The sequence below is a fragment of the Bradyrhizobium sp. SPXBL-04 genome (assembly GCF_051853035.1).
Taxonomy (GTDB): Bacteria; Pseudomonadota; Alphaproteobacteria; order Rhizobiales; family Xanthobacteraceae; genus Bradyrhizobium; species Bradyrhizobium zhanjiangense.
In genome coordinates this window covers 8400475-8455841 of record NZ_CP182472.1, presented here as the reverse complement: position 1 = coordinate 8455841, position 55367 = coordinate 8400475, and the positions used below count along the sequence as shown (strand labels likewise).

General features: G+C 64.2%; 55 protein-coding genes and 1 tRNA gene (2 of these 56 only partly in view). 26 read left to right on the top strand and 30 right to left on the bottom strand.

Translation table 11 applies throughout. The annotated features are described in order from the left end of the window. The 6 genes from ftsZ to rpmB all read right to left on the bottom strand — a co-directional run. On the bottom strand, positions 1 to 48 hold the beginning of the coding sequence (ftsZ, locus tag ACNJX8_RS40270) for a cell division protein FtsZ (protein WP_439359082.1). 1212 nt of this gene lie to the left of the window's left edge; only the first 48 of its 1260 coding nucleotides appear in the window; its start codon is at positions 46 to 48; the stop codon falls past the left edge of the window. Between the two features lie 52 nt (positions 49 to 100). Further along, positions 101 to 598, bottom strand: a complete 498-nt coding sequence (locus ACNJX8_RS40265; RefSeq protein ID WP_439359081.1) for a hypothetical protein — start codon at positions 596 to 598, stop codon at positions 101 to 103. Positions 599 to 694: 96 nt separating this feature from the next. Further along, a complete protein-coding gene (locus ACNJX8_RS40260) occupies positions 695 to 904 on the bottom strand; it encodes a phospholipase effector Tle1 domain-containing protein (RefSeq protein ID WP_439359080.1) in 210 nt (69 codons plus the stop codon). A gap of 66 nt (positions 905 to 970) precedes the next feature. After that, complete coding sequence (locus ACNJX8_RS40255; RefSeq protein ID WP_439359079.1) at positions 971 to 4273, bottom strand: DEAD/DEAH box helicase; 3303 nt, start codon at positions 4271 to 4273, stop codon at positions 971 to 973. Further along, on the bottom strand, positions 4266 to 5060 hold the full coding sequence (locus ACNJX8_RS40250) for a hypothetical protein (RefSeq protein ID WP_439359078.1): 795 nt from the start codon (positions 5058 to 5060) through the stop codon (positions 4266 to 4268). Before ACNJX8_RS40250 ends, ACNJX8_RS40255 begins: the two co-directional genes overlap by 8 nt. 210 nt (positions 5061 to 5270) lie before the next feature. Continuing rightward, positions 5271 to 5579 (bottom strand): 50S ribosomal protein L28, encoded by a 309-nt coding sequence (gene rpmB, locus ACNJX8_RS40245; RefSeq protein ID WP_091893463.1) that lies wholly within the window; start codon positions 5577 to 5579, stop codon positions 5271 to 5273. Positions 5580 to 6131: 552 nt separating this feature from the next. Here rpmB and ACNJX8_RS40240 point away from each other — a divergent pair. The 5 genes from ACNJX8_RS40240 to ACNJX8_RS40220 all read left to right on the top strand — a co-directional run bounded on the left by ACNJX8_RS40240 (position 6132) and on the right by ACNJX8_RS40220 (position 12936). Continuing rightward, complete coding sequence (locus ACNJX8_RS40240; protein ID WP_164939671.1) at positions 6132 to 6941, top strand: DUF3108 domain-containing protein; 810 nt, start codon at positions 6132 to 6134, stop codon at positions 6939 to 6941. A 729-nt stretch (positions 6942 to 7670) separates the two neighbouring features. After that, a complete protein-coding gene (locus tag ACNJX8_RS40235) occupies positions 7671 to 11030 on the top strand; it encodes a helicase-related protein (protein ID WP_439359077.1) in 3360 nt (1119 codons plus the stop codon). A gap of 25 nt (positions 11031 to 11055) precedes the next feature. Then, positions 11056 to 11307, top strand: a complete 252-nt coding sequence (locus ACNJX8_RS40230) for an RNA-binding S4 domain-containing protein (RefSeq protein ID WP_128946629.1) — start codon at positions 11056 to 11058, stop codon at positions 11305 to 11307. Between the two features lie 132 nt (positions 11308 to 11439). Next, the gene (fdxA, locus tag ACNJX8_RS40225; RefSeq protein WP_018643465.1) at positions 11440 to 11778 is read left to right on the top strand and encodes a ferredoxin FdxA; all 339 of its coding nucleotides are present in this window, start codon (positions 11440 to 11442) and stop codon (positions 11776 to 11778) included. A 345-nt stretch (positions 11779 to 12123) separates the two neighbouring features. Next, complete coding sequence (locus ACNJX8_RS40220; RefSeq protein ID WP_091893477.1) at positions 12124 to 12936, top strand: CarD family transcriptional regulator; 813 nt, start codon at positions 12124 to 12126, stop codon at positions 12934 to 12936. Positions 12937 to 13076: 140 nt separating this feature from the next. Here ACNJX8_RS40220 and ACNJX8_RS40215 read toward each other — a convergent pair whose 3' ends face one another. Continuing rightward, positions 13077 to 13448, bottom strand: a complete 372-nt coding sequence (locus ACNJX8_RS40215) for a winged helix-turn-helix transcriptional regulator (RefSeq protein WP_439359076.1) — start codon at positions 13446 to 13448, stop codon at positions 13077 to 13079. 108 nt (positions 13449 to 13556) lie between these two features. Between ACNJX8_RS40215 and ACNJX8_RS40210 the strand changes: the two genes are divergently transcribed. Continuing rightward, positions 13557 to 14261, top strand: a complete 705-nt coding sequence (locus tag ACNJX8_RS40210; protein ID WP_439359074.1) for a glutathione S-transferase family protein — start codon at positions 13557 to 13559, stop codon at positions 14259 to 14261. A gap of 41 nt (positions 14262 to 14302) precedes the next feature. Here ACNJX8_RS40210 and ACNJX8_RS40205 read toward each other — a convergent pair whose 3' ends face one another. Genes ACNJX8_RS40205 through cyoA form a run of 7 tightly spaced genes read right to left on the bottom strand, consistent with a single transcriptional unit; the run spans position 14303 to position 21231 of the window. Beyond that, positions 14303 to 14836, bottom strand: coding sequence for a response regulator transcription factor (locus ACNJX8_RS40205; protein WP_091893483.1), 534 nt, complete (start codon positions 14834 to 14836; stop codon positions 14303 to 14305). Next, positions 14826 to 16232 (bottom strand): ATP-binding protein, encoded by a 1407-nt coding sequence (locus ACNJX8_RS40200; RefSeq protein WP_164934767.1) that lies wholly within the window; start codon positions 16230 to 16232, stop codon positions 14826 to 14828. Before ACNJX8_RS40200 ends, ACNJX8_RS40205 begins: the two co-directional genes overlap by 11 nt. Then, on the bottom strand, positions 16204 to 17055 hold the full coding sequence (locus ACNJX8_RS40195; protein WP_439359073.1) for an SURF1 family protein: 852 nt from the start codon (positions 17053 to 17055) through the stop codon (positions 16204 to 16206). The genes ACNJX8_RS40200 and ACNJX8_RS40195 overlap by 29 nt, the downstream gene beginning before the upstream one ends. Next, the gene (cyoD, locus tag ACNJX8_RS40190) at positions 17052 to 17432 is read right to left on the bottom strand and encodes a cytochrome o ubiquinol oxidase subunit IV (protein ID WP_128937029.1); all 381 of its coding nucleotides are present in this window, start codon (positions 17430 to 17432) and stop codon (positions 17052 to 17054) included. Before cyoD ends, ACNJX8_RS40195 begins: the two co-directional genes overlap by 4 nt. Further along, positions 17429 to 18058 (bottom strand): cytochrome o ubiquinol oxidase subunit III, encoded by a 630-nt coding sequence (cyoC, locus tag ACNJX8_RS40185; protein ID WP_128940319.1) that lies wholly within the window; start codon positions 18056 to 18058, stop codon positions 17429 to 17431. Before cyoC ends, cyoD begins: the two co-directional genes overlap by 4 nt. Continuing rightward, the gene (cyoB, locus tag ACNJX8_RS40180; RefSeq protein ID WP_439359072.1) at positions 18059 to 20056 is read right to left on the bottom strand and encodes a cytochrome o ubiquinol oxidase subunit I; all 1998 of its coding nucleotides are present in this window, start codon (positions 20054 to 20056) and stop codon (positions 18059 to 18061) included. An 11-nt stretch (positions 20057 to 20067) separates the two neighbouring features. After that, a complete protein-coding gene (gene cyoA, locus ACNJX8_RS40175; protein ID WP_128947630.1) occupies positions 20068 to 21231 on the bottom strand; it encodes a ubiquinol oxidase subunit II in 1164 nt (387 codons plus the stop codon). A gap of 183 nt (positions 21232 to 21414) precedes the next feature. Between cyoA and ACNJX8_RS40170 the strand changes: the two genes are divergently transcribed. Continuing rightward, complete coding sequence (locus tag ACNJX8_RS40170) at positions 21415 to 22743, top strand: MFS transporter (RefSeq protein WP_439359071.1); 1329 nt, start codon at positions 21415 to 21417, stop codon at positions 22741 to 22743. A gap of 139 nt (positions 22744 to 22882) precedes the next feature. Here the strand turns inward: ACNJX8_RS40170 and ACNJX8_RS40165 are convergent, their stop codons facing one another. Further along, on the bottom strand, positions 22883 to 24274 hold the full coding sequence (locus tag ACNJX8_RS40165) for a M48 family metalloprotease (RefSeq protein ID WP_439362038.1): 1392 nt from the start codon (positions 24272 to 24274) through the stop codon (positions 22883 to 22885). Between the two features lie 133 nt (positions 24275 to 24407). Then, positions 24408 to 25178, bottom strand: a complete 771-nt coding sequence (locus ACNJX8_RS40160) for a thermonuclease family protein (RefSeq protein ID WP_439359070.1) — start codon at positions 25176 to 25178, stop codon at positions 24408 to 24410. 472 nt (positions 25179 to 25650) lie between these two features. On the opposite strand from ACNJX8_RS40160, the gene ACNJX8_RS40155 reads away from it, so the two are divergent. The 4 genes from ACNJX8_RS40155 to ACNJX8_RS40140 all read left to right on the top strand — a co-directional run bounded on the left by ACNJX8_RS40155 (position 25651) and on the right by ACNJX8_RS40140 (position 30836). After that, positions 25651 to 26856 carry an ABC transporter substrate-binding protein gene (locus ACNJX8_RS40155; RefSeq protein ID WP_439359069.1) on the top strand — a complete coding sequence of 402 codons (1206 nt, stop codon included), beginning with the start codon at positions 25651 to 25653 and terminating at the stop codon, positions 26854 to 26856. Between the two features lie 150 nt (positions 26857 to 27006). Beyond that, entirely contained in the window at positions 27007 to 27795 is a 789-nt protein-coding gene (locus tag ACNJX8_RS40150; protein WP_128940316.1) for an enoyl-CoA hydratase, read from the top strand. 2 nt (positions 27796 to 27797) lie between these two features. Then, on the top strand, positions 27798 to 28544 hold the full coding sequence (locus tag ACNJX8_RS40145; protein ID WP_439359068.1) for a hypothetical protein: 747 nt from the start codon (positions 27798 to 27800) through the stop codon (positions 28542 to 28544). A 177-nt stretch (positions 28545 to 28721) separates the two neighbouring features. Further along, positions 28722 to 30836 (top strand): acetate--CoA ligase family protein, encoded by a 2115-nt coding sequence (locus ACNJX8_RS40140; RefSeq protein WP_439359067.1) that lies wholly within the window; start codon positions 28722 to 28724, stop codon positions 30834 to 30836. A gap of 193 nt (positions 30837 to 31029) precedes the next feature. Here the strand turns inward: ACNJX8_RS40140 and ACNJX8_RS40135 are convergent, their stop codons facing one another. The 3 genes from ACNJX8_RS40135 to ACNJX8_RS40125 all read right to left on the bottom strand — a co-directional run bounded on the left by ACNJX8_RS40135 (position 31030) and on the right by ACNJX8_RS40125 (position 34280). Further along, positions 31030 to 31848 carry an enoyl-CoA hydratase/isomerase family protein gene (locus tag ACNJX8_RS40135; protein ID WP_439359066.1) on the bottom strand — a complete coding sequence of 273 codons (819 nt, stop codon included), beginning with the start codon at positions 31846 to 31848 and terminating at the stop codon, positions 31030 to 31032. Between the two features lie 190 nt (positions 31849 to 32038). Continuing rightward, positions 32039 to 33199, bottom strand: coding sequence for an acyl-CoA dehydrogenase family protein (locus ACNJX8_RS40130; protein ID WP_128940312.1), 1161 nt, complete (start codon positions 33197 to 33199; stop codon positions 32039 to 32041). A 16-nt stretch (positions 33200 to 33215) separates the two neighbouring features. Further along, positions 33216 to 34280: an acyl-CoA dehydrogenase family protein gene (locus ACNJX8_RS40125; RefSeq protein WP_439359065.1), complete on the bottom strand. Its 1065-nt coding sequence runs from the start codon at positions 34278 to 34280 to the stop codon at positions 33216 to 33218. 248 nt (positions 34281 to 34528) lie between these two features. On the opposite strand from ACNJX8_RS40125, the gene ACNJX8_RS40120 reads away from it, so the two are divergent. Beyond that, positions 34529 to 35314, top strand: coding sequence for an SDR family NAD(P)-dependent oxidoreductase (locus tag ACNJX8_RS40120; protein ID WP_128937017.1), 786 nt, complete (start codon positions 34529 to 34531; stop codon positions 35312 to 35314). A gap of 207 nt (positions 35315 to 35521) precedes the next feature. Here ACNJX8_RS40120 and ACNJX8_RS40115 read toward each other — a convergent pair whose 3' ends face one another. Together ACNJX8_RS40115 and ACNJX8_RS40110 are read right to left on the bottom strand one after the other, a co-directional pair. Next, positions 35522 to 35794 (bottom strand): GlsB/YeaQ/YmgE family stress response membrane protein, encoded by a 273-nt coding sequence (locus tag ACNJX8_RS40115; RefSeq protein WP_206732771.1) that lies wholly within the window; start codon positions 35792 to 35794, stop codon positions 35522 to 35524. A 28-nt stretch (positions 35795 to 35822) separates the two neighbouring features. Next, positions 35823 to 36389 carry a YidB family protein gene (locus ACNJX8_RS40110; protein WP_128940310.1) on the bottom strand — a complete coding sequence of 189 codons (567 nt, stop codon included), beginning with the start codon at positions 36387 to 36389 and terminating at the stop codon, positions 35823 to 35825. 164 nt (positions 36390 to 36553) lie between these two features. On the opposite strand from ACNJX8_RS40110, the gene ACNJX8_RS40105 reads away from it, so the two are divergent. Then, entirely contained in the window at positions 36554 to 37561 is a 1008-nt protein-coding gene (locus ACNJX8_RS40105) for a 2-dehydropantoate 2-reductase (RefSeq protein WP_128947635.1), read from the top strand. 18 nt (positions 37562 to 37579) lie between these two features. Further along, a complete protein-coding gene (locus ACNJX8_RS40100) occupies positions 37580 to 37795 on the top strand; it encodes a hypothetical protein (RefSeq protein WP_439359064.1) in 216 nt (71 codons plus the stop codon). A gap of 125 nt (positions 37796 to 37920) precedes the next feature. On the opposite strand, the gene ACNJX8_RS40095 is transcribed toward ACNJX8_RS40100, so the two are convergent. Further along, positions 37921 to 38538 carry a hypothetical protein gene (locus ACNJX8_RS40095; protein WP_164934765.1) on the bottom strand — a complete coding sequence of 206 codons (618 nt, stop codon included), beginning with the start codon at positions 38536 to 38538 and terminating at the stop codon, positions 37921 to 37923. A gap of 208 nt (positions 38539 to 38746) precedes the next feature. Here ACNJX8_RS40095 and ACNJX8_RS40090 point away from each other — a divergent pair, with 208 nt between their 5' ends. The 5 genes from ACNJX8_RS40090 to ACNJX8_RS40070 all read left to right on the top strand — a co-directional run bounded on the left by ACNJX8_RS40090 (position 38747) and on the right by ACNJX8_RS40070 (position 43595). Next, complete coding sequence (locus ACNJX8_RS40090) at positions 38747 to 39775, top strand: alpha/beta hydrolase (RefSeq protein ID WP_439359063.1); 1029 nt, start codon at positions 38747 to 38749, stop codon at positions 39773 to 39775. Between the two features lie 141 nt (positions 39776 to 39916). Further along, a complete protein-coding gene (locus ACNJX8_RS40085; RefSeq protein ID WP_439359062.1) occupies positions 39917 to 41434 on the top strand; it encodes an AMP-binding protein in 1518 nt (505 codons plus the stop codon). 25 nt (positions 41435 to 41459) lie between these two features. Continuing rightward, complete coding sequence (locus ACNJX8_RS40080; RefSeq protein ID WP_128940305.1) at positions 41460 to 42098, top strand: RraA family protein; 639 nt, start codon at positions 41460 to 41462, stop codon at positions 42096 to 42098. Positions 42099 to 42125: 27 nt separating this feature from the next. Next, entirely contained in the window at positions 42126 to 42497 is a 372-nt protein-coding gene (locus ACNJX8_RS40075) for a cupin domain-containing protein (RefSeq protein WP_128937010.1), read from the top strand. Between the two features lie 141 nt (positions 42498 to 42638). Then, entirely contained in the window at positions 42639 to 43595 is a 957-nt protein-coding gene (locus ACNJX8_RS40070; RefSeq protein ID WP_091893527.1) for a tripartite tricarboxylate transporter substrate-binding protein, read from the top strand. A gap of 57 nt (positions 43596 to 43652) precedes the next feature. On the opposite strand, the gene ACNJX8_RS40065 is transcribed toward ACNJX8_RS40070, so the two are convergent. After that, entirely contained in the window at positions 43653 to 43946 is a 294-nt protein-coding gene (locus ACNJX8_RS40065; RefSeq protein ID WP_014490344.1) for a GYD domain-containing protein, read from the bottom strand. Between the two features lie 123 nt (positions 43947 to 44069). Further along, the gene (locus ACNJX8_RS40060) at positions 44070 to 44423 is read right to left on the bottom strand and encodes a VOC family protein (protein ID WP_128940303.1); all 354 of its coding nucleotides are present in this window, start codon (positions 44421 to 44423) and stop codon (positions 44070 to 44072) included. 145 nt (positions 44424 to 44568) lie between these two features. Here ACNJX8_RS40060 and ACNJX8_RS40055 point away from each other — a divergent pair. From ACNJX8_RS40055 to ACNJX8_RS40045, 3 genes are all read left to right on the top strand, one after another. After that, positions 44569 to 44645: transfer RNA gene (locus ACNJX8_RS40055), tRNA-Arg, on the top strand. 163 nt (positions 44646 to 44808) lie between these two features. After that, positions 44809 to 46044, top strand: a complete 1236-nt coding sequence (locus ACNJX8_RS40050) for a DUF2252 family protein (protein ID WP_439359061.1) — start codon at positions 44809 to 44811, stop codon at positions 46042 to 46044. A gap of 147 nt (positions 46045 to 46191) precedes the next feature. Next, the gene (locus tag ACNJX8_RS40045) at positions 46192 to 47331 is read left to right on the top strand and encodes an amidohydrolase/deacetylase family metallohydrolase (protein ID WP_128937637.1); all 1140 of its coding nucleotides are present in this window, start codon (positions 46192 to 46194) and stop codon (positions 47329 to 47331) included. 6 nt (positions 47332 to 47337) lie between these two features. On the opposite strand, the gene ACNJX8_RS40040 is transcribed toward ACNJX8_RS40045, so the two are convergent. The 3 genes from ACNJX8_RS40040 to ACNJX8_RS40030 are packed head-to-tail and all read right to left on the bottom strand — an operon-like array spanning position 47338 to position 48832. Next, a complete protein-coding gene (locus ACNJX8_RS40040; RefSeq protein WP_439359060.1) occupies positions 47338 to 47934 on the bottom strand; it encodes a TlpA family protein disulfide reductase in 597 nt (198 codons plus the stop codon). Continuing rightward, entirely contained in the window at positions 47927 to 48388 is a 462-nt protein-coding gene (locus tag ACNJX8_RS40035; protein ID WP_439359059.1) for a DsrE family protein, read from the bottom strand. Before ACNJX8_RS40035 ends, ACNJX8_RS40040 begins: the two co-directional genes overlap by 8 nt. A 15-nt stretch (positions 48389 to 48403) precedes the next feature. After that, positions 48404 to 48832 carry a DoxX family protein gene (locus ACNJX8_RS40030; RefSeq protein WP_439359058.1) on the bottom strand — a complete coding sequence of 143 codons (429 nt, stop codon included), beginning with the start codon at positions 48830 to 48832 and terminating at the stop codon, positions 48404 to 48406. A 105-nt stretch (positions 48833 to 48937) separates the two neighbouring features. On the opposite strand from ACNJX8_RS40030, the gene ACNJX8_RS40025 reads away from it, so the two are divergent. After that, positions 48938 to 49822: a LysR family transcriptional regulator gene (locus ACNJX8_RS40025; RefSeq protein WP_439359057.1), complete on the top strand. Its 885-nt coding sequence runs from the start codon at positions 48938 to 48940 to the stop codon at positions 49820 to 49822. Between the two features lie 4 nt (positions 49823 to 49826). Here ACNJX8_RS40025 and ACNJX8_RS40020 read toward each other — a convergent pair whose 3' ends face one another. Together ACNJX8_RS40020 and ACNJX8_RS40015 are read right to left on the bottom strand one after the other, a co-directional pair. After that, the gene (locus ACNJX8_RS40020; RefSeq protein WP_128940402.1) at positions 49827 to 50972 is read right to left on the bottom strand and encodes an acyl-CoA dehydrogenase family protein; all 1146 of its coding nucleotides are present in this window, start codon (positions 50970 to 50972) and stop codon (positions 49827 to 49829) included. Positions 50973 to 51112: 140 nt separating this feature from the next. After that, positions 51113 to 52057: an SDR family NAD(P)-dependent oxidoreductase gene (locus tag ACNJX8_RS40015; protein ID WP_439359056.1), complete on the bottom strand. Its 945-nt coding sequence runs from the start codon at positions 52055 to 52057 to the stop codon at positions 51113 to 51115. A 72-nt stretch (positions 52058 to 52129) separates the two neighbouring features. Between ACNJX8_RS40015 and ACNJX8_RS40010 the strand changes: the two genes are divergently transcribed. Beyond that, positions 52130 to 52786 (top strand): TetR/AcrR family transcriptional regulator, encoded by a 657-nt coding sequence (locus ACNJX8_RS40010; RefSeq protein WP_439359055.1) that lies wholly within the window; start codon positions 52130 to 52132, stop codon positions 52784 to 52786. 19 nt (positions 52787 to 52805) lie between these two features. Beyond that, the gene (locus tag ACNJX8_RS40005; protein WP_439359054.1) at positions 52806 to 53483 is read left to right on the top strand and encodes an alpha/beta hydrolase family protein; all 678 of its coding nucleotides are present in this window, start codon (positions 52806 to 52808) and stop codon (positions 53481 to 53483) included. Positions 53484 to 53486: 3 nt separating this feature from the next. Here ACNJX8_RS40005 and ACNJX8_RS40000 read toward each other — a convergent pair whose 3' ends face one another. Next, positions 53487 to 54461: a ketopantoate reductase family protein gene (locus ACNJX8_RS40000; protein WP_128937001.1), complete on the bottom strand. Its 975-nt coding sequence runs from the start codon at positions 54459 to 54461 to the stop codon at positions 53487 to 53489. A gap of 154 nt (positions 54462 to 54615) precedes the next feature. On the opposite strand from ACNJX8_RS40000, the gene ACNJX8_RS39995 reads away from it, so the two are divergent. Beyond that, positions 54616 to 55367 carry the 5' portion of an enoyl-CoA hydratase-related protein gene (locus ACNJX8_RS39995; RefSeq protein ID WP_439359053.1) on the top strand. Its footprint extends 52 nt past the window's final position, so only the first 752 of its 804 coding nucleotides appear in the window; the start codon lies at positions 54616 to 54618; its stop codon lies beyond the right edge, outside the window.

Below are 55367 nucleotides of genomic sequence, written 5' to 3'. Positions count from 1 at the left end.
CACGACGATGCGGGCCTTCATTTCGTGGATATCGGTGATGCCAGTCATGCTTCCCTCGTGATTGCTCCGGCATGCCGGGGATGGAGAAAGTTTTCGAGTGCTACCTGCAAGCCGCGCGGTCTGCGTGCACGATCGCAGCGGCCAGATGTCCCAATCGGCGCGCGGCGTATCCTGCGATCGTGCCGCCCGCCCGGCGACCGGTCCGCAAGTCCGCCACTTCGTCTTCCAGTCGTGCCGCCCACGCATTGGCGGCCGTCGTCTCGGCGGCCGCCTGCATCAGCTCGATCGTGAGGCGATCGGCGCGCTCGCGCTCGCGCTCGAAATCGGCCCTTGTGTTGGCTGCCACTGCTTCGAGCCGCGCGACCTCCGCCTTGAACGCCTCGATCTTGAAGGCCTCGATCTTGGCCAGCGAGGCATCGATCGGGTCTGCCCGGCGGCCGCGTCGCGGGCGGGGTGTGTAGCGGAGCTCGGAGAAATCAACGCTCACCAGGGCCTTGCCGTCCTCCGACCGCGAGCGCGGCAACCGGCGGCGTCTCGCCAGCGAACGCGCGGCTTCTCGCGAGATATCGAGGCGGGCACTGAGATCGGCATACGTCAACAACTCAACGCACATCGGCGCTTCTCCTGGAGCGAACCGGGAAGGCATTTCGAGCTAGTGATGGCTGGACGATTGCAGCAGGCTAGGCTGCGTTGGTTAATGGACGGTTAACGCGGGAGGGGCCCTGTTTACGAGTGCCGTCACCGTGCCGACCCCGGGGATCGTAGGGCAGCATCTGCCGCAGCTGCGTCCTTCCGTCTTGCGCAGGCAGCGATAGAGCTTCAGGACGTTGGAGATGTTTTCCGAGGTCCCGTTGCCGGTGCCGTCACAGCAGATGACGAGGTTTCGGCTCGGACTTCGGTGCATGCTCCATGGGATGCGCCTCCGGGTGATGCTACCGGTGCGAGTATAGCGAATAAAAGAACGAGCCAATCACCCGAGAACGTCGCGTATGCTAACGGCGCTTTCAACGCGAACGATCACGTCAGAGAGCGTCTCATTGAGACCAGCCGCCGGCATAAGCTTCGCAAGCCCCTGATACTCACGGTGGATCGCGATTCGATTTGGCCGACGTGAGCGGATCTGTCGTAGAGCCACTTTCTCGGGGCTATCAAGCCCTTCTCTAACTGCAGTTCCTAGGGTGGCTAAATTTATCGGAACGACGAGCTCGGTTGGGAACAGGGCCGTGTAGAGTTGGGCTAATATGCCGTGAAGGTAGGAAAGCTCAGGCACAATACGCAATACAAATTCACGAGCACGCTCGCACTTTCCGATCTTGGCGATTGGTGTCCCTGCGATTTTCTCTAATGTTGCGAGAGTATCACCACTCATCCATGCGGGAAGCATTTGCTCGAAAACAGAGAGGGCAAAAATGCCTCTGTCATCATCGTTCTTGAGGCGCTTGTAGGGGGTCCCAAACATTCCCTCAAGGCTCTCTGGTCGCATCAACTGCGGAATTGAGCTGGGGTTATTGCGCAGCCACGTGAAGAGCCATGTTCTCCAAGCTGCGGTCGTTTGAGGCAATGCGCCCGCGTTTGCGCTGGCGAGTAAGTGATGGACTAAACTCGTCAAAAGGCGAGCCGGTATGCCAGAAGCAGCGGCGATCTCATCAATCCAAGTGTTTGTGATGTCGGGATCGGCATTGCGCAAGCGAATTGCGGCTTCTGTCCGAGTTTTGATCCATTGTGCGTCATGGCTGCGCCGCGCGCGAAATGCCGCAAATGAACGTGAGATGAGATGAGACGCTGGCTCAGCAGGATCAGGCCCGGATCCTTTCGGCAGGCGACTTAGGAGGTATTTTGCCGAAGCAGATATTGGCTCGCTCGCCGCATGCACTTGATCCAAGAGCGCAGCGAAAGGATCATCGATCTGTAAGCACTGATCACTCTGAGAGAAGATCGCTTGCAAATCCGACCAGTGGCTATGAATCTGATTCGTCTTGCTTTGAAAGTCAACGACCTTGCTGGGAACTATCAAGACCAATCCTTGAGAGGCTTCCCCCGCCCGACCCGCTCGACCTGCGGCGTTCAGGAGCTCATGTGCATCCAGTTGCTCGAGCCGATTGGCATCTGGATCAAAACGACTGTCGCCGGCAATTATGACCACCTCGCTAGGCAGGTTCATCCCCTGGGCCAGTGTTGAGGTTGCGACCAACGCGCTAATTCCATCCGAGCGACGAAATAGCTCTTCGTGCAAGTGCCGTTCGGGCGGAATGAGAAGTCCGTGGTGGCATGCGCTAGCATCGAGAAGTGTACCGTCGGGCGCCACACGTATGTAAAGGTGCTCCGCACCTCCCGCTTCTTCCTCTGCAGCTCGATAGAGCGACCGTTCCGTCTCCGTGAGGCGAATTGCCTTATCTCCTGCTGCTTCATTGATTGCATTGCAGGTGCTTTTACAAAGCGGAATTGTCTGTGCAAAAATGAGCGTCTTAAGCCCTGTTGCGCTCGTTGCTGCGCCGATAGCCGCGCTGACTTGATTGCCGTTCGGGGTAAGATACCAAGCTCCATCATAGCGATTGCCGGTGGACAATGTCACTTCTTCCTGCAGAAGCGGGAGCAAAGCATAGTCATTGCGCGCCTTAGAGACCCACGTTTGGCGCAGACAGAAGAAGCCAAATGGTTGCGCTTTGAGGTTCCGCTTGAGTGCGGCGGGTACGCTTTTGTTTTTTACACTTCTTCTCGTCTCGGTGAGCTTCGCACGGAGATCATTCAGCGTTTCTGATGCGTAAACTACACACCCGCGCACTTGGCGAGTGGGCTTCCACTTTATGTCTAACGCTAAACAGGGGCGGCCTGTGATTTCATGCAGCCAATCCGCGATTTCGTGCGTATTCTTCATCATCGCCGACAGAAGCAGAATGTCAGCCGTATCCGCAATCGCGCTCAGATTGAGAAAACAGAGCATCGCATCAATGCTCCGACGACTTGTGTCGATATTACGCGGATGAAGTAGATGGCATTCGTCGAAGACGATGAGACCTACGTCTTCGAAAACGTCCCGACTGAAGCTGAGCATTGCAAGACATCGTTCCGGAGTCAGAACGCTGATGCTTGGAAGTGGCTCGACAACTCCCGGTGAGAAGATCAGCTCTTCCACCAATTCGCGCTGAACTTGGGCTTGGGGAAAGGTCTTGCTCAGCGCGGTAGCCGTTTGGTCTACTAGTGCGAGTGTTGGAACCAAGAAGATTACTTTTACGCCGCGCAGGAGTGACGCAGCTATCTTTAGCTCGGCCAGTTTCGACTTTCCTCCACCGGTAGGAAAGCTAACTGCCGCTGATGTACCCGTTTCTAGATAGCCTTGGGCTATAGCTTCGCGATGGTTACGCCAAACGTATGGTCGATGTTTCGCCATTTGCTTCATTAGATCTTCCCACCGGGACGAGGGAATTCCATCTGGCGGAGGAACAGCGACAAGCGCAGAGGCGGGAAAGTCTCGCGCTACGGCTTGCAGTAGTTTGGCGAGATGGTGAGGCCCGGGGAAAATGTTGTAGGGGGCCTCGCCGTCAAGAGAGACAATTCCTTCGATGCGTTCCTTTGAAAGGGAGACTACGTTCTCGAATATCTGAGAGGCACTTGCTCCAAGTAGGTCTGTTGGCTCGCCGAGCATCTCGCCGGCGAGTGCGTACACACCTCTCAAAATCATGAGGTAAAGAGCATTGGTTCCTACAGTGCCGGCGTCGGCTGAGCCCACCGCCGCCACGGATGGTAGCGTTCGGCTGATAATTGAGCCGAGACGGCCGGTCGCTAGATCAGAAATGGAGCTTAGAAGGCGCGCTTCAATGAGGCTCGCATTTTCCGCAGGTCGAATGCGCTTGGCGATCTCGGCAGCATCCGTGCTTGCTTCAGCAACCAAGAACAACAGAGCGGCGGAGACATCAGGAGAAATGGAGTCAAGCGAAAGATAGCTGGGCCGAGGGCTTTCGAGGGAGCCTGCAAGCTCTGCCAGCATGCAGGCATGATGGGCTGCTCCAGCCACGAAGGCGGCGGCTGAGCGATCCTCTCGCAAAGGGGAGACAGCAACGAAAGCTTCCTCCGCAGAGGCAAGCCGCTTCATGTAAAGGGCGGAGCTGCGGACGCTCTCGGGCAGTTGCTGCCCTGTGCCGACTTGGCGGATTCGAATGCGAGCAGCAACAATTTCGGCGTATACCTCAGTAAATGTCTGAGGAAGGCGCGCAAGGTCCAGCCCTTCCAAGGCAGGGGCTCGGGCAATTACGGCTACTGTGTCCGGATCAAACACTCTCCAATTCCTGCGAGCTTAGGAACGAAATGGCCTTGCCTGCTAACGCCTTCATCCAAGGCCGCAATTTCTCTACGTAAAAGATTTCACCGCGACGTCGTCTCACATCTCCAGCAGCGATGTCATCATACCCTTTGAAGAGCTGCTTCCGTCCCTCGTCGGATGTGAAGTCTTGGCTTCCAACAGTTATGCTGAGACGATAGTGGCGAACTTGCTTCCAGATGATGTTCTCGATCGCCTTGTCAGGGTCAACATCCGGCCGCGTACAAAGTAGTGCACTTACGTCAGCCGTTAATACGTTCTCGCGGTCACCAGATTCGAGAAGTTTAAATTCTGGCCATACTTCGCCTGTGATTGTTTGGCGCGGATTGCTCGTTGCTTTGTCTTCGAAGATTACTGCTGCTGAAACACGGCCGGTGGTCTGATCGACTTCGAGCTGTAAGCCATCGAATCCCTTGTGAGCGAGGATCATGTGCGGCGCTCTTGTGAGTGCTGATGGACTTGCCTGCGTAGCGACGAGCCATGACATCGTCTGAAATATCCAGCCATCGCGGTGCCATGTCTCTGTTCCCTCAGGCACTGTCAGCAATTTGATCGCGGCAGCTCGCGCGGCTTTCGTGCTCGGTGGGGGTGCATTGTTCAAGCCAGCAAGGATCTTAGCGACGTGACGGGACTGACCAAGAGCAACACGAGCAATGCGCTCGGCTAGCTCGGTTTCATCCCGCACTGTCCAGGAACGTCCTTGAAGGAGGCTCCCATCAAGAAAATTCGTGAGCACAATTGGCATTCAGACGAGAGAATATCCTTGGCTGCAAATGGTAGTTGCAGACGACCTTATACTCGATTCCCTCGTTGCTCGACGGAAAAGACGGGATAACCAAACGATCTGGTACCAAAACAAAAACGGCCGGATCTTCCGATCCGGCCGCTACGCAAAACTCTACTGGCTAAGCCTACGCCACGCGACGCAACTTAGCCCCCGCCCAATTCTGAAAACTTAGCTGGCCTTCTTGACCGGCGCGGTGTCGCCGACCTTTTTCTGGATGGCGCGCTTCAGCTCGAGGGCGCGCGGCGAGAGGGCGTCGGTCTTGGCCTTGAGCAGGAAGGCATCGAGGCCGCCATTGTGGTCGACGCTCTTGACCGCGGTGGTGGAGACGCGCAGGCGCACGTTGCGGCCCAGGGCTTCCGAGATGAACGTCACGTTGACGAGGTTCGGCAGGAAGCGGCGCTTGGTCTTGATGTTGGAGTGGCTGACCTTGTGGCCGACGAGGGGGCCCTTGGCCGTCAGTTCGCAGCGGCGAGACATGGCAAAAATCCTTATCCTAAACCCCCAACGAGTTGCGGCCGCCATTCTGGGCGCCACGGGGGCGAATTCTCTGTCCTTGCAGGGAGCGGGCGGACGTATAGGGGGGAAGGGGCGGGTAGTCAAGGATTTGGGGTGGGTTTCGTGCCCGGCCCGGCGGTGGTGCGCTCCCTCTCCCGCTTGCGGGGGAGGGTTGGGGAGGGGGCTCTCTCCGCGCAGGGACAGTCGTTATCACGGGTGGTGCCCCGGCCGGGAGTCCCCAAGAGGAGAGAGCCCTCACCCGCGCTTTGCGCGACCTCTCCCGCAAGCGGGAGAGGTGCCGGAGCCCGCGGCGCCCCAATCACCAAAACGGCAATGATCGGAACGCCTTACCATCACATAAAGGGCGTAATCGCGCCGGAAGAATCCGGTGGAGTTCCGCGTCTGCGCGCCCGGACGCATTGCCTGCCGCCGATTTCGGCTTAAGTAACGCATCGATTGGCGCCCCGATTGGAAAGCTTCGTGCCCACCTCGTCCCCCGTTTCGCCCCGGCGGCGCTCTGCCGGCCAGCTCGCCCTGGCGGCCCTGTGCGGCCTCGCCGTGGCGTGGGCGGCCGAGCCCGTGGCGGCGCAGGGCAAGCTCGAGGCGCAATATGAGGCGACGCTGGCGGGCATTCCCGTCGGCAGGGGCGCCTGGAACATCGACATCCAGGACGACGTGTTCGCGGCCGCGGCCTCCGGCGGCACCACGGGGATTTTGAAATCGTTCACGGGCGGGTCCGGCACCGGCGCCTCGCAGGGCCGCGTCGTCAACGGCGCGCTGGTTGCGACCGGCTACCAAGCCTCCACCACCACCTCGAAGAAGACCGAAGAGATCCGCATCACGCTCGACAAGGGCAATGTGAAGGAGTTCGCGATCCTGCCGGAGCCGCCGGTCGATCCGGACCGCATCGTCGTCACCGAGGCGCATCGCCGCGGCGTCTGGGACCCGATGACGGCCTCGCTGCTGCGCGTGCCCGGCACTGGCGATCCGGTCTCGCCGGAGGCCTGCCACAACGCAGCGCCCGTGTTCGACGGCCGCATGCGCTACGACTTAAAACTCGATTTCAAGCGCATGGAGAGCGTCAAGGCCGAGAAGGGCTATCGTGGCCCGGTCGTGGTCTGCGCGCTCTATTTCGTGCCTGTGGCGGGCTACATCCCCGACCGCCCCGTGATCAAATACCTCGCCGCCCAGCGCAACATCGAGATCGCGTTCGCGCCGGTGGCGGGCACGCGCATCCTGGTCCCGTTCTGGCTGAAAGTGCCGACGCCGCTGGGACCGGCCATGCTGGAAGCCACCAGCTTCATCACCTCCCCCCAGCCGCCGCGCGTGGCGAAGACGCAGTAGCGCCTTCACCCTCCCCTGGAGGGGGAGGGTCGATCGCGCGTAGCGCGAGCGGGGTGGGGTGATCTCTCCGCACGAACAGTACCCGTGGGGAGAGATCACCGCACCCCGTCGCGCATTTCGCTGCGCTCCATGTGCGCCGACCCTCCCCCTCCAGGGGAGGGTAAGAAAGTGTGTGAATTCAATGACATGCTACTGTGCATGGGGTTGTTTTCGCACTTTTTGTTGTGGCAGGCCGGCGAGACGGGAATCCATTTGACTCCCGCCCGATTCTGATTCGACTCCGCGCCATCCCCAATTTTAAGAAACCCGCCACCGAAACCTCGCTTGTGCAGGAGGGCAAAACTCCATCTAGTGCGCAATCAATACGAGTCCCGCGACATGTTGCGTGAACGGAACGGGACTCGAGGGGAGTCAGCGATTCGGCCGCGATTCGTTCTAGAGTCGTTCCGAAGCTTAAGGCCAACGGGAAAAGCGTCGCAAAGTGAGACAGTTGCGCGAGGTTTGGGGAGCTCTCTCTTCTCCCTCTCCCCGTCCTTACGGGGAGAGGGTTGGGGTGAGGGGCTGCATCCGCGAAAACGGTGACAGTTCGACTCGCGGACAGCCCCCTCACTCGTTGCTTCGCGCCGGCCTCTCCCCGCAAGCGGGGCGAGGCGACTTTCAAGCGCTTCGCGCTCCCGCCCCAAAACGGCACTGACATTCGCCCAAATCGCCACTACCTAATCCCTGGATATGGCTTTCTCTCCCTCCCCCTTCGCTTCCGAGCGCGCGCCCGGCGCCGGCGTCACTGCAGTGCTCGGGCCGACCAACACCGGCAAGACCCATCTCGCCATCGAGCGGATGCTGGCGCATCCCTCCGGCATGATCGGGCTGCCGCTGCGCCTGCTTGCGCGCGAGGTCTACAACAAGATCGCCGATCGCGCGGGGCCAGAGAGCGTCGCGCTCGTCACCGGCGAGGAGAAGATCAAGCCGAAGAAGCCGCGCTATTGGGTCTCGACCGTCGAGGCGATGCCGCGCGACCTCGATGTCTCGTTCCTCGCCATCGACGAGGTCCAGATCGCCTCGGACCTCGAACGCGGCCACGTCTTCACCGACCGCATCCTCAACCGCCGCGGCCGCGACGAGACGCTGCTGCTCGGCGCTGCCACGATGCGCCCGATCATCGAGCGGCTGTTGCCGGGCGTGTCCATGATCACGCGGCCGCGCCTGTCGAGCCTCGAATTCGCCGGCGACCGCAAGATCACGCGCCAGCCGCGCCGCACCGCCATCGTCGCGTTCTCGGCCGACGAGGTCTACGCCATCGCCGAGCTGATCCGCCGCCAGCATGGCGGCGCCGCCGTGGTGCTGGGCTCGCTGTCGCCGCGCACGCGCAACGCGCAAGTGGCGATGTTCCAGAACGGCGATGTCGACTATCTCGTCGCCACCGACGCCGTTGGCATGGGCCTCAATCTCGACGTCGACCACGTCGCCTTCGCTTCCGACCGCAAGTTCGACGGCTACCAGTTCCGCAGGCTGACGCCGGCCGAGTTCGCGCAGGTCGCCGGCCGCGCCGGCCGCGCCACGCGCAACGGCACCTTCGGCACCACGGGCCGCTGCGCGCCGTTCGAGCCAGAGCTCGTCAACGCGCTGCAGAACCACACCTTCGATGCCGTGAAGATGCTGCAATGGCGCAACTCGAAGCTGGATTTCTCCTCGCTCGGCGCGCTCCAGGTGTCGTTGAACTTACCTCCGGGGCACGAGGCGCTGACGCGCGCGCCTGTTGCCGAGGACATGCGCGTGCTCGACCACGCCGCCCGCGACGGCGAGGTGCGCGATATCGCGCATGGCAAGGAAGCCGTGGAACGCCTCTGGGAGGCCTGCCAGGTCCCCGATTACCGAAAGCTGTCGCCGGCCGCCCATGCCGAGCTGGTGACGACGCTGTACGGCTTCCTGATGCAGAAGGGATGCGTCCCCGATGCCTGGTTCGCCGCCCAGGTCGACCAGGCCGACCGCATCGACGGCGACATCGACACGCTGTCGGCCCGGATCGCGCAGATTCGCACCTGGACCTTCGTCGCCAACCGCCCGGACTGGCTGAAAGACCCCGAACGCTGGCAGGGGATCGCGCGGGAGGTCGAAAATAAATTATCGGATGCGCTCCATGAACGCTTGACTGAGCGTTTCGTTGATCGCCGGACCAGTGTATTGATGCGCCGCCTGCGGGAGAACACGAGCTTGAATACTGAAATCGGCAAGACCGGCGAAGTCATCGTCGAAGGCCATGTCATCGGCCGCCTCGACGGCTTCACCTTTGCACCGGACGTGGCGGAAGCCGGCTCCGATGCGAAAGCCTTGCAGGCTGCAGCGCAAGCGGTGCTCGCCGGCGAGATCAACACGCGCGCCGAGAAGCTGGGCAACGCGCCGGACGAGCAGTTCGTGCTGACCTCGGAAGGCATGATCCGCTGGACCGGCGATGCCGTGGCGCGGCTGTCTGCCGCCGACGACGTGCTGCATCCGCGCATTCGCATCATCTCCGACGAGCGCCTGACCGGCGGCCCCCGTGAAAAAGTGCAGGCGCGGCTCGAGCTCTGGCTCAAGACGCATATCGAAAAGCTGCTCGGGCCGATGTTCGAGCTGTCGAAGGCCGAGGATGTCACCGGCATCGCCCGCGGCATCGCCTATCAGCTGGTCGAGGCGCTCGGCGTGCTCGAGCGTCCCCGAATCGCGAACGAGCTGAAGGATCTCGATCAGCCCTCGCGCGCGGTCTTGCGCAAATATGGCGTCCGCTTCGGCGCCTATCACATCTATTTCCCCGGCCTGCTCAAGCCCGCCGCGCGCGCGCTCGCCGCGCTGCTCTGGGCGCTGAAGCAGGACAATGTCGATCTCTCCGCGCTCTCGGGCGCGCAGCATCTGGCATCGTCGGGCCGCACCTCGTTCCCGGTCGACAAGCAGCTGCCGCGCGATGCCTATCGTGTGCTCGGCTACAAGCAGGCCGGCGAGCGCGCCGTGCGCGTCGACATTTTGGAGCGGCTTGCCGATCTGATCCGCCCGGCGCTGGCCTGGCGCGAGAATTCGCCCGGCGAAAAGCCCGCCGGCGCATTCGACGGCCGCAGCTTCGTGGTGACGCAGGCGATGACCTCGCTCACGGGATCGGCCGGCGAGGATTTTGCGTCCGTGCTGCGCGCGCTCGGCTATCGCATGGAGAAGCGTCCGCCGCTGCCGCAAAAACCTGTGATGACCGAGACCGTCGCGGCAGAGACGCCGCCCGTCGAGGGCAGCGCGGAGACCTCGACCGAGACCGCGGCCGAGGCCGTTGCGGGTCTGCCCGCGGAGGCATCCACGGATGCCGCCGCTGAACCGGTCACCGTCGAAGACGCGCCCGGCGTGGAACCGCAGGACGAGGCAGCGCCCGCGGAGTCGGCGCTGGAAGCATCGCCCGAGGCTCCCGTCACGCCCGAAGATGCCCCCGGCATCGCGCCGCCGGCGGAAGAGACCGCTGCGCCGGCGGAGGCTGCCGGCCTCGAAGCCGCTGCCGCCGAGACCGCGGCAACGGAAGCTGCCGTGTCGCCCGACGCTGCCGCGCCTGAGGCTGCGGCAGAGCCCGAGCTCGTCGAGGTCTGGCGTCCCGGCGGCCGTCACGAGGACCGCAAGCCGCGCCACGAGCGCCATCGCCATCAGCGTCATCATCATCGCCCGCAGGCGGGTGCAGAAGGCGCCGCGGCCGCGCCGGGCGAAGCAGCGCAGTCAGCCGACGGCGAGAAACGCGGCGAGCGCCATCGTCATGGTGGTCATCGCCGCGATGGGGCTAAGGATTTTCGCAAGCCGCGTGAAGGTGGCGAGGGCGGTGATCGCCGCGAGGATAGGAATCGCAGCTTCCAGGGCAAGGATCGCGACAACAAGGGCAAGTTCGGCGGCGATCGCGACAAGGGTCGCGAGCATCGTGGCCGCGACCGTGACAAGGGCCGCGACCGCCGCGACCGTGAGTCGGGTCCGTCGCTGCGTCCCTATGCCTCCAGCGCGAATCCGCGCGAGCGCGATCGTCCGGTCGATCCGAACTCGCCCTTCGCCAAGCTCGCCGCGCTGAAAGAGCAGCTGTCGGGCCGGAAGGAGTGATCCCACGGCGACCGAGCGGCAGCGCATCGACAAATGGCTGTGGCACGCCCGGGTGGTGAAGGCGCGCACCTCCGCCGCTGAGCTGGTCGTCACCGGCCATGTTCGCGTCAATGGCGCACGCGAGACGTCGCCGGGGCATGCGATCAAGATCGGCGATGTCCTCACCATCGCGCTCGATCGCACCGTGCGCGTCTTGAAGGTCACCGCCTTCAACGAACGCCGTGGCGATGCCGCCTCGGCCCGCGTGCTCTATGAAGAGCTAGTCGAGCGCAATTAATTGCGCTTCGCATTCATTTCTTGGCCGATCAGACGCACACAAGTGTCATGATCGGCTGTTGCCGACCTTGCAGCGCCGGGCCATCCGCGCTACGCAAGCCGCGACTTTTAAAAGAGCTTTTCGGAGCGTTGGATGACTTACGTCGTCACTGAAAACTGCATCAAGTGCAAGTACACCGACTGCGTCGAGGTCTGCCCGGTCGACTGCTTCTACGAGGGTGACAACATGCTCGTCATCCATCCCGACGAGTGCATCGACTGCGGCGTGTGCGAGCCGGAATGCCCCGCCGACGCCATCAAGCCGGACACGGAACCGGGTCTGGAAAAGTGGCTCCAGGTCAACGCCGACTATGCCAAGAGCTGGCCGAACATCACCCAGAAGAAAGAATCACCCGCCGATGCCAAGGAATTCGACGGCATGGAAGGAAAGTTCGAGAAATATTTTTCTCCGAACCCGGGCTCGGGAGACTAATTAGGGCCCAAACTTAACCCTAATAGCGGCGCCGGCGCCGAAAACCAGCCCTCAAGACCCCTAAATCATTGATTTTTGCGGGAAATGTGCTATATTGAGCACATTAAGCCGAACCCCGTCAGCCCCGTTGGCCCCTCTGGGTTCCCGTGAAACCAAATGTCGAACAGGGGCGTGGCAGTTTTCCGCGCGCAGGCTGTGTCACAGAAAACGCGTAAAAAGAGTACTTCAGCGAGGGCTTCCCATAAGGAGGCCAAAAAAGTCGCCGCGGCCAGCCGTAGCGCATCCAAGGGTCGGACCGCGACGAAGGCGCCGGCTGCAAAGTCCTCGAAGAACAAAAGAAGCGCAATGCCTAACAAGACTGCCAAACCGGCCGCGAAAGCGACCGTTGCCAAGCCTGCTGCTGCCAAGGCTCATCCTGCGAAGGCTCACGCTGCCAAGCCCGCCGCGCCGAAGGCTCCCGTTGCTGCTGCTCATGCCAAGGCTCCTGCCGCTGCCAAGCCGGCCGCCAAGCCCGCTGCTGCGCCGAAGGTCGAGGAAAAGAAGGTCGTGACCCAGCGTCAGGGCTTCAAGGCCAACGAATTCGTCGTTTATCCCGCTCACGGCGTCGGCCAGATCCTGGCCATCGAGGAGCAGGAGATCGCCGGTGCCAAGCTCGAACTGTTCGTCATCAATTTCATCAAGGACAAGATGACGCTGCGCGTTCCGACCGCCAAGGTCGCCAATGTCGGCATGCGCAAGCTGTCCGATCCGGCGCTGGTCAAGAAGGCGCTGGAGACGCTCAAGGGCCGCGCCCGCGTCAAGCGCACCATGTGGTCGCGCCGCGCCCAGGAATACGAAGCAAAGATCAATTCGGGCGACATCGTCGCGATCGCGGAAGTCGTGCGCGACCTCTACCGCTCGGAGTCGCAGCCGGAGCAGTCCTACAGCGAACGCCAGCTCTATGAAGCGGCGCTCGATCGTCTCTCCCGGGAGATCGCGGTGGTGCAGCACTCGACCGAGACCGAAGCGGTCAAGGAGATCGAGGCCCAGCTCGCCAAGAGCCCGCGCCGCGCCAACGCCAAGGCGGAAGCCGCCGACGGCGAAGCCGATTCGGATGCCGAGGGCGATACCGACGACACCGATGGCGACGATACCACCGTCGCCGACGAGGCCGCGTAAGCGCCTCGTTGCACGGATCGCAACAGATCGAAAGCCCGGCCATTCGGCCGGGCTTTTCGTTTGGGGCGGAGGCTGTCCTCGTTCGGCGACGTGTCAAATCGGGCAGGTGATCGATTGGGACCGCTCGATCCCGACCAGGATCAAATCCGCGGCGCGTTTCGTGACGAGCCGATCCCGGTCTCGCGGCCTTCTTCGCCGGCCACCGGCGCAACCGTCGACCACCAGCCACCCAAGGCATCGATCAACGGCACGAGCGTGTGACCGGCGGATGTCAGGTCATACTCGACCCGCAGCGGATAACCGTCGAATTCGGTGCGGGTGACGATACCGGCGTCCTCCAGCTTGCGAAGCTCGAGGGCCAGCATTCTGTGCGAGATGGTCGGATTGTCCCGGCGCAAGTCGCTGAAGCGCTTGGTGCCCTGCTTCAAATAGTAGATCAGAAGCGTAGGCCAGCGACCGCTCAGAATCTGCATCACTTCCTCGATGGGGCATCTCGAAACGAGATCTTTCATCGGTCGACTCCAGGTTACAAAAAAGTTCGTAATTTACTTGGCGCAGCGAGTGGCTAGGGTCCGGCACCGCTGCGCAGCGTGATCATCAGAAATCACGGAGAATGGATCATGGACCCAATTCTAATCTACGGCTTCCCGATGGGAAGCTCCATGGGACTCGTTGCGGCGCTCGAATGGCTGGGCAAGCCATATCGGCTGTGTCGCGTCGATATGCTGGGCGAGATGCGAAGCCCATCATACGCCCGAATCAATCCGCGACATGAGACGCCCGCGTTCATCACGGACGAAGGCGCGGTGCTGACCGAAACAATGGCGATCGCGGCCTGGCTCGAAGCCAGGGACGTCGAACGGCGCATCAGCTTCGATCCGCTGTCGCGGCAAGCCGACCGAATGCATCAGCTCATGGCGTTCGTGAATACGGGCTTTACCGCGGCCTTCGCGCCGCTCTGGGCCGCAATGGAAGGTGAAGCCATGGAGCCCGCAATGAAGTCGGCCCTGCGGGATTTTGGCAGAAGGAAGGTGATCGAGCGCCACGACAAGTTCGAAGAATTGATCGAAGGGACGCGCTTCTTGCTCGGCGACAGGCCGACGCTGGCCGACGCGTTGCTGACAGGCGTGGCGCGCTGGCTCGACTTCCACGCCGTCGCGGAGCGGAGCCGCTGGCCAAAGCTGGCGGCGCTGCGAGAACGCCTCGAAGCTGATCCTGCCGTCGTCTACGGCACCGCCTTGGAGGACGGAGTCTCCGATCCGGGAGCAGGTTTCTGCGCAGGCCATTGCGCGCTAGCCGATATCATTGCGCGGTTCGGCAAATAGACGCTACGAGGGAAGGGAGGAGGGATCTCGATCCCTTCCTCCTACTTCACCGGCCGCTTCTCGAGCTTCCTTGCCAGCGTCCGCCGATGCATCCCCAATCGCCGTGCCGCCTCCGAGATGTTGAAATCCGTCTCGATCAGGGTCTGGTGGATGCGCTCCCATTCCAGCGTCTTGATCGATGTCGGCCGGGTGTCGAGCGCGACCTCGGCGTTGCCCTCGGCCTTGTTGAAGGCGGCCTCGATGTCGTCGGTGTTGGACGGCTTCGCCAGATAGTGGCAGGCCCCCAGCTTGATGGCCTCGACGGCGGTGGAGATGCTGGCAAAGCCGGTCAGCACCACGATCAGCATGTCGGGATCATGCGTGTGCAAGAGCTCGACGCAGGCAAGTCCGGAGGCGCCGCCGAGCTTGAGGTCGACCACGGCATGGCCGAAGGATCGCTCCTCCAGCACTTGGCGCACCTCCTCGATCGAGGCGGCCAGCACGACCTCGTAGCCGCGGCGCTCGAACGAGCGTTTCAGCGTGCGGGCGAAGCCGGCATCGTCCTCGACGACGATGAGCGAGCGGTCAGGCGTCAAAATTCCCTCCGATCGCGAGCGTTGCGAGCGGCAGCGTGAGGCGCACGGTGGCGCCGCGCTTCCTGTGGTTCTCGGCGGTCACGCTGCCCCCCAACTTGCGCACCACGTTCACCACCAGGAACAGGCCGAGCCCGCCGCCGGCACGACCCTTGCTCGACTGATAGGGCTTTCCGAGCTGCGCCAGCATCTCCGGCGCGAAGCCCGGGCCGCGATCGCTGATCGCCAGCACGAGATTGTCGCCCTCGCGCTCGGCGACGAGCTCGACCCATTCCCGCGAGACCTCGTAGGCATTGTCGAGCACGTTGAAGATCACCTGCTTCAGCGCGACGTCGGAGACGATCGCGACATCCTCGCCGAAGGTGTTGACGAAGTAGAGCGTGCGCGCCGAGCGCGCGTCGCGCCATTCCTCCACCAGCGCAGTGACGAAGGCCGTCACCGTCGTCGGCGAGGAGCCTTCGCCGCGCGCTTCGCCCGCCGACACCAGGATGCCCGTGACGATCGATTTGCAGCGTTGCAGCGAGGTTTCCATCTCCGCGAGATCTTCGGCGAGTTCCTGATCGGCGGCGAGATCGGGCATGCGGCGCCAGTCGCTGAGGATCACCGAGAGCGAGGCCAGCGGGGTGCCGAGCTCATGGGCCGCGCCGGAGGCGAGCAGGCCCATGCGCACGATGTGATCCTGCTCGGCCGCGTGCTGGCGCAGCGCCGCCAGATGCGCGTCGCGCTCGCGCAAATTCCTGTTGATGCGGGTGACGAACACCACCAGCAGCACGGCGTTGAGAACGAAGCCCAGCAGCATGCCGGTTACGGTGAGGCTGTAGGTCTCGCTGATCGGATTTGGCGGCAGGTCGAGCGGCCGGTAAGCGAGCGTCAGCCACACAAAACTCGCGCAGGTCAGTGCCACCAGCGACCAGGTCGAGCGGGCGTCGAGCAGCACCGCGCCCAGCGTCACCTGGAGCAGGAACAGCGAGGTGAACGGGTTGGTGGCGCCGCCGGAGAGGTAGAGCTGCGCGGTCAGCGCTGCGACGTCGAGCATCAGCGCGACCAAGAGCTCATTGTTGGTGATCGCCGCGCGATGGCGCACCCAGACCAGGCTGGAGACGTTGAGCAGCACCAGCGCGCCGATCACCGCGCCCATCCGTTCCAACGGCAAGGCAATACCCAGGCCAAAATGCACGACGCCGATGGTCACGATCTGGCCGACCACCGCGGTCCAGCGCAGCTGGATCAGCAGCGCCATGTTCTTGCGGTTGGTCTCGTCGTCGGTGGGAGCAGTGCCGATCAACTCGCCACGCGCGTCGGCCTGCGACTGCAGCGTCACGGCCAGCTCGCCGCCATGGGCAAGCGTCCGGGGATTCGACTTTGCGTCGTCAGGTCGGCTCGACGATCGTTCCAGCATCTGATCCCGTCCTGCGGGCAGCGGCATCGGAGCCGCCGGCCGGTTCGTGGACGAAGCGTTTGCGGCGGAACAGCCCGCCGCCGAATGTGACGAAAAGCCTGCCGACCAGCATGAAAGCCAGGGCAAACCACGTCAGCGCGTAGATCAGGTGGTTATTGGGAAAGCGGATCACGGTCAATCCGCCGATCGGACCGCCGGCAATTTGTGATCCGGCGTCGGCATCCACGAAAAAGGGCGCGACCTCGTGGAGGCCGCGTGCCGCTGCGATCGCGGCGACATCCCGCGAATACCAGCGGTTGTGCTGGGGCACGTTGTTCCGCAGAAATCCGCCTTTCGGCTCCGTCATGCGCAACAGGCCGGTGATCTCGACCTGGCCGTCGGGATTGCCGTCCCGGCGTGTCGATGCGTCGCGCCGCTCGGACGGCACGAAGCCGCGGTTGATCAGGACCTGCGTGCCGTCGCTGCGCAGAAGCGGCGTCAGCACCCAATAACCGGGGCCTTCCTCGGTGACGGCTTGAACCAGCGTCTCGCGGTCATGCAGGAAGCGGCCGGTGACGCTGACATGCCTGTATTCGTCGTTCGCGGCGGTGATCGTGGGCCATGAAGCGGCCGAGGGGATCGGCACCGCCTGGGCATGAACGCGCTGCTCAACGCGGTCGATCAGCGCTAATTTCCAGGCGCGGCGCTCGATCTGCCAGACGCCAAGTGCGATCAGAAGGGCAATCGCCGTCAGCGAGAGGACCGTGAGCCACAGGGACGGGGATCGCGCAGCCTTGCCGCGCGTCCCCCCTGCCTTGCCCGTCACGGTCCGGTGTTCGCTCACTTCATTCCCGTCATCTGGTGGATCGGCATCATGTTGCTGTTGAGGTGGTTCATCACCCACAGCGAACCGGACAGCGCGATCACCACCATGACGATGGTGAAGATCAGCGCCATCATGCTCCAGCCGTTCTCGGACGTCGTGTTCATGTGCAGGAAGTAGATCATATGCACGACGATCTGCACGACCGCGAAAGCCATGATGACCAGCGCGGTGATCTGCTTGCTCGGCAACGCGCCGCTCATCACCAGCCAGAACGGGATCGCGGTGAGCACGACCGAGAGCACGAAGCCGAGCATGTAAGTCGAGAACGTGCCGTGGGCGTGGCTGTCGCCGTGGTGGTGGTCGTCGGCGTGGACGGCGTGGGTATCGGTGCTCATCGCAGAACTCCCAGGAGATAGACGAAGGTGAAGACGCCGATCCAGACCACGTCGAGGAAGTGCCAAAACATCGACAGGCACATCAGACGGCGGCGGTTGGCCTCGATCAGGCCGAACTTTTGGACCTGCACCATCAGCGTCACCAGCCAGATCAGGCCGCAAGAGACGTGCAGGCCGTGGGTGCCGACCAAAGTGAAGAAGGCGGACAGGAAGGCGCTGCGCTGCGGCGTTGCGCCTTCATGGATCATGTGGGCGAACTCGGTGAGCTCGATGCCGATGAAGGCGAGGCCGAACAGGCCGGTGATCGCCAGCCACAGCTGAGTCTGGGCGATCTTGTTCTGCTGCATCGTCAGCATGGCAAAACCGTAGGTGATCGACGACAGCAGCAGCATCGACGTGTTCACCGCGACCAGATCCAGGTCGAACAGGTCCTTTGGCGCGGGACCGGCGGCATAGTTGCCGCCGAGCACGCCGAAGGTGGCGAACAGGATCGCGAAGATGAGGCAGTCGCTCATCAGATAGATCCAGAAGCCGAGCGAGGTGCTCCAGCCTTCCGGATGCGGATGCTCGTCGGCGAGATAGAAGACCGGCTCGCCGGTCTGCGAGGGATTGATCGCGACAGTCATTTACTTGGCTCCGGCGAGCAGTTTGGTGCGCGCGTCCTCGGTCCGGATGACGTCTTCAGCCGGAATGTCGAAGTCGCGGTGATAGTTGAAGGTGTGACCGATACCGACGGCGAGCATCGCGATGAAGCTCACCGCGGCCAGCCACCAGATGTACCAGATCAGGCCGAAACCCATCGCCGTGGCGAAGCCGGCGATGATGATGCCGGTGCCGGTGCTGCTCGGCATGTGGATCGGCCTGAAGCCGGTGAGCGGACGCTGGTAGCCGCGCTTCTTCATGTCCCACCACGCGTCGTTGTCGTGCACGACGGGCGTGAAGGCGAAGTTGTAGTCCGGCGGGGGCGAGGAGGTCGCCCATTCCAGCGTGCGCGCATCCCAGGGATCGCCGGTGACGTCCTTGAGCTGCTCGCGCTTGAGGAGGCTGACCGCAAACTGCATCAGCATCGAGAGGATACCGATGAAGACGAAGACGGCACCGATCGCTGCGATGATGAACCAGATCTGCAAGGACGGATCATCGAACACCCGCAGGCGGCGGGTCACGCCCATCAGGCCGAGCACGTAGAGCGGCATGAAGGCGAGGTAGAAGCCGGTGACCCAGAACCAGAACGACATCTTGCCCCAGAACGGATCGAGCTTGAAGCCGAACGCCTTCGGGAACCAGTAGTTGATGCCGGCGAACGCGCCGAACACCACGCCGCCGATGATCACGTTGTGGAAGTGCGCGATCAGGAACAGGCTGTTGTGCAGGACGAAGTCGGCCGGCGGCACCGCCAGCAGCACGCCGGTCATGCCGCCGATCACGAAGGTCAGCATGAAGGCGATGGTCCACATCATCGGCAACTCGTAGCGGATGCGACCGCGATACATCGTGAACAGCCAGTTGAACATCTTCGCGCCCGTCGGGATCGAGATGATCATCGTGGTGATGCCGAAGAACGAGTTGACGCTGGCGCCCGAGCCCATCGTGAAGAAGTGGTGCAGCCAGACGAGGTATGACAGGATGGTGATGACGACCGTGGCGTAGACCATCGAGGTGTAGCCGAACAGCCGCTTGCCGGAGAAGGTCGAGGTGACCTCAGAGAAGATGCCGAACGCCGGGAGAACCAGGATGTAGACCTCGGGATGGCCCCAGATCCAGATCAGGTTCACGTACATCATCGGGCTGCCGCCGAAATCGTTCGTGAAGAAGTTGGTGCCGACGTAGCGGTCGAGCGAGAGCAGCGCGAGCACGACGGTCAGGACCGGGAAGGAGGCGACGATCAGGACGTTGGTGCAGAGCGAGGTCCAGGTGAACACCGGCATCTTCATCATGGTCATGCCGGGGCAGCGCAGCTTGACGATGGTGCAGATCAGGTTGATGCCGGATAACGTCGTGCCGACGCCGGCGACCTGCAGCGCCCAGATGTAATAGTCGACGCCGACGTCGGGACTGTAGCCGATGTTCGACAGCGGCGGATAAGCCAGCCAGCCGGTGCGGGCGAATTCACCGATGAACAGCGAGGCCATCACCAGCACCGCGCCGCCGACCGTCATCCAGAAGCTGAAATTGTTCAGGAAGGGAAACGACACGTCGCGCGCGCCGATCTGGAGCGGCACGACGTAGTTCATCAGGCCCGTGACCAGCGGCATCGCCACGAAGAAGATCATGATCACGCCGTGGGCGGTGAAGACCTGATCGTAGTGATGGGCGTTGAGATAGCCTTCGGAGCCGCCAAAGGCGAGCATCTGCTGGCCGCGCATCATCAGCGCGTCGGCAAAGCCCCGCAGCAGCATCACGATGCCGAGGATCATGTACATGATGCCGATGCGCTTGTGGTCCACCGTGGTGAACCACTCGCGCCACAGATAGCCCCAGAGGCGGAAATAGGTGAGGCCGCCGAGCAGTGCAGCGCCGCCGAGCGCGACCACCGCGAAGGTGCCGACGACGATCGGCTCGTGCAGCGGCAGCGATTCGAAGCCGAGCCGGCCGAAGATGAGCTTGAGAAGATCAGGAGACATGCGGGATCTCTTTAGGAGTCTGACTTCGGACGCTGTCCGAGGAAGAAGGAAGAGGACTTCAGCGGCGTGAACGACGGCCGCTTCAGGCCGGCGCCGATGAGCGGCGCGGTGTCGGTGGGAGCCTTGATCGACGCGGTGGTCGTGGCGCCTTGCGGCGCATCCGGCGTGCAGGTGCCGGCGACGAAGCTCGGCTCTGGCCCAAGCACCGTGCCGCGGCGGGCGTATTTGTCGTAAGTGAGCGGCAGGGTGTTGTTCAGGCCCTCATGGCCGTTGCCGCCCTTGGCGTCGATCGCCATCATCTCGCTCTGGCACATCTTGCCGGTCTCGACGCACATGTTGAGGATCAGGCGGTAGAGATCGGCATCGACGGTGCCATAGCGGCGGACCGGTTCGTTCTGGCTGGGCTTTTCGAGCTGCAGATATTCGGCGCGGCCGAGCGAGCCGCCGGCCGACTTGGCGCTGGCGATCCAGGCGTCGAAGCCCTTGTCGTCGAGGCCCTGGAAGTTGAAGTGCATGCCGGAGAAGCCGGCGCCGCTATAGTTCGCCGAAAAACCCTTGTAGATGCCGGTGTGGTTGACGACGGCGTGGAGCTTGGTCTCCATGCCGGGCATCGCGTAGATCTGGCCGGCGAGCGCTGGGATGTAGAACGAGTTCATCACCGAGGACGCGGTGATGCGGAAGGTGATCGGACGATCGACCGGAGCTGCCAGCTCGTTGACGGTGGCGATGCCGTAGTCCGGATAGATGAAGAGCCACTTCCAGTCGAGCGCGACGACGTCGACCTCGAGCGGAGCCTTGGACTGGTCCACGGCGCGCTCCGCATGGATGCGGCCGAGCGTGCGATAGGGGTCGAGCAGATGCGTGCCCATCCAGGTCAGCGCGCCCAGGCAGACGATGATCAAGAGCGGCGCCGACCAGATCACCAGCTCGAGCTTGGTCGAGTGGTCCCATTCCGGCTCGTAGCGGGCCGAGCTGTTGGACTGCCGGTAACGCCAGGCAAACAGCACCGTCAGCGCCATCACGGGGACGACGATCAGGAGCATCAGGACGGTGGAGATGATGACGAGGTCGCGCTGCTGGGCAGCGATATCGCCGGCGGGCGCCAGCACGATGTAGTTGCAGCCGCTGAGCGCAACCGCCAGGGGTAGCAGCGCCAGAATCTTGAGACGGGACACGGGGCCGAGCCTTATGAGAATGAGTTTCCTTTGCGGGGCCAAGGGGTAGCTGCGGCGCAACAATCCGGACATTGGACAATTTGTCCAATGTTGCAGTGCGGAATGTTAGGCCAGAGAGGACCAGATTGCCTGGCGTCCCGCCGGGCGGTCGGCTTTGGTTTTCAGGACGTTAAGGGCGCACGAATGGCGACGGCACAGACCCCCGCAATGGCAGACCTCCACTCGGGCGAGCACGGCCACGACCAGGCCAGTCCCGGCGAGATCGCCATCGGCGTCATCATCGGCCGCACCTCGGAATTCTTCGACTTCTTCGTCTTCGCGATCGCCTCGGTGATCGTGTTCCCGCGCCTGGTGTTCCCGTTCGCGAGCGAGCTGACCGGCACCCTCTATTCTTTCATGATCTTCGCGCTGGCCTTCATGGCCCGGCCGATCGGCACCGTCATTTTCATGACGGTCGACCGCGCCTACGGCAAGACCGCCAAGCTGATCTCGGCGCTGTTCCTGCTCGGCACCGCCACCGTCGCTCTCGCGTTCCTGCCCGGCTATCACGAGATCGGGGGCGCGGCGATCTGGCTGCTGGCGCTGGCGCGTCTCGCCCAGGGTCTGGCCTGGGGCGGTGCCTGGGACGGTCTCGCTTCGCTGTTGGCGCTGAATGCACCGCCTTCGAAGCGCGGCTGGTACGCGATGGTGCCGCAGCTCGGGGCCCCTCTCGGGCTGATCGTGGCGAGCGCGCTGTTCGCCTATTTCGCCGGCAACCTCTCGGCCGATGATTTCTTCGATTGGGGCTGGCGCTATCCGTTCTTCGTCGCCTTCGCCATCAACGTCGTGGCGCTGTTCGCCCGCCTGCGCATGGTGACGACGGAAGAATATTCCTCGCTGTTCGAGACCCGCGAATTGCAGCCGGCGCGCATCTCCGACACCGTCGCGCGCGAAGGCCAGAACATCATGCTCGGCGCCTTCGCGCCGCTGGCGAGCTTCGCGCTGTTTCACATGGTCACGGTGTTTCCGCTGTCCTGGGTATTCCTGTTCACCCGCGAAAGCCCAGTGCGCTTCCTGATCATCGAGATCGTCGCCGCCGTGTTCGGGGTCGTCGCGATCGTGCTCTCCGGCATCATCGCCGACCGTGTCGGCCGCAAATCGCTGCTGATGGGATCGGCGATTGCGATCGCGATCTATAGCGGCTTTGCCCCGCAGCTGCTCGACGCCGGCGCGTTCGGCGAGACCATCTACATGGTGATCGGCTTCATCCTGCTCGGCCTGTCCTTCGGCCAGTCCTCGGGCGCGATCGCCTCGAACTTCAAGCAGACGTACCGTTACACGGCTTCGGCGCTGACTTCGGATATGGCCTGGCTGTTCGGCGCCGGCTTCGCTCCGCTGGTGGCGCTTCTGCTCGCGACCAATCTCGGCGTCATTGCCTCGGGTGCGTACCTGCTGTCGGGCGCGTTCTGGACCCTGCTCGCGCTCTGGCTCAGCGGCCAGCGCGAGGCGGGCGATATGGATGCGGGGCGGTAGGGCTCGCGCCGTCCCCACATCACAGGTTTCGTAGGGTGGGCAAAGGCGCGTAAGCGCCGTGCCCACCATCTCTCAACGATTGCGACCGGGAATGGTGGGCACGCTCTGCTTTGCCCACCCTACGGTAGCTCGGCGTGTGTCAATCCGCGACGATCTTCACGCGATCCCGCACCTTCACCTGCGCGTTGCGATCGAGTCCGTTCAGTACGCGGAAACGTTCCGCGGGGTGATCGACGCCGGCCATGCGGTGGGACAGCGATTCCACGGTGTCGCCGGGCTGCACGGTGATGACCTTGATCCGTAGCGGGCGCGCGGCCTGGATCTCGTCGAGCGTCAGGCGGCGGAATGAGTTGACGGTCTCGCGCGCGTTGCGGTCGCTCTCGGTCGACTTCTGCCGTGTCGCGAAGATGAAGCGGTAGACGTCGCTGCCGAAGCGCAGTGCATAGACCTTGAACTGCCACTGATCGCCCTTGGCGGTGGCGGACGCCGCCGGAAAACCGTTGATGGTGAGGTCCTCGGTCGAGGCCTTCTCAACGCCTTCCATCCAGCCGGAGTTCAGGTAATCGCCGAGCGACTGCTCGGCCGGCACCCGCACCACGTCGAAGCGCATCGCCTGCGAGCCGCCGTCGCGCACGCCGATCACGGCCTGCGCGGTGTTGTCGAGCGTGAAATTGTCCGGCGCCTGGAAGGTGAAGCCGAGCTTCGGATGCAGGAACCTGCGGCCGCGGACAAAGCCTTCGCTGGGGTCTTCGCCATAGACGAGGTTGTCGATCGCGGCGAGATAGGTTTCGCGGTCGCGTTCGGCGCCCTCGGGCGCAGCATATTGCCGCGCGATGGTCTGCGCGTTCTGCACGCGCTCCGGGGTTGCCGGATGCGACGAGGTGAAATCCTGCGCGCGTGGATCGAGCGAGCTCTTGCCGGCCTTCAGCTCGGCATTGCGCTCCATTGCCGAGAGGAAGCGCGCTGCACCGTAGGGGTCGAAATGCGCGCGGGCGGAAATGCCGACGCCGATGCCGTCGGCCTCGATCTCCTGCTTGCGCGAGAAGCTCGCCATGGTGAGCTTGGTCTTGGCGAGCGCGAGCGCGGTGAGATCGGGATCGTTGCTCATGTCGGTGACGACGCGGGTGACGATCGCGGCCTGGCGCGCCTGATCCTCGCGCATCGCGGCGTGCTTGGACAGCACATGCGCCATCTCGTGGCTAAGCACGGACGACAATTCCGAAGTGTCGCTGGCGAGCGCGAGCAGGCCGCGCGTGACGTAGAGCTGACCGTTCGGCAGCGCGAACGCATTCACCGCGCCGGAATTGAGGATGGTGACCTTGTAGCCCTGATCGGGACGGTCGGAGGCGGCGACCAGGCGGTCGACGGTCTTGCTGACGAGCGATTCCAGTCGGGGATCGTCATAGGTCCCGCCATAGCTCGCCAGGATGCGCTCATGCTCCTTCTCGGTCGCGGGGGTCTGCGCCACCGCCGGCTTCGGCTTGGGCATCGCCACAACCGGTGGCGCCGCGGCGGTCTGGAACCGGCCCATGTCGCCGCAACCCGCCAACGCCGTGCCCAGGACAAGGCATAGCGCGGCCGGCGCAGCCCGCAGGCGGCGGCCATCACCTCGTTCGTGCCGTTCTAGCACCCCATTCACGTCGCTTAACCCGTGCCCGGCCCATTTAGGGCCTTACCCCTGTCGGCTCGTTTGCGCCTAGCAACTCGACCTGTCCCACGAGGCGTATATCGATCCGCGGCCCCGTGTTTCCCTCGACCCAGCCCCGAACTCGAATACGTCTATTTTCCAGGGACTTAAGGGTAATTCCGGCGCTTTCGAACGCCGGTAACGTGCGCTTTGAGATAGTCGCCGCAAAGCCGCGTGTCCAGTTCCGTCCGAAGTTGAGGTAGGTCATTGCCCCAGCTTGCCGGACCGACAGGACTTTGCCCTCGACCACCATAAAGCGCCCGATCCCCGCCAAAATATCGTCCGGACTTTCCGCGTTTTTTATGGCCGACGGGTCAGCCCAGCTGCCCTTTTTTTGACGCCGCGCCTCGGCCTCCGACGCCATCAGGGCGGCCGCGCAGTCCCTGTCCGCGATCTCGGCGGAGACGATGGCATCGCCCTGGGCGAGCAGCGTCGCCTGCACCGAGGCGTCGCTTTCGCCGACGAAGACCAGCGCGTTCTGGCGGCCGTAGCGGTCGGGCGTGTCGTCAGAGCTCCGCAGTGTCACGTCGCGGCCGGCGAGCAGCGAGGTCAGCGCCAGCTTCGTCGTCGCCGTCGGCTCGATGCCGGTGAGGCGGATCTCGCGGCCGTCGTCGAGGCGGATGCTGCGCGCATCGACGATCGCGGCGACACGGCCCTCGCCTTGGGATTCGAATTGGCATGGCGAGGCGGACGCGGCGTGACCCGCGAAGAGAAGACATGCGACGATGAGGTGAAGCCGTTGCGCCACGTGACCCGGAGAGGTTGTGTTACGCTCCAGTTCTAACCCAAATGTAGCGAACGACGAAGGGCTGTCGTAGGGTGGGCAAAGCGAAGCGTGCCCACGTCTTTGGCCAACCGCGCGGGCGGTGGGCACGGAGCGAAGAGCGCGCCTTTGCCCACCCTACGGCAGATCATGTGATGCTTCGCCATTGCCTCACACGCCGTCATTGCGAGGAGCGGAGCAATCCAGAGTCCCTCCGCTGAAAGATTCTGGATTGCTTCGCTGCGCTCGCAATGACGTGGAAACATTTCGCCGCACTCCACCATTCCGCTTTGCGGAAAACATGCGCGGCAATCATGCGCTTGTAACGGCACCTCGCGCTTGCTGCCCTCTCGCGCATGCGGCATGATTGCCGCCAATAGCGATAGCCAAGACCAATGGCCAAGAGCAATAACCAAGCCGCCATCAGAGCACGGCGCGATAAGGGAGGTGTTTTTCGATGAAGCATATTCTGTCGAGCATTTTTGCTGCCGCGTTTGCCCTGAGTGCGAGCGTCGTGCAGGCGGAGGACAAGCCACCGCTCAAGATCGGCGGCATCCTCGATATGTCGAGCCTCTACGCCGACATCACCGGCCCCGGCAGCGAGACCGCAGCCAAGATGGCTGTCGAGGACTTTGGCGGCGAGGTGCTGGGCCGCAAGATCCAGGTGCTGGCGGCCGACCATCTCAACAAGGCCGATCTCTCCGCCAACATCGCCCGCGACATGCTCGACAATCAGGGCGTCGAGATGATCTATGACGTCGCGGCTTCCGCGACCGCGCTCGCCGCCGGCGAGATCGCGAAAGCGCGCAACAAGATCATCGTCTTCAACGGTCCCGGCTCGATCCGCCTCAGCAACGAAGCCTGCGGTCCCTATACCGTGCATTATGTGTTCGACACGTTCGCCCAGGCCAACGTGACCGGGCTTGCAGCCGTGAAGTCGGGCCTCGATACCTGGTTCTTCCTCACCGCTGATTACGCCTTTGGCCAGGACCTCGAGAAGGACACCAGCAACGTCATCACCAAAACCGGTGGCAAGGTGCTCGGCAGTGTGCGTCATCCGCTCAACACCTCGGATTTCTCGTCGTTCCTGCTCCAGGCGCAGGCCTCGAAGGCCAAGGTGATTGGTCTTGCCAATGCCGGCGGCGACACTGTCAACGCCATCAAGCAGTCGGCGGAGTTCGGCATCATGAAGGGCGGCCAGAAGCTGTCGCCGCTGCTCGCCTTCGTCACCGACATCGACTCGATCGGGTTGGAGACCGCGCAGGGCCTGCTGCTGGCCGAAGCGTTCTACTGGGACATGAACGACGAGACGCGCGCCTTCTCGAAGCGCTTCCAGGAGCGCGTGAAGCGGCCGCCGACCTCGGCACAGGCCGGCGTCTATTCCTCCGTGACGCATTATCTGAAGGCGGTGAAGGCGGCCGGCACGACCGACGCTGCTGCGGTGATGAAGGTGATGAAGGAGACGCCGATCAACGACTTCTTCGCTCATAACGGCAAGATCCGCGAGGACGGCCGCATGATTCACGACATGTACCTGTTCGAGGTGAAGAAGCCGTCGGAGTCCAAGGGCCGCTGGGACGACTACAAGCTGCTCGCCACCGTGCCCGGCAATGAGGCGTTCCAGTCGCTGGAGCAGTCGCGCTGCCCGCTGGTGAAGAAGTGACGGCGTGACGTAGTCACGACGTCATTGCGAGGAGCTCTTGCGACGAAGCAATCCAGACTGTCTCCGCGGAAACATTCCTGGATTGCTTCGCTTCGCTCGCAATGACGGTGTGGTGATAACTCGGCTAGACAACAACAAGGAAGGCGTCCCATGAACGACATGGTCCTGCAAAAGCTCGAAGGCGGGCTGCTCACCATCACCATGAACCGGCCGGAGCGCAAGAACGCGCTCAACCCGGACATGGTGCGCGGGCTGGTCGAGGCGGCGCGGCGCGCGGCCGACGATGCGGAAGTGCGCGCGGTGCTGTTCAAGGGCGCGGGCGGCAGCTTCTGTGTCGGCGGCGACGTCAAATCGATGGCGGAGGGTCGGGCGCCGCTGCCGTTCGAGCAGAAACTCGCAAACCTGCGCCGCGGCATGGAGGTCTCGCGCATCCTGCACCAGATGCCAAAGCCCGTCGTGGCGCAGCTCGACGGCGCGGCGGCCGGCGCCGGCCTGTCGATGGCGTTGTCCTGCGACCTGCGCATCGCCAGCGAGTCCTGCAAGATCACCACGGCCTTCGCCAAGGTCGGCTTCTCCGGCGACTACGGCGGGACCTATTTTCTGACGCAGCTGCTCGGCAGCGCGCGGGCGCGCGAGCTCTATCTGATGTCGCCGGTCCTCACCGCGAAGGAGGCGCATGCGATCGGCATGGTGACCAAGGTCGTGCCCGACGCCGAGATCGACGCCGCCGCGCACGAGCTTGCGCTGTCGCTGGCGCAGGGGCCATCGATCGCGCTCGGCTTCATCAAGCGCAACATCAACAATGCCGAGCATCTGGCACTGGAGGATTGCTTCGATGGCGAGGCGATCCATCACACCCGCTGCGGCGACACCGAGGACCACAAGGAGGCCGCCAAGGCCTTCGTCGAGAAGCGCAAGCCGACCTTCAAGGGCGCATGACGATGGCGCCCTATATCCGGCTGCGTCAGATCTGCCTGGTTGCGCCGCAGCTTGAGCCTGTCATCACGGATATGGCCAGGATCATGGGTCTCACCGTGTGCTATCGCGACGGCAATGTCGCGAAATACGGTCTGGAGAACGCGCTGCTGCCGGTCGACACGATCCTGCTGGAAGTCGTTGCGCCCTTCAAGGACGGCACCACGGCCGGCCGCTTCATCGAGAAGACCGGCGGCCGCGGCGGCTACATGGCGATCTTCTGCTGCGACGATCCGGACGAGCGCGGTCGCAACGCCAACGCGCTTGGCGTGCGCACGGCCAATGTCATCGACCATGCACCCTATCACGGCGTGCAGCTCCACCCCCGCGACTGTCGTGCCGCCTTCATCGAGTTCAACCACACCGAAGGCAGCGACGACATTCTGGGCGCCTATCCACCCGCGGGACCCGATTGGCAAAAATTCATCCGCAAGGATGTGACGCAGGCGCTGACGGCCGTCGAGATGCAGAGCCCCGACCCGCAAGGGCTGGCGGAGCACTGGGGCAAGATCATCGGGGTTGCAGCTCGCGACGCCGAACTGAAGCTGCCCAACGCAACCTTCCGCTTCGTCAAGGGCACCAGCGAAATCATGAGTGCACTGGAATTTCGGGTGACTGATGCAGCACGTGTGCTGCATGCCGCGCGGGAGAAGGGGCATGCGGTTGCCGGCAACGAGTTCTTGTTAGGTGGGGTAACGTTCCGCGTCAGTTGATTATCTGCAAATGATCCGTCACCCTGAGGTGCTCGCCTCTTCGGCGAGCGTCGAAGGGCGACGGCCACTGGCGGGCCGCACATCCTTCGAGACTCCCCGCACGGCGCTGCGCACCGCGCGGCTCGCACCTCAGGATGACGGGTAGGGTGGGGCAAGAATAAGAAGGGGGATCACGCCATGCCGCATCCGCTCGACAGCTTCTTCGCGCCCGCCAGCATCGCACTGATCGGGGCCTCGCGCGATCACGAGAAGATTCCGGGGCGGCTGCTGTCGATGCTGCGCAAGAACGATTATCCCGGCAAGATCTATCCGGTGAACCCGAACTATGCCGACATCGACGGGCTCGCCTGTTACACATCGATTGCCGAGATCGGCGCGCCGATCGATCTCGCCGTCATCGTCATCCCGGCGCGCGCGGTGCTGCCTGCGCTCGAGCAATGCGCCGTCGCCGGCGTCAAGAACGCCGTCATCATCTCCTCCGGCTTCGCGGAGGAGGGCGGCGACAGCGCCGCGATGCAAGATGCGATCGCGGCGCTGGCAAGGCGCACCGGCATGCGGATCTCCGGGCCCAACGCCGAGGGATTTTTCAGCCAGGTGCAGCGCGTGGCGGCCACCTTCAGTCCCGCGGTGGACGTCAAGCCGGGTGTGGTGCCGCTGGTCGCGACGCAAAAGCGGATCGGCATCGTCGCGCAGAGCGGCGGCATCGGCTTTGCCTACTACCATCGCGCGCGGGCGATCGGCATCGCCGTGAGCTACGTCGTCAGCGCCGGCAACGAATCCGATCTCGGCGCCGGCGAGTTCCTGGATTATCTGGTGCAGGACACCTCGACCGACGTGATCCTGCTATTCATCGAAGGCATCCGCGACGTCGACAAGTTTCTGGCCGCCGCGCGGCGCGCCGCCGAGGCGAGGAAGCCCGTCGTCGTGACAAAAGTCGGCCGCTCCGGCGCCGGCCAGCGCGCGGCGGCCTCGCACACGGCGAGCATGGCCGGCTGGTCGGCGGCCTATGACGCGGTGTTCGGGAAATACGGTTTCATCGTCTCCGACGATCTCGACGAGGCGCTGACGATCGCGGCGCTGCTCGCCAGCAATCCGCTGCCGAAGGGCGATCGCGTTGCCGTCGTCACCGTCTCCGGCGGCGCCGGCATCTGGGGCGCGGATGCCGTGGCACTGCAGGGCTTGCAGGTGCCGGAGCTGTCCGAAACGATCCAGGCGGGGATCCGAACGCTGATGCCGTCCTACGGCACCGCGCGCAACCCGATCGACGTCACCGCGCAAGGCGTGACCTCCGGCGGATTGCAAAAGAGCGTCGACCTGCTCACCGCCTCCGACGAGGTCGATGCGGTGCTGATCGTGCTGTCACTGTCGAGTGAGGTGCGCAAGCCGTTCGACGAGGCCGAGCTGACGCCGGTGCTGGCGGCGCAGAAGAAGCCGGTCGTGTTCTATTCCTACACGGTCCCCTCTGACTTCGCGCGGCGGGAGCTCGCGAAATCCGCTGTCGTGGTCCTCTCGGGTTTGACTCATGTCGGCGTCGCGATGCGGCGGCTCGTCGACTACGCGAAATTCAATCTGCCGAAACCGGCGGACCAGACGCGGTTGCCGGTGCGCGATCTCTCTGCGCATTTGAAGTCGCCAGCATTGTCCGAGGCCGACAGCAAGTCATTGCTCCGCGCCGCCGGCATCGCGCTGCCGGACGAAGTGCTGGTGACGGACAAGTTCGGGCTGGATGAAGCGGTCGCGCGCGTGGGTTTTCCGCTGGTGATGAAGATCCAGTCGCCCGACATCGCGCACAAGAGCGAAGTCGGCGGCGTGCGCGTCAACATCACCACCAAGGGCGAGGTCTTTCTGGCGTTCGAAGCGCTGCTGGACAATGCGCGCGAGCAGCGGCCGGACGCGGCGATCCAGGGTGTGCTGGTCGGTCCGATGGCGAAGAAGGGCGTCGAGATCATCGTGGGAACGATGACGGACCAGACATTTGGGCCGATGGTGATGGTCGGGCTCGGCGGCGTCACCACAGAACTGTTCCGCGATGTTGTCTATCGTCCGGCGCCTGTCGGCGCGGAAGAGGCCGGCGCGATGCTGGCGGGATTGAAGGCGGCGCCGCTGCTGAACGGTTTTCGCGGAGCGGCAAAGGCGGATGTCGCGGCGCTGGCGCGATTGATCGCGGATGTCTCAGTGCTCGCCGCACGGCATGCGCAGGAGATCGCGGAGATCGAGCTCAACCCGGTGCTGGTACACCCGGACGGGCAGGGTGTGACGATCGTCGACGCGCTCGTGGTGGGAAAGAAGTAGGCGGCCACACACCTTGTTGTCGTCCTGGACAAGCGAGCGAAGCGAGCGCTGATCCAGGACCCATTACCCCATGGGTAGTTTGGCGAAGACTCGTTGTTACAGCTTCGCGCCGCAACTTCTCCCTGGGGTAATGGGTCCTGGCTTTCGCCAGGACGACAGCGAAGGGTGTGGCAGCGCCGCGGCGCGGCAGCAATCACCTTCCCTTAAAATTCGCCACGCGCCGCTCCTCCGTCGCCTTCACACCCTCCTTGAAGTCTTCCGTCGCACGCAGCCGGGTCTGCTCGGCGAGCTCGTGGTTGGTCGCGGCCATCACGCGGTCGGCGAGGCCTGCGCGCATCGTGGCGCGGGTAGAGAGCAGGCCGAGCGGGGAGCATTCGGCGATCTCGCCGGCGAGCTTCATCGCGGCTGATTTCACCTGGTCCTGCGGCACCAGCTCGTTGGCGAGGCCCCACTTCACCGCTTCTTCGCCGGTGACGCGGCGGCTGGTGTAGAACATCAGCTCGGCGTTGTTCTTGCCGATCAGCTCCGGCAGCGTCACGGTCAGGCCGAAGCCGGGATGGAAGCCGAGCTTGGTGAAATTCGCGGAGAAGCGGGCTTCGGGGCAGGTGACGCGGAAGTCCGCGGATACCGCGAGACCGAGGCCGCCGCCGATGGCGGCGCCCTGCACGGCGGCGACGATCGGCTTCTTGGCGCGGAAGATGCGCACGGCCTGAATGTAGAGATGGTTGATCGGCCCGAGACTGTCGGCCGGATCGCCCTTGGCGGTCTTCTCAGCCTCGCGCGCTTCCTGCGCCTGCCGCGCCGGATCCTGGAAATTGGCGCCAGCGCAAAATGCCTTGCCCTGCGCCGACAGAACCGAGGCGCGGATCTCTATGTCGCGGTCGAACTCGTCGAGCGCATCCGCGATCTGGTTGATCAGCGAGATGTCGAAGAAATTGAGCGGCGGCCTGCGGATCTCGATGGTGCCGACGTGTCCGATCTTCTCGACGCCGATATCTTTGTGGGTGGTCATTTTGTGCCTCCAGTATCTCAGTAGCGAAGAACCACCTCTCCCATCGGGAGAGGTCGATTTGCGCCAGCAAATCGGGTGAGCGGCTCAGCTCTATCGTGGGATCCTAACCCCTCACCCGGCGCTACGCGCCGACCTCTCCCGATGGGAGAGGTGAAGGGCGCGCGCTGCCAGAGCATCGCTCCCATCCACACTATCGAAGTCCCAGTCCGCGGGCGATGATGCCGCGCAGCACCTCGGTGGTACCGCCCTGGATGGTGAGTTTGGGTGCGGTCTTGATGGCGAAGTCGAGCTGGCGCTCCAGCGTCTCGCGGTTGGTCGCGGTCTCCTCGACGAAGGCGGCGAGATCGCGCACGCGGTGCGGCAGCTGCTGCTCCCAGACCGTGCCGATGTCCTTGACGATCGACGCCTCCACCACCGGCTCCTTGCCGGCCTGCAGCATGCCGGCAACCGAGACCGACATGCGCCGCATGGTGTGGAGCTGCGCGACGAGGCGCCCGATGCCCTCGGCACTGCGCGTGTCCGGGTTGGGACCGATCGCGCGCACCAGCTCGGTCAGCACGTAATAGGTTTCGAGGAAGCGTTCGGGGCCCGAACGCTCATAGGCAAGCTCTGATGTCGCCTGCTTCCAGGCGCCATCGACCTCGCCGAGCACATGATCGTCGGGAATGAAGTGATCGGTGAAGACGACCTCGTTGAACTCGTACTGGCCGGTGATCTGCCCGATCGGGTTCACCTGGATGCCGGGCTGCTTCATCTTGACCAGGAACTGGGTCAGGCCGTGGCGGCGGTTTTCCTTGGTCGGCGGCGAGGTCCGGAAGATTGCGATCATGTAGTCGGCGATATGCGCCGACGAGGTCCAGATCTTGGTGCCGTTGATGAGATAGCCGCCGTCGGTCTTGGTCGCGCGCGTCTTCGCGGCGAACAGGTCGGAGCCGGAGTTCGGTTCGCTCATGCCGATCGCGAAGCAGATCTCGCCGCGGCAGATGCGCGGCAGGATCTCCATCTTGATGTGCTCGGGCGCGTATTTTAGCAGCACCGGCCCGCTCTGGCGGTCGGCGACGAAGAAGCGCCGCGTCGGCGCATTGGCGACGCGCATCTCCTCGGTCACCACGTAGCGTTCGAGGAAAGAGCGCTCCTGGCCGCCATACTTTTTGGGCCAGGTCATGCCGAGCCAGCCCTTGGCGCCGACCCGGCGGGAGAATTCCGGCGCGTCGGTGTCTTCGCGGTTGGGCTTGTGCGGATCGAAAGTGCCGGCGGCGATTTCCTCGGCGAGGAAGGCGCGGACTTCCTTGCGCAATTGCTCGCATTTTTCCGGCAGGCGGATCGGATCGAAACGGAGGGCAGCGGTCATTGTGGTCGTCCCCTGATCAGCGCGAAGCCACGAGCGGCCACAATTCATCGGCGCCGCGGCTTGCAACGAGCTTGCCGAGCTCGACGGCCCAGTGGCTTTCCGAGCCGAAATCGTCGCGCCAGGCCAGTGCCCGCAGCGAATAGCGGTGCAGGATGTGCTCCATGGTGAAGCCGATCGCGCCGTGAACTTGGTGGGCGATGCCGCCGCCTTTCTCTGCTGCTTCCGCGCAGCGGATTTTTGCCGAGGCGGCTTCGAGATAGACCTCGTTGTCGAACGCCTTGGCGTTCGCGATCGCATCGGCCGCCGAGGTCGCGGCCGCAAGCGCTGCGGCGGATTCACCGGCGAGGCGTGCGAGATTGTGCTGCACCGCCTGGAATTTCGAGATCTTCTTCTCGAAGGCGACGCGCTCGTTGGAATAGCGCACGGAGATATCGAGCATGGATTCCAGCGCGCCGGCGATCTGGAGGCTGCGCGCGACGCCGCCCATCAGCATCAAGGTGGTCTGATCGAAACCTTTCGGCGCGGGCTTGAGGGTGACGGGCTGAACATTGTCGAGCGTCACGGTGTCGCTGTGGTCGTAGCCGACGTTGAGCCCGGCTTCGATCCGCGCCTTGGCCGCATCGATCAGCGCGATGGAAATGCCGTCCTTGCCGTGCGCCAGCACCGCAAAATGCTTCGCCGCCTTGGCAAAGGGCACGCCGCGGGCGCGGCCGGAGAGCGCGCCGTCGGCATCGAGCGTGATGCGATCCTTTGGCGAAGCCGGCAGCACCGTCATCTCGCCCGCGGGCGATGCGATCTTGGCCTGCGCCAGCAGCCAGCCCGCGAGCATGGTCTCGGCCAGGGGGACGGCGACTGCGAAACGGCCGGCAGCGTTCAGAAGGGCAAAACCGTCGGCAAGGCTGGCGCCGGAGCCGCCGAGATCGTCAGGCACCCACGATAGTGGCAGGCCGGCCTCGCTCAGCGCCTGCCACAGCGGTGCCTGCCACGAATTCTTCTTGTCGTTGTTGATGGTTTGCGGATCGGCGAGATCAGCGAAGATTTTTTCCGCGGTCTCGACGACGATATTGTCACTCTCCGCCACAGCGTTCCCCGTGTTTTGCCATTGGCGCGTCCGCCCCGGTGGGGCGGCGCGCCGGTTCTTCTTGCGCCCGATGATCGGAAAAAGCCATGGCCCTGACAAGCGTTGATCGCAGGTCAACCTGCGGCGCAGGCATGGGCGCAAGGACCAATAGGAGGCTAATTCCGCTTAGCGGAGTTTGCTCGATTTGCAGGGCGCGGCAAACTCGCTAAACAAGGCGCCGACGTCAGAGACAGGGGAAGGAAACCAGGATGGCCAAGGATAGTTTGTGCGCAATCGTGACGGGATCGGCATCCGGCCTTGGTGCCGCGACCGCGGAAATTCTCGCACGCAGCGGGGCCCGGCTCGTCATCAACTATTCCTCGAGCCAGAAGGAAGCCGAGGCCACGGCTGACCTCTGCCGCAAGGCCGGCGCCGCGGAAGTTCTGGTCGCGCAGGGCGACGTCTCGAAGGATGACGATTGCCGCAAGATCGTCGCGGCGGCGGCCGGTTGGGGCCGGCTCGACGTGCTCGTCAACAATGCCGGCACCACCAAGCACGTTGCCCATGCCGATCTCGATGGCTTGTCGGCGGAAGATTTCCAGCGCCTCTACGGTGTCAACACCATCGGCCCGTTCCAGATGGTGCGCGCGGCACGCAGTCTGCTCGAGGCCGGCGCCAAGGCCTCGGGGCGGCCCTCGGCGGTGGTCAATGTGTCGTCGGTCGCCGGCATCAGCGGCGTCGGCTCGTCGATCGCCTATGCCGCCAGCAAGGGCGCGCTCAACACCATGACGCTGTCGCTGTCGCGCGCGCTGGCGCCGCTGATCCGCGTCAACACGGTGTGCCCCGGCTATATCGACACGCCCTGGTTCACCAAGGGCCGCGGCGAGGCCGGGGCAAAGCAGGTGCGCGACAGCGTGGTCGCGAAGGTGCCGCTCAAGGTCGCCTCGAGCGCGGAAGACATCGCGCAGCTCGTTTGCTTCCTGGCGATGCCGGCCTCCAGCAACATGACGGGCGAGGTCGTGCGCATGGATGCGGGGATGCATTTGATTACGTGACGGTGGTGGACCCGTCGCGCTTTCTGTCTCGTCAAACACAGTCGTCGTCCCGGCGAAGGCCGGGACCCATAACCACAGGCCGTAGTTGTGGGGCGAGCAGGCAATTGCCAGTCTTCGCCAAACTGGATTCGGTGACTATGGGTCCCGGCCTTCGCCGGGACGACACCGAGTTTGTTGGTAGACAACGCCACAAAAGCGATGGCGGCCCTACCCCTTGATCACGCCGCTGGCGACCAGGCGGTGCCAGATGAACAACACCACCACTGCGCCGACCGTGGCCATGATGAAGCCGGCGCCCTGGTCGGGGCTGTAATGGCCGATGGCCTGACCGACGAAGGTCGCCAGAAACGCGCCGGCGATGCCGAGGATGGTGGTGAGGATGAAGCCGCTCGGATTGTTCGGCCCCGGCGCGAGCCAGCGCGCGATGAGGCCGGCGACGAAGCCGACGAGGATGATCCACAACAGGCCGCCCATGCTCATGACAGTGCTCCCCTCCCTTTGACGACAATCAGATGCGACCCGAGAGCTCGTTCTCGGTCGGCAGCCTTCCGTCCGGGGTCAAATGATCGATCACCTGCGGCAGATACTGGCTGAGGCCGGACAGCAGCTCCTCGCGTGACAGGCCGCTCTGGGCGGACAGGCTGTCGATCTGGTCGGCGCCGAGCGCGCTGGCGAGATCGCCCGGCGCGATCGGCTTGTTCTGGCCCTTGCCGACCCAGGAATTCGCGGTGTCGCCGTGTCCGCTCTGCTGCAGCTGGTTGAGGAGATCGCCGAGCCCGCCGCTGAGCACGGTACCGGCCGCGCCGCCCGCGAGCAGGCCGCCGAGACCACCTTTGAGCAAATCGCTGAGGCCACCGCCCGCGCCGGCGTTGACCGGCGGCGGCGCAGGCGTCGGCGACGGTTGCGGCGCCGTGCCGGATTGGTTTGCGGTCAAATGCTTGAATGCCTTCCAGGCGAGCAGACCGAGCAGCGCCATGGTCATCGGCGACATGCCGCCGGAGGATTTTTCGGAGCTGGGCGCGCTGGGCCCGCGCGGGCCGTTCTGCATGCCGTTGAGGACGTCGAGTAGACCCATGGTGCTCTCCTTTGGCGTCTCGTTCGGCGAGCGCTCGCCGCTGACAGGCTCCCCCGGGGCGAAAACATATGGGGCGGTCATGACGGTTACAAGGCGGCCGCGACGCGATGGGCAGCCGGCCTCGCCTCTGCTATCGAAGGCCGGTCATTCAGGGAGCGAGGTCAGTGGTTACGGATCGACCGATCGTGGTGGCCGGCGCCGGTGCCATCGGCTGTTTCGTCGGCGGCATGCTGGCAGCCGCGGGCCGCCGCGTCGCGCTCTTGGTGCGGCCGCGGGTGAAGACCGAGATCGAGCGGTTCGGCCTGCGGTTGACCGACTTCGACGGCTCCGAGAACAAGCTCGGCGCGGGCCAGCTCGCGTTGTCGGAGGATCCTTCGATCTTCCACAGCGCCGGCATCGTGCTGGTGACGGTGAAGAGCGCCGACACCGCCGATGTCGCGGAGCAGATCGCGCGGCATGCGCCGCGCGACGCCGTTATCGTCTCGCTTCAGAACGGCATTGGCAATGTCGCGGTGCTGCGCGAGCATCTCGGCGATCGGCGTGTGCTCGCCGGCATGGTGCCGTTCAACGTGATCGCGATGGGCGAGGGCCGTTTCCACCGTTCGACCTCCGGCGACATTCATGTTGGTGAGGACGATGCGAACACAGCTCTCGCGCTGTCGGTGGCCGGCCTCACGGTACGCGCGAGCCGTGATATCGCCGGCGTGCAATGGGGCAAGCTGATCATCAATCTGAACAATGCGCTCAGCGCGCTGTCCGACATGCCGCTCGCCGCGCAGCTGGCGAACCGCGACTGGCGAAGGCTGTTCGCCGACCAGATGGCCGAGGGCCTAGCCGCGCTGAAGGCCGCCGGCATCGCGCCGGTCTCGGCAACGCCGATCCCAATGAGATGGACGCCGGCCTTGCTGCGGCTGCCCGACGTGATCTTCAACGCGATCCTGGGACGCACGATGAAGATCGATCCCGAAGCGCGCTCCTCGATGTGGCAGGACCTGAAGCACGGGCGCAAGACCGAGATCGACTATCTCCAGGGTGCGGTCATCGCGCTGGCCGAGCAAAACAACGTGGATGTGCCGCTGATGCGCCGCATTGTTGCGCTGATCAAGGAAGCCGAAGTTGCCGGCAACGGCCCGCCCGGGCTGACGCCGCAGCAGATTCGCGGGTTAGCGTGAGTGCGAAGGAGGAGCGCGATGAAGCGTTGTTTGACGATTGGGATCGCGCTGGCTGCGCTCTGCGGCGCATCGACGCTCGCTCATGCAAGACCGCCGACGGTCGTGAACTCTCCAGGCTATGACGCGCGATTGCAGGAGAGCCGCAAGGCGTTGCGCGCTTCGCCAACGGCAGCGCCGCCGGCGAGTGCGTCGGTGGCCAAACCGAAGCCGAGCAAGAAGAAGCACGCGAATTGAGGAAGGGACGCGAATCTCCATCCAACTCGTCATTGCGAGCGCAGCGAAGCAATCCAGAATCTCTCCGCGGAAGGATTCTGGATTGCTTCATCGCAAGGGCTCCTCGCAATGACGGCGGTGGCTAGCTAGCCCTTCTTCGCCGGCTTGCTCGGCGTTGGATTGAACAACTTCTTCAAATCGTTCAAGCTTTCCGACAGCCGCGGCCATTCGCAGGAGAAGGAGCCCTTGGTGCAGGGCGCGCCCTTTCGCTGGCCGACATTCTGCTGCACTTTCGGCCGCTGGACCGGGACGGGCACGCGCTCGATGTCGGTTCGCAGCGCGACCTGCTGGAACTGCTGTACCTGTTGTTCCTGCTGCTCGCGCTGCTGGCGCGCGGTGGCTTGGGCCGCTTCATTAATGCGGCGCTGGTTGGCGAGATAGGCGGTGTAGGCTGCGTCGATCTTCTTCTGCTCCTCCGGGGTCGGATTCGGCCCGGCGATGTCGAAGGTGCGATCCTGGAGGAAGTCGTAATAGGAATAGCCGCCGCCAGCCTTGCGGCGGCCGGCGAATTTGGCGTTGCAGTCGGCAAGCGCCGCGGTCTTCTCAGCCTTGGTCGGGGATTTTTCGGCGGCGTCGGCGCATTCCTCGAAGTCGACGGGCGCGCGCTTCCACCATTGCGCCTGGGCATGCGGCAAGGTCAGCAGAAAAAATCCTGCTGCGGCAACGAGAAGCGCCGCACGACGCGATGCAACTACGACCGACATTCTACGAGAGCATTCCCTGCAAAACTCAACCCGCCCCGAGTCGAGTCGGATTTTTGCCTCTTTATCGCCGGCTTGTCACCCATGGAACCCGGGAATTTCATGGCTGGGCTGCTGACATTTTTTGCTTGACGTGGCGCGCGAGTCACAGCCGCGCGCAAATGAAGTGCTTAGACTTTTATCGATTTGAATTCGAAGGGGAATGTCCGTCATGCGAGCGTTGGCCGGTCTCGTCGCAATCGCGCTGGTGCTGATTTGCGGCCATGCCTTCGCGGCGGACGAAGCTGCGCCCAACCGCAAGCCGGTGAGAGCGGTTGCGGACGCGCGGCTCGCGGTCGGCGGCCAGGGCATTCTGCCGCTCTACCTCTCCAGCGACTGGTCGATGCCGCTGCCGGCGATCTCGCGCGCGATCATCGTGCTGCATGGACGGCTGCGCAATGCCGACGAATATTATCTCTCAGCCCACACCGCGCAGGTCGCAGCGGGCGACGACGGCAAGCGCGCGCTCATGATCGTGCCGCAGTTCTTGGCGGAGATCGACGTCGAGGCCCACAAGCTGCCGGCAGATGTGCTGCGCTGGTCGCTGGAGGGTTGGGAGGGCGGCGATGCCGCGCTGGCGCCCAATCCGGTCTCCTCGTTCGAGGCGCTCGATGCGATCCTGGCAAAGCTCACCGACCGGCGCATCTTCCCGAACCTGAAGCAGGTCGTGGTCGCCGGCCATTCCGGCGGCGGGCAGGTCGCGCAGCGTTACGCCATCGCCGGCAAGGGCGAGGCGGCGCTGTTGCGTCAGCACATCGATATCCGCTACGTCGTCGCCAACCCGTCGTCCTATGCCTATTTCAGCGCCGAGCGGCAGGTGCCCGCCATCGCCGCCTCCTGCCCGGGCTACAACAATTGGAAATACGGCATGGACGAGCGGCCGCCCTATCTTGCGAACGTCACGCCGGCTGCGCTCGAACGGCGCTATGTCGAGCGCGAGGTGATCTATCTGCTCGGCACCCTCGACACCAATCCGGAGCATTCCGCGCTCGACAAGAGCTGCATGGCGAAGGCGCAAGGCGCCACGCGCTACGCCCGCGGCCACGCCTATGCGGAGGCGATGGCCAAGCGCAACCACGGCACGCCCAATCACCGGGTTTGGGACGTCGCGGGCGTCGGCCACGACGCCGACAAGATGCTGACCTCGACATGCGGGCTCGCGGCGCTGTTCGATAGTCCGGGCTGCGGCGCGGAGCGCTGATGCGCATGCGTTGAAGGCTTATGTCTTGAAGGCTTGCGGCTTGAAGGCTTGCGGCTTGAAGGCTTGGCTCCGGCTGTTACACTTCGCACCGTGAGCGCCTCATCGTGAGGCGGCGCCAAGAAGACGAAGTGGAAACGCCTGATGCTGCTGCCCCTGTCCGACGTGCCGCGCAGGTACGCTGAACGCAAACCACACGGCACGATCGCCGTCCGTCACGGGCAGGATACGCTGACATGGGACGAGCTCGAGCGTGGCGCCAACCGGCGCGCGCGGGCATTCATGGCCAGGGGCGTCAAGCCCGGTGACTTCGTCGCGATCGGATTGCCGAACGGCAACGCGTTCTTCGAGACGTCCTTTGCGGTGTGGAAGTGCGGGGCGACGCCGACCTCGCTGTCATGGCGCCTGCCGCGCGGCGAAGCCGCCGCGGTGCTCGACATCCTCAAGCCGGTGCTGGTGGTCGGCGGCGAGGCCGATTGGAACGCGCCGAACCGTCTGCCCGCGGATTTCGTGCCGCAAGGTTTTTCGGACGAGCCGCTCGATCCGCCGGTGGCGCGCTACTGGAAGGCCATGACCTCAGGCGGCTCGACCGGCCGGCCGAAGGTGATCCTCGATCACCATCCAGCGGTGACCGACACCGTGGCCGCGCCGCCGCTCAACATCCCGTTCGGGGTCTCGTTGCTCAATCCCGGTCCGCTCTATCACAATGCGCCGTTCATCGTGTCGCATTACGCGCTGTTCACGGGCGGCCAGCTCACCGGCCTCGTCAAGTTCGACGCCGAGGAGACGCTGCGGCAGATCGAACGCGAGCGCGTGCAATGGGTCAATTTCGTGCCGACCATGATGCACCGGATCTGGGCGCTGCCGGAGAGCGTGCGCAATGCCTACGATCTGTCGAGTCTTGAGACGGTCTTCCACATGGCAGCTCCGATGCCGCCCTGGCTGAAGGAGAACTGGATCGCCTGGCTCGGGCCTGAGCGGATCTGGGAGCTCTATGGCGGCACCGAGCGCCAGGGCTCCTGCATCATCTCCGGTGCGGAATGGCTGACGCACAGGGGTTCGGTCGGCAAGATCGGCGACATGGCGAAGCTTCGCATCATCGGCGAGGACGGCAACGACGTCGCGCCCGGCGAAACCGGCGAGATCTATTTCCTCAACAATGACGGCAAGGACGCCACCTATCACTATCTCGGCGCCGAGCCGAAGCGCCGCGCCGACGGCTGGGAATCGCTTGGCGATATCGGCCGGCTGGACGCGGAAGGCTATCTCTATCTCGGCGACCGCCTCGCCGACATGGTGCTGCGCGGCGGCGCCAACATCTATCCGGCCGAGGTCGAGGCCGCCGTCTCCGCCTGCCCCGGCGTGCGGTCCTGCGTCGTGGTGGGATTGCCCGATCCGGAATTGGGCCAGCGTGTCCACGCCGTCATCGAGCCGGAGCCGGGCGCGGACGGTCAGGCGCTCGCCGACGGCATGGCGGAGTTTTTGAGGGACAGGCTCAGCCGCTACAAGCATCCGGAGAGCTTCGAGATCGTCAGCACCCCGCCGCGCGATGATTCCGGAAAAGTCCGCCGCACCCTGTTGCGCGACGAGCGCGCGGCGTGGATGAAGCAGGGGCGCGCCTTCCGGATTTGGCCGGCCAAGGCGCGAGCGCACGCCGACTGAGACACATCACGGAAGGACTGACGAGATGACCATCACCATCGCTGCCAGCAGCGTGCCGAAGCCGCCCGCCGACATCATCGAGGGCTTCCGAGGCGCGCCGACTTCGGTGATTTCCGACAATCTCGCCCGGCTGCCCGGCGCGGTGGGACTGAAGCCGTATCATCGCGGCGGCAAGCTGGTGGGGACGGCCTTCACGGTGCGCACCCGCCCCGGCGACAATCTCGCCATCCACCGTGCGCTCGAGCTGGTCGGTCCCGGTGACGTCATCGTGGTCGACGGCGGCGGCGACGAGACCCGGGCCCTGGTCGGCGAGATCATGAAGAACATTGCGCAGTGGCGCAAAGCCGAAGGCTATGTCATCGACGGCGCGATCCGCGATGTTGCTGCATTCGCAGCCGATGACTTTCCCTGCTACGCCCGCGCCGTGATGCACCGCGGCCCCTACAAGAACGGCCCCGGCGAGATCAACGTGCCTGTGACGATCGGCGGCAGCGTGATTGCGCCCGGCGACATCGTCGTCGGCGACGAGGACGGCGTGGTGTCGTTTCCCGCCGCGGGCGCCGCCGCGCTGCTGGAAGCCGTCCGCGCCCAGGTCGCGCGCGAGGAGGAGACGTTGAAGGCAATCCGCCAGGGACGCTATCAGGGCTCGTATGGAAAGTCCTGATCAGGCGAGAACGATGGGGAGGATGGCATGAGCCAGAAGGACGAATTCCATAACATCGATGATCCCAGCGACGGATTGTTTCGCGAGCTCGCGGCGGGAGTGACCACGCGCATCTTCTCGGGCGAGCAGGCGATGCTGTCGGTGGTGACGCTGGCCCCGCATGCGCAGGGCACGCTGCACCATCATCCCGAGGAGCAATGGGGCGTGCTGCTCGACGGCTCCGCCGTCCGCGTCCAGGGCGACGAGGAAATCCCGGTGAAGAAGGGCGATTTCTGGCGCACGCCCGGCAACGTGCCGCACACCATGCGCGCCGGCCCCGACGGTGCCCGCGTGCTGGACATCTTCAGCCCGCCGCGGCCAGAATATAGAAAACCGGGGTCGGGCTTCGGGACGACCTAAGCGCTTCGCGCTTAGGTTATTTTCTTGAGCATGATCTTTCGGAAAACCGCTGCACACTTTGCGCTAACGCGGCCCTTCGGGTCCGGATCATGCTCTAGCGCCAACGAGCAAAAGCCGGGCGCAACAACAAGGGAGGGGTCCATGACGATCACACGACGCACGCTCTTGGCCGCACCGGCCGTTCTCGCGATGGCGCCGGCAGCGGCGCAGGCCGGCAAGATCACGCTGGTGGTGCCGTTCCCGCCGGGCGGATCGACCGACGCCATGGCGCGGCTGTTGCAGTCCAATCTGCAAACCAAGCTTGGCCGCATCGTCGTGGTCGAGAACAAGTCGGGCGCCGCCGGCGCGCTCGGTGCGGCGCAGGTCGCCAAGAGCCCGGCGGACGGCTCGACGTTCCTGGTGACATTCGATTCCCACGCGGTGATCCCGGCCATCCTCGACAAGCCGCCGGTCGACGTCGAGCGCGAGCTGATGCCGGTCCTGCTGGTGGGCACCGCTCCTTACGTGATCGCCGCGGGCGCCGGCCGTCCCTATAAGAGCTTCGCGGACGTGGTGGCGGCCTGCAAGGCGTCGCCCGGCGCGGTGAAATACGCCTCCGTCGGCATCGGCACGCTCGGCCATCTCGCCATGACCGTGCTCGGCAGCAAGGCCGGTGTCGAGATCATGCACGTGCCCTATCGTGGCGGCGGGCCGGCCATGAACGACGTGCTCGGCGGCCATGTCGATCTCATCGCGGGATCGGCGGCGCTGGTTGCAGCCCAGCTCGGCACCAACATGCTGCGGCCGATCCTGCAGCTCGGCCGCACGCGGCTGCCGGCCTTGCCGGACACGCAGACCGCGATCGAGGCAGGCTTTCCGGATTTCGAGACGCTGGCCTGGTGGGGCATCTTCGCGCCCGCAGGCACGCCGCCGGACATCGTGGCCGCCATGGCGATGGCGTCCAAGGAGATCCTGAGCGAGCCCGCGACTGCAGCTCAGCTCAAGGACACGCAGCACATGACGTTGCTGCTCGAGGACGGCGCCGCCTTCAAGACCTTCTTCGACAAGCAGGTCGCCTATTGGGGCAAGGTGGTCAGGGACAACAATATCAGGGCGTGAGAGGCCTCTGCCCGGGATTGCCATCCCGGGTCCGGTGCGCTCGTGCGGGCTTGAGCGTCAGAGCATCTTGCCGACGATCTTCGTCATATCTGCCGCCGAAAACGCGCGCAGCGTTTCGGTGCGGACATTGCCGAGTGCGCTGAGACTAAGGCTGAGCGACATCGCGGCAGCCTCATCTGGAGCCTCAAGAACGGTTACAACGTCATATCGTCCCTGCGTCCAGACGATCTCTTTCACGGTCACACCGAACGTTTTGGCCATCTCCTTGAAGGCTTCGGCCCGCTTCGGCGAGTCCTTGACGTTGCGGACTCCCTGATCCGTGAAGTTTCCCAGCACGACATAGGTTACCATGGTCGTCCTCCCTGGTTAGAACCCAGATCCAATTCTCGCTTGAGGCAACCGCGCCGAGTTTGCCACGGCGGCTGAGACAGCGCTACTTGCGCGTTGGAACGTCAGCAGATGCGACTTATTCGGTCAGGACAACGGCCGTGCGAAACTGAGCTCATGGCCGTCGGGGTCGGTGAGATGGAAGTAGCGCTCACCCCATTCGGCATCGCGCGGCGTGGTCGACGGCTGCCATCCGGCAGCGCGCGCCTGCTCAAAGGTCGCGTCGACATTGGCGACATAGAAGATGACGCGGCCCCACCAGGACCAGCGCTTGTCGTCCGGCTGCGCCGTCAGGTTGAGATAGCCGGCGCCGGCGCGAAAGCTGGTAAATGCTGCGGCTTCGCCGCCATGGAGGAGCTCGAACCCCAGCGAGTGGTAGAAGTGAACGGCGCGCGCCATGTCATGCGTGCCGAGCGTGATGGCGCTGATGCTTTCGATCATGTGGGCTGCTCCGCAGAGAGGGATCCGGGGAAGAGATTGTACAGCCGCCTCGCTTCCCTTGACGACAACCCGGCCCGCGATGCGGCTGGCGAACGGCATCCTGCTCTGCTATGAGGGGGCCGAACCCGCAACGTTCGGGTTCCGCGGTCCCGTAGCTCAGCCGGATAGAGCGACGGTTTCCTAAACCGTAGGTCGGAAGTTCGAGTCTTCCCGGGATCGCCATAATCTCAGATACTTAACGCATTGCTCGCCAGATGCTGGGTGCGCCTCGCGCGCATATTCCCTATCCTTTAGCTTCGCCCTCGTGTTCGCCTGCCGTGACCCTGCGGCTGGCAATGGCAAGGTCATATCATTCGACTAGCGGGAAAGTAGCGCCAGGACTACCATGCTCGCTCTGCGATTGAATATCCGGACGCCTGTTCATAGCGAAACAGCCCGCAATCATTTCCGCGAACTCGCTCATCATCATTCTTTTTGGAAAGTTCTGGCGGTGATCAAGCAGAAGTCAAATAGCCGCGGCGGGATCGGGCCGCGTTCATTTCTGGACGACAATAGAGAGTTCGAGCGCTGGCTGCGATCCCAATGCAAGGTCGTCGAGCGCGACCTCGACGAAAAGCACAAAAAGATGAAGGACGATCCGTTCGTCTTCCTTCGTGCAACCTTCTTCCGCTGGGCCAGGTCTATCGAAGCGCTCTGCCCGGAGTTGACGGACGCGCCGCGCGTGCCGTCCGTGGGGGACACCCATATCGAAAATTTCGGGACTTGGCGCGACGCGGAGGGACGCCTCGTCTGGGGCGTCAACGATTTCGACGAAGCCGCGAGCATTGCCTATCCCTTCGACCTCGTGCGCCTTGCGACAAGCGCCCGGCTCGCGCCAAAGGCCAAGAAAAAGAAGGCGAGGGCCATGACCCACGTCGGCAATGGTGACGCCGCAAAGGCGATTCTCGATGGTTACAAGGAGGGTCTCAAACAACCGCGGCCCTCACTCCTGGATGAGCAGGCGAGCTGGATGCGCGCTTACGTGACATGCACCGACGACGAACGCCATGAGTTCTGGGACGACGTGGAGAAATATCCACGAGCGAAGCCACCGTCTGCTGTTGCCGCAACACTCCGCAAGAAATTACCGCCCGGTGCCGCATTCGATCGCTTCGCGACGCGCGTGGCAGGTGTCGGCAGCTTGGGCCGGCCGCGATTCCTCGCCATTGCCGATTGGTGCGGCGGCCAAATCGTCAGGGAAGCTAAGGCGCTGGTGCCGTCGGCCTGGGATTGGGCGCATGATCGGAAAGGCAAGCTGCGCTTTCTCGACCTCGCAAAAGGTTCGTATCGAGCTCCCGATCCACATCTCGTGCTCGAACGCCAAAATGGCTTCGTGATCCGGCGCCTTGCGCCCGACTCCCGCAAGATCAATCTCGGGGATCACGCGAACATGAGCCTGGAGCTCGATCTGCTCAACGTCATGGGCTTTGACATCGGCGCCATTCACGCCGCGACGGCAGGCGCATCGACCACGATCGCCGCAGACCTGATTAAACGCGACAACGATTGGCTGCATGCTGCTGCAAAGGCCGCCGCCGCATTCGTCGAAGATGATTTCAAGGAGTGGCGCAGGCACGGTTGACCGGCGAGCGGTGGGCTCCGTTCTCGATCACCTCCGCGCTTTGCCCGGTTGGTGCAAGATTTGCTACACGATTTGCTATAGGCAGGACGGCGACTAAGGTCGCACGGCCGCCATCTGCAATGCCTGGCCACAATTCCGGAGACGACGATGCCTTTCGACTTGATCCTGCGCGGCGGCCGTGTGGTCGATCCGTCCCAGAAGCTCGACGCCGTGACTGACATCGCCTTTGCCGGCGGCAAGGTCGCGGCGGTCGGCGGCGGGCTCAAGGCCGATCCGGGCACCGAGGTCCGTGACGTCTCGCGCTACATCGTCACGCCGGGGCTGATCGATCTCCATACCCACGTTTACTGGGGCGGCACCTCGCTCGGCATCGATGCCGAGGAATTTTGCCGCCTCTCGGGCGTCACCACGGCGATCGACACCGGCAGCGCGGGGCCGGGCAATTTCGCCGGCTTCCGCAAGCATGTGATCGAGCCAAGCCAGGTCCGCATCCTTGCCTATTTGCACGTCTCGCATGCCGGCATCTTCGGCTTCTCGCACCGGATCATGGTCGGCGAGAGCGAGGAGCTGCGGCTGATGAATCCGGTCGATGCGGCGAAAGTGGCCGATGCCAACCGCGACCTCATCGTCGGCATCAAGGTGCGCGTGGGACTGCATTCGTCGGGCACGTCGGGAACCGTGCCACTCGACATCGCGCTTCAGGTTGCCGACGAGGTCGGCATGCCCCTGATGGCGCATATCGACCATCCGCCGCCGAGTTACGAGGAGGTGTTGGCGCGCCTGCGTCCCGGCGACGTGCTCACCCACGCGTTCCGGCCCTTCCCCAATACGCCGGCGACTGCGCAGGGCACGGTGAAGAAGGCGGTGCTGGACGCACGCGAGCGCGGCGTCCTGTTCGATATCGGCCACGGCAAGGGCTCGTTCGCGTTCAAGACCGCGCGCGCCATGCTCGCCAACGGCTTCTATCCGGACACGATCTCCTCCGACATCCACATGCTGTGCATCGACGGTCCCGCCTATGACCAGGTCACGACCATGTCGAAGTTCCTGTGCATGGGCATGGAACTGCCGGATGTGATTGCGGCCTCGACGGTGAATGCGGCGATGGCGCTGCGGCGCCCGGAGCTCGGCAGCCTCAAGCCGGGCAGCGTCGGCGACGCCACGCTGATCTCCGTCAAGCAAGGCCAGTTCGATTATGAGGACGTCGTCGGCGAGCACCTGATCGGTAACAGGAAGATCGTCTCCGAAGGCGTCGTCATCGGCGGCCGCTGGTGGCATCCGAATTGAACGGCCCTAAGCTTGCTCGCGATAGAATTGGAGCAGCCGCGCGCCCGCGGGCGAGAGCCAGTCGGGCGCACCGGTGATGTAGCCCTCGACGCGGCCGCTCATTCCGACGAGATAGGTGATGGGCATGCCGACGAGCGAGAACATCGCGGTGGATGCTTCGGCCGCTGTGCCATAGGCATCGATGTAGCAGGCGAGATTTGGCACGGCGAGGCCGCCAAGGAATGTGCGGATCTTGCGCAGGTCTTTGGTGTCCGTGCAGACCGCAACGATGTCGAGCCGGTCAGGCCGTGATGCCGCCAGACTTGCGAGCATGGGTAGATCGAGCCGGCAGGCGGCGCACCAGGTGGCCCAGAAGTTCACCAATGTGATGTGGCCCGGCTTGGCCGTCACGACAGCGTCCCGACCGTGCGGGTCCTGAAGCCTGAGCTGTGGCATCGGCGCGCGGGGCCGCACCACAGTAAATTGGCTGCGGCCGGCCTCGAACACTGGCGGCCAGCTGTCCTGCGCGCCGCTTGCATGCGGGACAGCGAGAGAGGCTGCCGCGGCCATCAGGATCGATCGTCGCGACAGCACTGAGCCTCCTTCGCGCGCTGTCTCACGCATGGATATAGGCCCAGCCCTTCAGCTGCAGATCGACCACGCGTCCGATGCCGAACGGGACGAGGCTCGCGCCTGCTATCAGCGGGATCGAGACCTGCTCCTTGGCTTCCGCAATCGCCTTGGACGAGGCGCACATGCTGTAGGCAAGGTTCGGCAGCGACTGCCGCAGCGTCGCGAGCGGCTCGACCAGCGGCGTCTTGTCGGCCCGGAAGACGTCGATGCCCTTGCCGTTGGCGACGACCTCGATCAGCAATTTCGCGCCCCTCTCGGCAAAATGCTTGGAGAGATTGGCGGAATAACTGATCGCGTGACCCATGACGTAGGGCTCGTTGCTGTCGATCAGGATCACGACGCCGTCGGCGAGACGATCCTCCTTGGCCGCGGCGGGGCCGCCGGCCGTGAGGATTGATGCGCCGGCGAGCAGCCCCCTGCGGGACCATCCGTTGGCTGAGATCATGGCTGTGGCGACCGGTCAGAACTGACGCGGTGCGATCGGTGCCTTGCTGTTGCGTCCCCACAGCACGAACAGGCTGAGCGCCAGCAGGACGACGTTGAGCGGCGCGATCGGAGCCTCGCCGCGCGAAATGTGGAAGAAGAGCGCGAACACCTGCAGCACCGCGCAGCCCAGCGCGGCCAGCACGGTCAGCCGCGGCAGGATCCGTGTCAGGGCCGGCAGCAGAATGCCGATCCCGCCGGCGAGATCGACCAGCGCGATCGCGCGAACAAACGTTTCGGAATATTGGCCGGCCCAGGGCATCATCGCCGCAAGCTGGGGAATGGGTGTCGTCAGCTTGACCAGCCCCGCCGAGATGAAGACGAAGGCGAGGAGGACCTGCGCGACCCAGAGGCCGATGCGCAAGGCACGGCCGGGGGCGGCGGTCTCGATGATGGTGGTGGACATGGTGGTTCTCCAGGGGATGTGAGAGTGGCCACCATTTGATAGTTTCCCTATTCTTGATCATTATCTGCTCCAGGGTTGGTTCATTTCCTGGATATTGATGATCTCATGGACACGCTGGTCAGCATGAGGGTGTTTTGCCTGGTCGCCGAGCTGAAGAGCTTTGCGGCCGCGGCGCAGCGCCTGCGCATCTCGCCCGCCATGGCGAGCAAGCATGTGATGCAGCTCGAGAAGCGCCTCGGCACCCGCTTGCTCAATCGGACCAGCCGGCGCGTCAGCCTGAGCGAAAGCGGCGCGCTCTATTTAGAGCAGGCGCGGCAGATGCTCGACTCGCTCGACGAGGTCGAGGCTGCCGTCAGCAAGGCGACCGTTGTTCCACGCGGCACGCTGCGGTTGACCGCGCCGGTGTGGATGGCGAACGCGATCTTTGCTGGCGTGCTGGCAGACTATCAGGCGCGCTCTCCGGACGTGCGTCTCGATGTCGATCTCAGCGGACGGCTGGTCAATCTGGTCGAGGAGGGATTCGACCTCGCCTTGCGCGCGACCGGCGCGCCCGACGAGGCGTTGATCGCGCGGCCCATCACCAGAGTCCCGTTCTATTTGGTTGCAGCCCCTGCGTTTCTCAAACGCGCGGGCCGCCCGGCGACCTTTGCCGATCTCTCCGGACAAGCGCTGTTGCACTACGCGCTTTATCCCGGCGAGAGCTTCTCCTTCCAGGGCGAACACGGCCCCGAGACCGTAAAGCTCAATCCGGTGCTACGCAGCGCCAACGAAACGCTGCTGCACGTGGCTGCGCTCGAAGGCATGGGCCTCGCCTTCCTGCCGAAATGGCTGGTCACTGATGACATCGCCGCCGGACGTCTCGAGCACCTCATGTCCGAGCAGGTCATCTTCGAGGGAAAGCTGTTCGCGGTCTATCCGAGCCGCAAATATCTCTCAGCGAAAGTGCGGACCTTCATCGACTTCATCGCCGCCGACAAGCGGATGAAATGAACGGCTACAGCGACCTCGCAATCAACAGCTTCATGATTTCGTTGGTGCCGCCGTAGATCTTCTGGATGCGGGAATCGATGAAGATGCGCGAGATCGGATATTCCTGCATGTAGCCATAGCCGCCGAATAGCTGCAGGCATTCGTCGGCGGTCTCGACCTGCTTCTCCGAGCACCAATATTTCGCCATCGACGCCGTCACGGTATCGAGGTCTTTGGCGATCAGTCGCTCGATGCACCAGTCGACGAAGACGCGCGCGATCATTGCCTCGGTCTTGCGCTCGGCCAGCGTGAAGGCGGTGTTCTGGAAGTCCATCAGCGGCTTGCCGAACGCCTTCCGCTCCTTGGTGTACTCGGTGGTGAGCTTGACCGCGCGCTCCATCGAGGCGACGGCGCCGACCGCGAGCGCAAGGCGTTCCTGCGGCAATTGCTGCATCAACTGCACAAAGCCCTGGCCCTCCTCCTTGCCTAGCAGGTTTTCGGGTGGCACGGTCACGTTGTCGAAGAACAGTTCCGACGTGTCGGAGGCGTGCAGGCCGATCTTGTCGAGATTGCGCCCGCGCTTGTAGCCGTCCGCGCCGGCGGTCTCGACCACGATCAGCGAAATGCCCTTGGCACCAGCATCGCCGGTGCGCGCGACCACGATGACGAGATCGGCGGCCTGGCCGTTGGTGATGAACGTCTTCTGGCCGTTGATGACGTAGGAATTGCCCTGCTTCTTCGCCGTGGTCTTCACGGCCTGCAAATCCGAGCCGGTGCCGGGCTCGGTCATGGCGATGGCCCCGACCATCTCGCCCGAGGCCATTTTCGGCAGCCAGCGCTTCTTCTGCTCCTCCGAGCCGTAATTGAGGATGTAGTGCGCGACGATGGCGCTGTGCACGGAGACGCCAGTCGTCAGCTCCGGCACCGTGCTCTCGAGATCGTCCAGCACCGCCGCGTCATAGGCGAAGGTGGCGCCCAGCCCGCCATATTCCTCCGGCACGCTTGCCAAGAGCGCGCCCATCTCGCCGAGCCCGCGCCAGGCGAAGCGGTCGACCATCTTCTGCTCGCGCCATTTTTCGGCGTGCGGCGCCAGGTCCTTGGCAAGGTATTTCCGGAACTGGTCGCGGAAGATTTCGAGCTCTTCGGTCATCCAGGAGGAGCGGTAGGACATGGAAACCTCGATCGGTGATGTCGCGCCTTGCGACAGCCAGCGTGTCAGGCCTGCCACAACGGCCGGCACGGGCGCAAGGCTGCTCCTCTTGGTACGCCATTCGAGCTCGCCGCGAATTGTGTTTTCAGGCTGCGCCCGGTCTAGCCGCCATGTGCGGTCTTCCCGCCGTCGATGACGAACTGACCGCCGGTCGTGTAGGGATGATCGTCGGAGGCCAGCACGAGCGCAAAGGCGGCGATCTCCTCGGGGGTTGCCACGCGCTGCAAGCCCGGAACGTTGGATTTGGCCCATTGCGCAATGCCGACGTGCCAGGCTGCATCGGGCAGATTCTCCATGCCGGCGAGCCGGCGAATCATCGGCGTGTCGGTGGTACCGGGAACCAGTGTGTTGATGCGGATGCCATGTTTTGCGTAGTCGAGTGCCGCGGCCTGGACCAGGCCGACCAGTCCGCGCTTGGCCGCCGAATAGGCCGAGCGTTTGGCTGTCGTGGCAATGGCGTTCGACGACGCCGTGACGACGATCGCGCCGCCTTTCTCCAGCATGTGAGGGATCTCATACTTCATCGACAGAAATACGCCGCGCAGGTCGGTGCTGATCACGTCGTCGAATTCGGCCGCGCTGTATTCGTGAAGGGGACGCTCGATGGAAATGCCGGCGTTGTTGAAGGCGACGTCGAGCCGTCCGTAGCGTTCGATCGTCTTGTCGACCAGCGCCTTGATCTCGGCCTCGTTGCGGACGTCGGCGCGAATGAAGACCGCGTCGCCGCCGGCCTCGCGCACCTCGTTCTCCACCTGTTTGCCGCGCTCGGCGTTGCGGCCGCAGAAGGCGACCTGGCCGCCTTCGGCCGCGAACATCAGCGTCGCGGCGCGGCCGATGCCGGAGGTGCCGCCCGTGACGATGACGACCTTGCCCTCGAATCGGCGCTTGCCGCTGGGCTTCTGCTGCGGCAGCGTCGCGCTCTGGCCGAGCGCCACGCCGCCGGCGAGGCCACCGACGGCGCCCGCGAGCATGCCGAGCGCGGCGCCTCCGACCAGATGACGCCGCTTTACGGGACTGCTTGCGGTGATATCCTGCATTTCGGTCATTTCGAACTCCGGGGCCACTCATCTAAACAGTGTTAAGATAGATATGCCGCAATCTGAACAGTGTCAAGTTACATGAAGAAACACGCCCCCTCCGCCAAGCGCGGCGCCGGCGCGACGCGGGCAAAGCCGGAGCCCGGTTATCATCACGGTGAATTGCAGGAGGCGTTGATCGCTGCGAGCGAAGCCATTCTCGCCGAGCAGGGTGCCGAGGGTTTCACGCTGCGCGAAGCCGCGCGACGCGCCGGGGTTTCGCCGGCTGCCCCGTCGCATCATTTCGGCAACGCGCAGGGGCTTCTCACCGAAGTCGCGATCCGCGGTTACGGCGCGCTTGCCGGCGCCTTGCGCGAGGCGGCATCCGTCAAGCAGGGTGCGCGCGACAAGCTCCATGCCCAGGGACTTGCTTATGTCAATTTTGCGCTGACACATCCCGGCCGGTTCCAGATGATGTTTGCGAACAAGCGCCTCGTGGCAGACGATCCGCGTCTGAGGCAGGCGAGCAGGGCCGCCGGTCACGCGTTCGAGATCGTCGTCGCCGAGTTGGTCGGCGGCACCGCGAAGGAGGCGAAGACAGCGGCTGCGGCGGCCTGGTCCACCGTTCACGGCTTTGCCAAGCTTGCGCTTGAGGAGAAATTCGGCTCTGTGAGGAACGAGGTTGGACGCCGCGAGATCATGATGACGCTCGATCAAGTCCTGAACTATCTATGGCCGGCAAGCGGCGCGCACCGTTGAGTGAGGGCCTGACGACGTCATGACAAGCAAGACGACGGAGCTCAAGCTCGACATTGAACGCATCGGCATGGTGTCCGCGATCCTGACGATTCCGGCCCATGCGCGCGCCTGCTACGTCCTCGCGCACGGCGCCGGTGCGGACATGCGGCATGCCTTCATGGAGAAGGTCGCCGCGGGCCTTGCGGAGCGCGGCATTGCGACGTTCCGCTTCAATTTTCCCTACATGGAGGAGAAGAAGGGGCGTCCCGACCAGCCGGCCGTCGCGCACGCCGCCATCCGCGCGGCGGTTGCTGAGGCTGCCCGGCTCTGCCCCGGCATCACGCTCATCGCCGGCGGAAAATCGTTCGGCGGGCGCATGACATCACAGGCGCAGTCCAAGGCTGCATTACCTGATGTCAAAGGGCTCGCCTTCCTCGGCTTCCCCCTGCATGCGGACAAGAAGCCGTCCTCCGAGCGCGCCGAGCACCTCGCCGGCATCGCTATCCCCATGCTGTTCTTGCAAGGCACCCGCGATGGGCTTGCCGATCTGGGCTATCTCAGGCCTGTCATCGAGAAGCTCGGCCCGAAGGCGACGCTGCATCAGGTCGAAGCCGGCGACCATTCGTTTGCGGTGCTAAAGAAGTCCGGCCGCACCAATGACGAGGCGCTGACAGAGGTGCTCGACACGCTGGCGGCCTGGATCGACGGGCTCGCCTGAATCTCAGGCCGAGTAAAGCCCCTTGTCGCGCGCCTTCTGAATCGCGAGCGCGGCGATCAGGTCGAGCGTCGGCGTCGACAGCCCGGCGGTGCGGGCGAAAGCGGCAGGCGCTTTCACCAGCACGTCGATCTCCATGGCGCGGCCGAGCTCGTAGTCCTGCAGCAGCGACGGCTTGTGGTTGGGGGCGGGGCCGCTGCGGGTCACGCGTTTGACCTCGGGAATGAAATGCTGGGCGATGTCGTTGGCCTCGTTCAGCATGCGCGGGATGACTTCAGTGAAGGCGGGATCGTCGCGCACGCCGCGCGCGGTCTGGCCGGTGAGCAGGCACAGCACCGACAGCGACATGTTGGTCAGCAGCTTTGACCAGATCGCCTCGCGGATCTCGGCCACCGGCGGCGATTCCAGCCGGGCATCGTTGAAGACGCCGCGCAGCTTGGTGATGCGCTCGCAATTGCGGTCGTCGCATTCCCCGATCAGCAGGCGGTTGCGGTCCGGCGTCAGGTTCTGCACCACGCCGGGCGCGATCACCTCGTTGGAGGAGAAGACGACGCCGCCGACGATCCGTTCCTTCGGGATGCAGGCACGCAACCGACCACCGGGATCGAGGAAGGAAATGTCGGGCGGGGTCGGGTGCCGCGGCGGCAGGCCGATGCCGTACCACCAGGGAATGCCGTTCTGCGCGAACACGATCGCTGTGTCGTCCTGTAGCAGCGGCTTGATGTTGGAAACCAGTCCCTGAAGTGCGGTCGCCTTCAGCGTCGAGATCACGACGTCCTGCGGGCCGAGCTGGGCCGGATCGCCTGACGCGTTCACCTTGGCGCTGACCTCGGAATCGCCGACGCGCAGCTTGAGGCCGCCGGCGCGCGCCGCCTCCAGATGCGCCCCCCGCATCACGCACGAGACCTCATGGCCGGCGCGTGCCAGCCGGACCGCAATGTGGCTGCCGACGGCGCCCGCGCCGAAAATGCAGATGCGCATGTGCTGTCCCGTCCTGTCCCTTGGTGCCATCAGGTGCCAGCATGACACAAGCCGCCATGCGATGGACGCGGCCGCCCTACGCCGTAAAGATATGGATCAGGACACGCGCCCTCGGCCATAGTGCGCAGCAAACAAACCGACCGGAGGATCGCCGATGCCCGCCAACCCTGTCCTGTGGACCCTTGATGAGCGCGGCGTCGCGACCGTCACCTTGAACCGTCCCGAGGTCAACAACGCCTATGACGGCGCGCTGATCGCGGGCGTGCTCGCGGCCATGGACGATCTCGGCAACAAGCCGAACTTGCGTGTCGTGGTGCTCCGCGGCAACGGCAAGCATTTCCAGGCCGGCGCCGACCTCAAATGGATCAATGGCGTGCGGCCGCAATCGACTGCAGCGAACGAGACGGCGTCACGAGCGACCTTCGAGGCCGTGCAGCGGCTCAACACGCTGTCGGTTCCGACGGTCGCGCTGGTGCAAGGCGGCTGTTTTGGTGGCGGCACCGGCGTGATTGCGGTCTGCGATGTCGTGATCGCGGCCGAAAACGCGCTATTCTCGATCACCGAGGTGCGCTGGGGCTTGACCGCGGCGATCATCATCCCGCAGCTCTGCGACGCCATCGGCGCGCGCCAGGTCCGCCGGTACGCCCTGACCGGCGAGCGCTTCGGCGCCGAGGACGCCCGCCGCATCGGCCTCGTCCACGAGGTGGTGCCGCTCGCCGATCTCGAAGCCGCCGGCGCCAAGGTGGTCGAGCAGCTGCTCGCCAACGGGCCGGAGGCGATGGCCGAAACCAAGCGCCTTGCGCTGGAGAGCTCGTTCGGCGGAATGGCGGTGGACGATGCGGCGTACACGCGCCTCGTGCAGCTGCATTCGCTCAAGCGCCAAAGCGCGGAGGCCGCGGAAGGACT

Bases quoted from the DNA above. Each gene is read 5' to 3' on its own strand.
- ACNJX8_RS40260 (WP_439359080.1), bottom strand. From the start codon at position 904: ATGCACCGAAGTCCGAGCCGAAACCTCGTCATCTGCTGTGACGGCACC.
- ACNJX8_RS40250 (WP_439359078.1), bottom strand. From the start codon at position 5,060: ATGCCAATTGTGCTCACGAATTTTCTTGATGGGAGCCTCCTTCAAGGA.
- rpmB (WP_091893463.1), bottom strand. From the start codon at position 5,579: ATGTCTCGCCGCTGCGAACTGACGGCCAAGGGCCCCCTCGTCGGCCAC.
- ACNJX8_RS40235 (WP_439359077.1), top strand. From the start codon at position 7,671: ATGGCTTTCTCTCCCTCCCCCTTCGCTTCCGAGCGCGCGCCCGGCGCC.
- fdxA (WP_018643465.1), top strand. From the start codon at position 11,440: ATGACTTACGTCGTCACTGAAAACTGCATCAAGTGCAAGTACACCGAC.
- ACNJX8_RS40220 (WP_091893477.1), top strand. From the start codon at position 12,124: ATGCCTAACAAGACTGCCAAACCGGCCGCGAAAGCGACCGTTGCCAAG.
- ACNJX8_RS40215 (WP_439359076.1), bottom strand. From the start codon at position 13,448: ATGAAAGATCTCGTTTCGAGATGCCCCATCGAGGAAGTGATGCAGATT.
- ACNJX8_RS40210 (WP_439359074.1), top strand. From the start codon at position 13,557: ATGGACCCAATTCTAATCTACGGCTTCCCGATGGGAAGCTCCATGGGA.
- ACNJX8_RS40200 (WP_164934767.1), bottom strand. From the start codon at position 16,232: ATGCTGGAACGATCGTCGAGCCGACCTGACGACGCAAAGTCGAATCCC.
- cyoD (WP_128937029.1), bottom strand. From the start codon at position 17,432: ATGAGCACCGATACCCACGCCGTCCACGCCGACGACCACCACCACGGC.
- cyoC (WP_128940319.1), bottom strand. From the start codon at position 18,058: ATGACTGTCGCGATCAATCCCTCGCAGACCGGCGAGCCGGTCTTCTAT.
- cyoB (WP_439359072.1), bottom strand. From the start codon at position 20,056: ATGTCTCCTGATCTTCTCAAGCTCATCTTCGGCCGGCTCGGCTTCGAA.
- ACNJX8_RS40170 (WP_439359071.1), top strand. From the start codon at position 21,415: ATGGCGACGGCACAGACCCCCGCAATGGCAGACCTCCACTCGGGCGAG.
- ACNJX8_RS40165 (WP_439362038.1), bottom strand. From the start codon at position 24,274: ATGGGCCGGTTCCAGACCGCCGCGGCGCCACCGGTTGTGGCGATGCCC.
- ACNJX8_RS40155 (WP_439359069.1), top strand. From the start codon at position 25,651: ATGAAGCATATTCTGTCGAGCATTTTTGCTGCCGCGTTTGCCCTGAGT.
- ACNJX8_RS40150 (WP_128940316.1), top strand. From the start codon at position 27,007: ATGAACGACATGGTCCTGCAAAAGCTCGAAGGCGGGCTGCTCACCATC.
- ACNJX8_RS40145 (WP_439359068.1), top strand. From the start codon at position 27,798: ATGGCGCCCTATATCCGGCTGCGTCAGATCTGCCTGGTTGCGCCGCAG.
- ACNJX8_RS40140 (WP_439359067.1), top strand. From the start codon at position 28,722: ATGCCGCATCCGCTCGACAGCTTCTTCGCGCCCGCCAGCATCGCACTG.
- ACNJX8_RS40135 (WP_439359066.1), bottom strand. From the start codon at position 31,848: ATGACCACCCACAAAGATATCGGCGTCGAGAAGATCGGACACGTCGGC.
- ACNJX8_RS40130 (WP_128940312.1), bottom strand. From the start codon at position 33,199: ATGACCGCTGCCCTCCGTTTCGATCCGATCCGCCTGCCGGAAAAATGC.
- ACNJX8_RS40120 (WP_128937017.1), top strand. From the start codon at position 34,529: ATGGCCAAGGATAGTTTGTGCGCAATCGTGACGGGATCGGCATCCGGC.
- ACNJX8_RS40115 (WP_206732771.1), bottom strand. From the start codon at position 35,794: ATGAGCATGGGCGGCCTGTTGTGGATCATCCTCGTCGGCTTCGTCGCC.
- ACNJX8_RS40110 (WP_128940310.1), bottom strand. From the start codon at position 36,389: ATGGGTCTACTCGACGTCCTCAACGGCATGCAGAACGGCCCGCGCGGG.
- ACNJX8_RS40100 (WP_439359064.1), top strand. From the start codon at position 37,580: ATGAAGCGTTGTTTGACGATTGGGATCGCGCTGGCTGCGCTCTGCGGC.
- ACNJX8_RS40095 (WP_164934765.1), bottom strand. From the start codon at position 38,538: ATGTCGGTCGTAGTTGCATCGCGTCGTGCGGCGCTTCTCGTTGCCGCA.
- ACNJX8_RS40090 (WP_439359063.1), top strand. From the start codon at position 38,747: ATGCGAGCGTTGGCCGGTCTCGTCGCAATCGCGCTGGTGCTGATTTGC.
- ACNJX8_RS40085 (WP_439359062.1), top strand. From the start codon at position 39,917: ATGCTGCTGCCCCTGTCCGACGTGCCGCGCAGGTACGCTGAACGCAAA.
- ACNJX8_RS40080 (WP_128940305.1), top strand. From the start codon at position 41,460: ATGACCATCACCATCGCTGCCAGCAGCGTGCCGAAGCCGCCCGCCGAC.
- ACNJX8_RS40075 (WP_128937010.1), top strand. From the start codon at position 42,126: ATGAGCCAGAAGGACGAATTCCATAACATCGATGATCCCAGCGACGGA.
- ACNJX8_RS40070 (WP_091893527.1), top strand. From the start codon at position 42,639: ATGACGATCACACGACGCACGCTCTTGGCCGCACCGGCCGTTCTCGCG.
- ACNJX8_RS40065 (WP_014490344.1), bottom strand. From the start codon at position 43,946: ATGGTAACCTATGTCGTGCTGGGAAACTTCACGGATCAGGGAGTCCGC.
- ACNJX8_RS40060 (WP_128940303.1), bottom strand. From the start codon at position 44,423: ATGATCGAAAGCATCAGCGCCATCACGCTCGGCACGCATGACATGGCG.
- ACNJX8_RS40050 (WP_439359061.1), top strand. From the start codon at position 44,809: ATGCTCGCTCTGCGATTGAATATCCGGACGCCTGTTCATAGCGAAACA.
- ACNJX8_RS40045 (WP_128937637.1), top strand. From the start codon at position 46,192: ATGCCTTTCGACTTGATCCTGCGCGGCGGCCGTGTGGTCGATCCGTCC.
- ACNJX8_RS40040 (WP_439359060.1), bottom strand. From the start codon at position 47,934: ATGCGTGAGACAGCGCGCGAAGGAGGCTCAGTGCTGTCGCGACGATCG.
- ACNJX8_RS40035 (WP_439359059.1), bottom strand. From the start codon at position 48,388: ATGATCTCAGCCAACGGATGGTCCCGCAGGGGGCTGCTCGCCGGCGCA.
- ACNJX8_RS40030 (WP_439359058.1), bottom strand. From the start codon at position 48,832: ATGTCCACCACCATCATCGAGACCGCCGCCCCCGGCCGTGCCTTGCGC.
- ACNJX8_RS40025 (WP_439359057.1), top strand. From the start codon at position 48,938: ATGGACACGCTGGTCAGCATGAGGGTGTTTTGCCTGGTCGCCGAGCTG.
- ACNJX8_RS40020 (WP_128940402.1), bottom strand. From the start codon at position 50,972: ATGTCCTACCGCTCCTCCTGGATGACCGAAGAGCTCGAAATCTTCCGC.
- ACNJX8_RS40015 (WP_439359056.1), bottom strand. From the start codon at position 52,057: ATGACCGAAATGCAGGATATCACCGCAAGCAGTCCCGTAAAGCGGCGT.
- ACNJX8_RS40010 (WP_439359055.1), top strand. From the start codon at position 52,130: ATGAAGAAACACGCCCCCTCCGCCAAGCGCGGCGCCGGCGCGACGCGG.
- ACNJX8_RS40005 (WP_439359054.1), top strand. From the start codon at position 52,806: ATGACAAGCAAGACGACGGAGCTCAAGCTCGACATTGAACGCATCGGC.
- ACNJX8_RS40000 (WP_128937001.1), bottom strand. From the start codon at position 54,461: ATGCGCATCTGCATTTTCGGCGCGGGCGCCGTCGGCAGCCACATTGCG.